Origin of the sequence: Cyanobium sp. L1E-Cus, from assembly GCF_024345755.1 — a bacterium.
Classification (GTDB): Bacteria; Cyanobacteriota; Cyanobacteriia; order PCC-6307; family Cyanobiaceae; genus Cyanobium_A; species Cyanobium_A usitatum.
Genome location: NZ_JAGQBS010000002.1, coordinates 440,517 through 493,741 on the forward strand (window position 1 = coordinate 440,517; position 53,225 = coordinate 493,741).

The 53,225-nt window shown below is 62.4% G+C and carries 66 protein-coding genes and 1 tRNA gene (2 of these 67 cut by a window edge); 35 read left to right on the forward strand and 32 right to left on the reverse strand.

Annotated elements, in window-relative coordinates:
* Positions 1–228, reverse strand: partial view of a ferredoxin:protochlorophyllide reductase (ATP-dependent) subunit N gene (locus tag KBZ22_RS02370; protein ID WP_255020956.1) — the start only. Its footprint begins 1,035 nt before the window's first position; 228 of the gene's 1,263 nt are visible here — the first part of the coding sequence; the start codon lies at positions 226–228; the stop codon falls past the left edge of the window.
* Between the two features lie 183 nt (positions 229–411).
* Between KBZ22_RS02370 and KBZ22_RS02375 the strand changes: the two genes are divergently transcribed.
* A complete protein-coding gene (locus KBZ22_RS02375) occupies positions 412–1,545 on the forward strand; it encodes a TrkA family potassium uptake protein (protein ID WP_255020870.1) in 1,134 nt (377 codons plus the stop codon).
* 37 nt (positions 1,546–1,582) lie between these two features.
* Here the strand turns inward: KBZ22_RS02375 and KBZ22_RS02380 are convergent, their stop codons facing one another.
* Complete coding sequence (locus KBZ22_RS02380) at positions 1,583–1,801, reverse strand: CP12 domain-containing protein (protein WP_106501514.1); 219 nt, start codon at positions 1,799–1,801, stop codon at positions 1,583–1,585.
* Between the two features lie 103 nt (positions 1,802–1,904).
* On the opposite strand from KBZ22_RS02380, the gene KBZ22_RS02385 reads away from it, so the two are divergent.
* Positions 1,905–2,354, forward strand: coding sequence for a hypothetical protein (locus KBZ22_RS02385; RefSeq protein ID WP_261353826.1), 450 nt, complete (start codon positions 1,905–1,907; stop codon positions 2,352–2,354).
* A gap of 16 nt (positions 2,355–2,370) precedes the next feature.
* Here the strand turns inward: KBZ22_RS02385 and KBZ22_RS02390 are convergent, their stop codons facing one another.
* Complete coding sequence (locus KBZ22_RS02390) at positions 2,371–2,535, reverse strand: Nif11-like leader peptide family natural product precursor (protein WP_106501513.1); 165 nt, start codon at positions 2,533–2,535, stop codon at positions 2,371–2,373.
* Between the two features lie 207 nt (positions 2,536–2,742).
* On the opposite strand from KBZ22_RS02390, the gene KBZ22_RS02395 reads away from it, so the two are divergent.
* The 3 genes from KBZ22_RS02395 to KBZ22_RS02405 all read left to right on the forward strand — a co-directional run bounded on the left by KBZ22_RS02395 (position 2,743) and on the right by KBZ22_RS02405 (position 4,113).
* On the forward strand, positions 2,743–3,090 hold the full coding sequence (locus tag KBZ22_RS02395) for an RNA-binding protein (RefSeq protein ID WP_106501512.1): 348 nt from the start codon (positions 2,743–2,745) through the stop codon (positions 3,088–3,090).
* 105 nt (positions 3,091–3,195) lie between these two features.
* Positions 3,196–3,792, forward strand: coding sequence for a triacylglycerol lipase (locus KBZ22_RS02400; protein WP_254941341.1), 597 nt, complete (start codon positions 3,196–3,198; stop codon positions 3,790–3,792).
* Positions 3,793–3,891: 99 nt separating this feature from the next.
* Positions 3,892–4,113, forward strand: coding sequence for a hypothetical protein (locus tag KBZ22_RS02405; RefSeq protein ID WP_254941342.1), 222 nt, complete (start codon positions 3,892–3,894; stop codon positions 4,111–4,113).
* On the opposite strand, the gene KBZ22_RS02410 is transcribed toward KBZ22_RS02405, so the two are convergent.
* From KBZ22_RS02410 to KBZ22_RS02430, 5 genes are all read right to left on the reverse strand, one after another.
* Entirely contained in the window at positions 4,110–4,961 is an 852-nt protein-coding gene (locus tag KBZ22_RS02410) for an acyl-CoA desaturase (protein ID WP_254997996.1), read from the reverse strand. The two genes, KBZ22_RS02405 and KBZ22_RS02410, sit on opposite strands and share 4 nt — an antisense overlap.
* 55 nt (positions 4,962–5,016) lie before the next feature.
* Positions 5,017–5,289: a cell division protein SepF gene (locus KBZ22_RS02415; protein ID WP_255020871.1), complete on the reverse strand. Its 273-nt coding sequence runs from the start codon at positions 5,287–5,289 to the stop codon at positions 5,017–5,019.
* Positions 5,290–5,338: 49 nt separating this feature from the next.
* Entirely contained in the window at positions 5,339–6,415 is a 1,077-nt protein-coding gene (locus KBZ22_RS02420; RefSeq protein WP_255020872.1) for a glycosyltransferase family 2 protein, read from the reverse strand.
* 78 nt (positions 6,416–6,493) lie between these two features.
* Positions 6,494–6,946, reverse strand: a complete 453-nt coding sequence (locus KBZ22_RS02425) for a hypothetical protein (RefSeq protein ID WP_255020873.1) — start codon at positions 6,944–6,946, stop codon at positions 6,494–6,496.
* Between the two features lie 154 nt (positions 6,947–7,100).
* Entirely contained in the window at positions 7,101–8,300 is a 1,200-nt protein-coding gene (locus tag KBZ22_RS02430; RefSeq protein WP_255020874.1) for an NAD(P)-binding protein, read from the reverse strand.
* A gap of 58 nt (positions 8,301–8,358) precedes the next feature.
* Between KBZ22_RS02430 and KBZ22_RS02435 the strand changes: the two genes are divergently transcribed.
* From KBZ22_RS02435 to bioA, 6 genes are all read left to right on the forward strand, one after another.
* A complete protein-coding gene (locus KBZ22_RS02435; protein ID WP_255020875.1) occupies positions 8,359–8,787 on the forward strand; it encodes a DCC1-like thiol-disulfide oxidoreductase family protein in 429 nt (142 codons plus the stop codon).
* A 13-nt stretch (positions 8,788–8,800) separates the two neighbouring features.
* The gene (locus KBZ22_RS02440; RefSeq protein WP_254941349.1) at positions 8,801–9,166 is read left to right on the forward strand and encodes a hypothetical protein; all 366 of its coding nucleotides are present in this window, start codon (positions 8,801–8,803) and stop codon (positions 9,164–9,166) included.
* Positions 9,167–9,259: 93 nt separating this feature from the next.
* Positions 9,260–9,418, forward strand: a complete 159-nt coding sequence (locus KBZ22_RS02445; protein WP_255020876.1) for a hypothetical protein — start codon at positions 9,260–9,262, stop codon at positions 9,416–9,418.
* On the forward strand, positions 9,388–9,597 hold the full coding sequence (locus KBZ22_RS02450; protein ID WP_255020877.1) for a hypothetical protein: 210 nt from the start codon (positions 9,388–9,390) through the stop codon (positions 9,595–9,597). The genes KBZ22_RS02445 and KBZ22_RS02450 overlap by 31 nt, the downstream gene beginning before the upstream one ends.
* Positions 9,569–9,784: a sigma factor-like helix-turn-helix DNA-binding protein gene (locus KBZ22_RS02455; protein ID WP_254941352.1), complete on the forward strand. Its 216-nt coding sequence runs from the start codon at positions 9,569–9,571 to the stop codon at positions 9,782–9,784. Before KBZ22_RS02450 ends, KBZ22_RS02455 begins: the two co-directional genes overlap by 29 nt.
* Positions 9,785–9,788: 4 nt before the next feature.
* Entirely contained in the window at positions 9,789–11,054 is a 1,266-nt protein-coding gene (bioA, locus tag KBZ22_RS02460) for an adenosylmethionine--8-amino-7-oxononanoate transaminase (protein WP_255020878.1), read from the forward strand.
* Here the strand turns inward: bioA and KBZ22_RS02465 are convergent.
* The 6 genes from KBZ22_RS02465 to KBZ22_RS02490 all read right to left on the reverse strand — a co-directional run bounded on the left by KBZ22_RS02465 (position 10,993) and on the right by KBZ22_RS02490 (position 18,523).
* Positions 10,993–12,213: a cation:proton antiporter gene (locus tag KBZ22_RS02465; protein WP_254941354.1), complete on the reverse strand. Its 1,221-nt coding sequence runs from the start codon at positions 12,211–12,213 to the stop codon at positions 10,993–10,995. The genes bioA and KBZ22_RS02465 overlap by 62 nt on opposite strands.
* Positions 12,214–12,246: 33 nt before the next feature.
* Positions 12,247–12,648, reverse strand: a complete 402-nt coding sequence (locus tag KBZ22_RS02470; RefSeq protein ID WP_106502876.1) for a fasciclin domain-containing protein — start codon at positions 12,646–12,648, stop codon at positions 12,247–12,249.
* A gap of 10 nt (positions 12,649–12,658) precedes the next feature.
* Positions 12,659–13,963 carry a CO2 hydration protein gene (locus KBZ22_RS02475; protein ID WP_255020879.1) on the reverse strand — a complete coding sequence of 435 codons (1,305 nt, stop codon included), beginning with the start codon at positions 13,961–13,963 and terminating at the stop codon, positions 12,659–12,661.
* Positions 13,960–15,432 carry an NADH-quinone oxidoreductase subunit M gene (locus tag KBZ22_RS02480; protein ID WP_255020880.1) on the reverse strand — a complete coding sequence of 491 codons (1,473 nt, stop codon included), beginning with the start codon at positions 15,430–15,432 and terminating at the stop codon, positions 13,960–13,962. The genes KBZ22_RS02475 and KBZ22_RS02480 overlap by 4 nt, the downstream gene beginning before the upstream one ends.
* On the reverse strand, positions 15,429–17,336 hold the full coding sequence (locus tag KBZ22_RS02485; protein ID WP_255020881.1) for an NAD(P)H-quinone oxidoreductase subunit F: 1,908 nt from the start codon (positions 17,334–17,336) through the stop codon (positions 15,429–15,431). Before KBZ22_RS02485 ends, KBZ22_RS02480 begins: the two co-directional genes overlap by 4 nt.
* Before the next feature lie 524 nt (positions 17,337–17,860).
* A complete protein-coding gene (locus KBZ22_RS02490) occupies positions 17,861–18,523 on the reverse strand; it encodes a DedA family protein (RefSeq protein ID WP_396111555.1) in 663 nt (220 codons plus the stop codon).
* A 112-nt stretch (positions 18,524–18,635) separates the two neighbouring features.
* Here KBZ22_RS02490 and KBZ22_RS02495 point away from each other — a divergent pair, with 112 nt between their 5' ends.
* From KBZ22_RS02495 to KBZ22_RS02505, 3 genes are all read left to right on the forward strand, one after another.
* Positions 18,636–19,979, forward strand: a complete 1,344-nt coding sequence (locus KBZ22_RS02495) for a TrkH family potassium uptake protein (protein ID WP_396111515.1) — start codon at positions 18,636–18,638, stop codon at positions 19,977–19,979.
* A gap of 22 nt (positions 19,980–20,001) precedes the next feature.
* Positions 20,002–20,706: a TrkA family potassium uptake protein gene (locus KBZ22_RS02500; RefSeq protein WP_254941361.1), complete on the forward strand. Its 705-nt coding sequence runs from the start codon at positions 20,002–20,004 to the stop codon at positions 20,704–20,706.
* Positions 20,707–20,799: 93 nt separating this feature from the next.
* Positions 20,800–22,608 carry an SLC13 family permease gene (locus KBZ22_RS02505; RefSeq protein WP_254941362.1) on the forward strand — a complete coding sequence of 603 codons (1,809 nt, stop codon included), beginning with the start codon at positions 20,800–20,802 and terminating at the stop codon, positions 22,606–22,608.
* 24 nt (positions 22,609–22,632) lie between these two features.
* Here the strand turns inward: KBZ22_RS02505 and KBZ22_RS02510 are convergent, their stop codons facing one another.
* From KBZ22_RS02510 to KBZ22_RS02535, 6 genes are read right to left on the reverse strand one after another with little or no spacing between them, the layout of a single operon-like run.
* Positions 22,633–23,295, reverse strand: coding sequence for a DedA family protein (locus KBZ22_RS02510; protein WP_254941363.1), 663 nt, complete (start codon positions 23,293–23,295; stop codon positions 22,633–22,635).
* Positions 23,295–26,081: a cation-transporting P-type ATPase gene (locus tag KBZ22_RS02515; protein ID WP_255020883.1), complete on the reverse strand. Its 2,787-nt coding sequence runs from the start codon at positions 26,079–26,081 to the stop codon at positions 23,295–23,297. Before KBZ22_RS02515 ends, KBZ22_RS02510 begins: the two co-directional genes overlap by 1 nt.
* A gap of 38 nt (positions 26,082–26,119) precedes the next feature.
* Entirely contained in the window at positions 26,120–26,866 is a 747-nt protein-coding gene (locus tag KBZ22_RS02520) for an amino acid ABC transporter ATP-binding protein (RefSeq protein ID WP_106502866.1), read from the reverse strand.
* On the reverse strand, positions 26,863–28,056 hold the full coding sequence (locus KBZ22_RS02525; RefSeq protein WP_255020884.1) for an amino acid ABC transporter permease: 1,194 nt from the start codon (positions 28,054–28,056) through the stop codon (positions 26,863–26,865). Before KBZ22_RS02525 ends, KBZ22_RS02520 begins: the two co-directional genes overlap by 4 nt.
* Before the next feature lie 49 nt (positions 28,057–28,105).
* The gene (locus KBZ22_RS02530; protein ID WP_255020885.1) at positions 28,106–29,068 is read right to left on the reverse strand and encodes an ABC transporter permease subunit; all 963 of its coding nucleotides are present in this window, start codon (positions 29,066–29,068) and stop codon (positions 28,106–28,108) included.
* Positions 29,069–29,093: 25 nt separating this feature from the next.
* Positions 29,094–30,155, reverse strand: coding sequence for an amino acid ABC transporter substrate-binding protein (locus KBZ22_RS02535; protein ID WP_106502863.1), 1,062 nt, complete (start codon positions 30,153–30,155; stop codon positions 29,094–29,096).
* A gap of 71 nt (positions 30,156–30,226) precedes the next feature.
* Here KBZ22_RS02535 and KBZ22_RS02540 point away from each other — a divergent pair, with 71 nt between their 5' ends.
* Positions 30,227–30,763: a YqhA family protein gene (locus tag KBZ22_RS02540; RefSeq protein ID WP_254941366.1), complete on the forward strand. Its 537-nt coding sequence runs from the start codon at positions 30,227–30,229 to the stop codon at positions 30,761–30,763.
* A gap of 54 nt (positions 30,764–30,817) precedes the next feature.
* Here the strand turns inward: KBZ22_RS02540 and KBZ22_RS02545 are convergent, their stop codons facing one another.
* A complete protein-coding gene (locus KBZ22_RS02545; RefSeq protein WP_254941367.1) occupies positions 30,818–31,885 on the reverse strand; it encodes a calcium/sodium antiporter in 1,068 nt (355 codons plus the stop codon).
* Between the two features lie 114 nt (positions 31,886–31,999).
* Here KBZ22_RS02545 and KBZ22_RS02550 point away from each other — a divergent pair, with 114 nt between their 5' ends.
* Positions 32,000–32,299 carry a Nif11-like leader peptide family natural product precursor gene (locus KBZ22_RS02550; RefSeq protein ID WP_254941368.1) on the forward strand — a complete coding sequence of 100 codons (300 nt, stop codon included), beginning with the start codon at positions 32,000–32,002 and terminating at the stop codon, positions 32,297–32,299.
* A gap of 73 nt (positions 32,300–32,372) precedes the next feature.
* Entirely contained in the window at positions 32,373–32,675 is a 303-nt protein-coding gene (locus KBZ22_RS02555; RefSeq protein WP_254941369.1) for a hypothetical protein, read from the forward strand.
* A gap of 367 nt (positions 32,676–33,042) precedes the next feature.
* Here the strand turns inward: KBZ22_RS02555 and KBZ22_RS02560 are convergent, their stop codons facing one another.
* On the reverse strand, positions 33,043–34,158 hold the full coding sequence (locus KBZ22_RS02560) for a calcium:proton antiporter (RefSeq protein WP_254941377.1): 1,116 nt from the start codon (positions 34,156–34,158) through the stop codon (positions 33,043–33,045).
* Between the two features lie 23 nt (positions 34,159–34,181).
* A tRNA-Leu gene (locus KBZ22_RS02565) sits at positions 34,182–34,265 on the reverse strand.
* 41 nt (positions 34,266–34,306) lie between these two features.
* On the opposite strand from KBZ22_RS02565, the gene KBZ22_RS02570 reads away from it, so the two are divergent.
* Genes KBZ22_RS02570 through KBZ22_RS02585 form a run of 4 tightly spaced genes read left to right on the forward strand, consistent with a single transcriptional unit; the run spans position 34,307 to position 36,363 of the window.
* Entirely contained in the window at positions 34,307–34,564 is a 258-nt protein-coding gene (locus KBZ22_RS02570; protein ID WP_254941772.1) for an NAD(P)H-quinone oxidoreductase subunit L, read from the forward strand.
* Positions 34,561–34,902, forward strand: a complete 342-nt coding sequence (locus tag KBZ22_RS02575; protein ID WP_254936496.1) for a DUF3007 family protein — start codon at positions 34,561–34,563, stop codon at positions 34,900–34,902. Before KBZ22_RS02570 ends, KBZ22_RS02575 begins: the two co-directional genes overlap by 4 nt.
* Before the next feature lie 29 nt (positions 34,903–34,931).
* Positions 34,932–35,747, forward strand: a complete 816-nt coding sequence (gene trpA, locus KBZ22_RS02580) for a tryptophan synthase subunit alpha (protein ID WP_255020886.1) — start codon at positions 34,932–34,934, stop codon at positions 35,745–35,747.
* 7 nt (positions 35,748–35,754) lie between these two features.
* On the forward strand, positions 35,755–36,363 hold the full coding sequence (locus tag KBZ22_RS02585; RefSeq protein ID WP_255020887.1) for a DUF938 domain-containing protein: 609 nt from the start codon (positions 35,755–35,757) through the stop codon (positions 36,361–36,363).
* On the opposite strand, the gene KBZ22_RS02590 is transcribed toward KBZ22_RS02585, so the two are convergent.
* Together KBZ22_RS02590 and KBZ22_RS02595 are read right to left on the reverse strand one after the other, a co-directional pair.
* Complete coding sequence (locus KBZ22_RS02590; RefSeq protein ID WP_255020888.1) at positions 36,286–37,590, reverse strand: aminotransferase class I/II-fold pyridoxal phosphate-dependent enzyme; 1,305 nt, start codon at positions 37,588–37,590, stop codon at positions 36,286–36,288. The two genes, KBZ22_RS02585 and KBZ22_RS02590, sit on opposite strands and share 78 nt — an antisense overlap.
* Positions 37,587–37,781 (reverse strand): hypothetical protein, encoded by a 195-nt coding sequence (locus KBZ22_RS02595; RefSeq protein WP_255020889.1) that lies wholly within the window; start codon positions 37,779–37,781, stop codon positions 37,587–37,589. Before KBZ22_RS02595 ends, KBZ22_RS02590 begins: the two co-directional genes overlap by 4 nt.
* 161 nt (positions 37,782–37,942) lie before the next feature.
* Here KBZ22_RS02595 and KBZ22_RS02600 point away from each other — a divergent pair, with 161 nt between their 5' ends.
* A complete protein-coding gene (locus KBZ22_RS02600) occupies positions 37,943–38,209 on the forward strand; it encodes a YciI family protein (protein WP_255020890.1) in 267 nt (88 codons plus the stop codon).
* A 7-nt stretch (positions 38,210–38,216) separates the two neighbouring features.
* Here the strand turns inward: KBZ22_RS02600 and KBZ22_RS02605 are convergent, their stop codons facing one another.
* Complete coding sequence (locus tag KBZ22_RS02605) at positions 38,217–38,522, reverse strand: c-type cytochrome (RefSeq protein ID WP_255020959.1); 306 nt, start codon at positions 38,520–38,522, stop codon at positions 38,217–38,219.
* Positions 38,523–38,670: 148 nt separating this feature from the next.
* On the opposite strand from KBZ22_RS02605, the gene KBZ22_RS02610 reads away from it, so the two are divergent.
* Complete coding sequence (locus KBZ22_RS02610; RefSeq protein ID WP_255020891.1) at positions 38,671–39,870, forward strand: metallophosphoesterase; 1,200 nt, start codon at positions 38,671–38,673, stop codon at positions 39,868–39,870.
* Between the two features lie 2 nt (positions 39,871–39,872).
* Positions 39,873–42,554 carry an AAA family ATPase gene (locus KBZ22_RS02615; RefSeq protein ID WP_255020892.1) on the forward strand — a complete coding sequence of 894 codons (2,682 nt, stop codon included), beginning with the start codon at positions 39,873–39,875 and terminating at the stop codon, positions 42,552–42,554.
* A gap of 95 nt (positions 42,555–42,649) precedes the next feature.
* Here KBZ22_RS02615 and KBZ22_RS02620 read toward each other — a convergent pair whose 3' ends face one another.
* Positions 42,650–43,015, reverse strand: a complete 366-nt coding sequence (locus KBZ22_RS02620; RefSeq protein ID WP_106502848.1) for an AbrB family transcriptional regulator — start codon at positions 43,013–43,015, stop codon at positions 42,650–42,652.
* A gap of 137 nt (positions 43,016–43,152) precedes the next feature.
* Between KBZ22_RS02620 and KBZ22_RS02625 the strand changes: the two genes are divergently transcribed.
* On the forward strand, positions 43,153–43,704 hold the full coding sequence (locus KBZ22_RS02625; protein ID WP_254941780.1) for a GNAT family N-acetyltransferase: 552 nt from the start codon (positions 43,153–43,155) through the stop codon (positions 43,702–43,704).
* Positions 43,697–44,227, forward strand: coding sequence for a Nif11 domain/cupin domain-containing protein (locus KBZ22_RS02630; RefSeq protein ID WP_255020893.1), 531 nt, complete (start codon positions 43,697–43,699; stop codon positions 44,225–44,227). The genes KBZ22_RS02625 and KBZ22_RS02630 overlap by 8 nt, the downstream gene beginning before the upstream one ends.
* Here the strand turns inward: KBZ22_RS02630 and KBZ22_RS02635 are convergent.
* The 4 genes from KBZ22_RS02635 to KBZ22_RS02650 all read right to left on the reverse strand — a co-directional run bounded on the left by KBZ22_RS02635 (position 44,163) and on the right by KBZ22_RS02650 (position 46,646).
* Positions 44,163–44,657 carry a phosphate-starvation-inducible PsiE family protein gene (locus tag KBZ22_RS02635; RefSeq protein ID WP_315858589.1) on the reverse strand — a complete coding sequence of 165 codons (495 nt, stop codon included), beginning with the start codon at positions 44,655–44,657 and terminating at the stop codon, positions 44,163–44,165. The two genes, KBZ22_RS02630 and KBZ22_RS02635, sit on opposite strands and share 65 nt — an antisense overlap.
* A 293-nt stretch (positions 44,658–44,950) precedes the next feature.
* Positions 44,951–45,304: a hypothetical protein gene (locus tag KBZ22_RS02640; RefSeq protein WP_396111523.1), complete on the reverse strand. Its 354-nt coding sequence runs from the start codon at positions 45,302–45,304 to the stop codon at positions 44,951–44,953.
* Positions 45,283–45,678 carry a DUF1232 domain-containing protein gene (locus tag KBZ22_RS02645; RefSeq protein ID WP_254941783.1) on the reverse strand — a complete coding sequence of 132 codons (396 nt, stop codon included), beginning with the start codon at positions 45,676–45,678 and terminating at the stop codon, positions 45,283–45,285. The genes KBZ22_RS02640 and KBZ22_RS02645 overlap by 22 nt, the downstream gene beginning before the upstream one ends.
* Positions 45,679–45,722: 44 nt before the next feature.
* Positions 45,723–46,646: a sigma-70 family RNA polymerase sigma factor gene (locus KBZ22_RS02650; protein ID WP_254959625.1), complete on the reverse strand. Its 924-nt coding sequence runs from the start codon at positions 46,644–46,646 to the stop codon at positions 45,723–45,725.
* A gap of 202 nt (positions 46,647–46,848) precedes the next feature.
* Between KBZ22_RS02650 and KBZ22_RS02655 the strand changes: the two genes are divergently transcribed.
* From KBZ22_RS02655 to KBZ22_RS02665, 3 genes are all read left to right on the forward strand, one after another.
* Complete coding sequence (locus KBZ22_RS02655; RefSeq protein ID WP_255020894.1) at positions 46,849–47,337, forward strand: DUF2214 family protein; 489 nt, start codon at positions 46,849–46,851, stop codon at positions 47,335–47,337.
* Between the two features lie 89 nt (positions 47,338–47,426).
* The gene (locus KBZ22_RS02660; protein WP_255020895.1) at positions 47,427–48,014 is read left to right on the forward strand and encodes a peptidase; all 588 of its coding nucleotides are present in this window, start codon (positions 47,427–47,429) and stop codon (positions 48,012–48,014) included.
* A 105-nt stretch (positions 48,015–48,119) separates the two neighbouring features.
* Positions 48,120–48,878: a phycobilisome rod-core linker polypeptide gene (locus KBZ22_RS02665; RefSeq protein WP_255020896.1), complete on the forward strand. Its 759-nt coding sequence runs from the start codon at positions 48,120–48,122 to the stop codon at positions 48,876–48,878.
* 8 nt (positions 48,879–48,886) lie between these two features.
* Here the strand turns inward: KBZ22_RS02665 and hisIE are convergent, their stop codons facing one another.
* The gene (gene hisIE / locus KBZ22_RS02670) at positions 48,887–49,603 is read right to left on the reverse strand and encodes a bifunctional phosphoribosyl-AMP cyclohydrolase/phosphoribosyl-ATP diphosphatase HisIE (RefSeq protein WP_255020897.1); all 717 of its coding nucleotides are present in this window, start codon (positions 49,601–49,603) and stop codon (positions 48,887–48,889) included.
* Between hisIE and KBZ22_RS02675 the strand changes: the two genes are divergently transcribed.
* From KBZ22_RS02675 to KBZ22_RS02700, 6 genes are all read left to right on the forward strand, one after another.
* A complete protein-coding gene (locus KBZ22_RS02675; RefSeq protein WP_255020898.1) occupies positions 49,602–50,066 on the forward strand; it encodes a 6-carboxytetrahydropterin synthase in 465 nt (154 codons plus the stop codon). The two genes, hisIE and KBZ22_RS02675, sit on opposite strands and share 2 nt — an antisense overlap.
* Positions 50,067–50,138: 72 nt before the next feature.
* Positions 50,139–50,366 carry a DUF3721 domain-containing protein gene (locus KBZ22_RS02680; RefSeq protein WP_254941788.1) on the forward strand — a complete coding sequence of 76 codons (228 nt, stop codon included), beginning with the start codon at positions 50,139–50,141 and terminating at the stop codon, positions 50,364–50,366.
* Entirely contained in the window at positions 50,366–50,791 is a 426-nt protein-coding gene (locus tag KBZ22_RS02685) for a hypothetical protein (protein WP_255020899.1), read from the forward strand. Before KBZ22_RS02680 ends, KBZ22_RS02685 begins: the two co-directional genes overlap by 1 nt.
* A 36-nt stretch (positions 50,792–50,827) precedes the next feature.
* Positions 50,828–51,784, forward strand: coding sequence for a permease (locus KBZ22_RS02690; protein ID WP_255020900.1), 957 nt, complete (start codon positions 50,828–50,830; stop codon positions 51,782–51,784).
* Positions 51,784–52,461, forward strand: a complete 678-nt coding sequence (locus tag KBZ22_RS02695; protein WP_255020901.1) for a TIGR03943 family putative permease subunit — start codon at positions 51,784–51,786, stop codon at positions 52,459–52,461. The genes KBZ22_RS02690 and KBZ22_RS02695 overlap by 1 nt, the downstream gene beginning before the upstream one ends.
* On the forward strand, positions 52,458–53,225 hold the 5' portion of the coding sequence (locus tag KBZ22_RS02700) for a hypothetical protein (protein ID WP_255020902.1). The gene runs 552 nt beyond the window's last position; only the first 768 of its 1,320 coding nucleotides appear in the window; it begins with the start codon at positions 52,458–52,460; the stop codon falls past the right edge of the window. Before KBZ22_RS02695 ends, KBZ22_RS02700 begins: the two co-directional genes overlap by 4 nt.

Here is a 53,225-nt window from a genome sequence, read left to right on the forward strand (position 1 = left end):
ATCACGCTCCCCCAAAATCGCAGTGCCGAAGCGGGGCTCGGCAAAGATCATCACGCCGGCGGCGCTCTGAACCAGGTGGGCGCAGGTGCGGGAGCCCACCACTAGAAAAAAGGCATCCGGCATGCGCCGGTGCAGCCAGACAATCGAGGTGAGTCCGCAGAACACCTCCCGCTGACCGCTCTCCTTAAGCAGCTGTAGGGGCGGCTGCTCAGCCAAACCAGTTGTCATGTCACCAATCACCGAAGACGCGCCCATCCAGGCGACCCCTGCGGAAAGAACCATTAAGGGTTAACGGAGCTGGCAGGCCAACTGTCGACAACCCCTACAAATGTTCGGGATCAGCCCACAAGCCGTAACTAATTGCGGCCCATAATCTGGGTTGCGTGATCTGGAGCACCGGGTCCAGGTCCCATGCCCAAGCCTTTCTGGTCAATCGTCCCCAGGCGACCACCCTCTCGGCGAGCACGCAAACCCTGGCGAGCTCCCCTGTCGCTGGCCATGCTGGTGAATGCCGGCGCCATCGGCTATCACCTCAGTGAGGGGTGGGACTGGGGGGATTCCTACTGGATGGTGCTGATCACCCTCAGCACCCTGGGATTTAGCGACGGGCACACCCAGATCCTGAGCGCGGGTGGGCGGGTGGTCACCACCCTGCTGATCCTGGGCGGCCTGGTGGTGGTGCAGATCAGTATCCAAGGGGTACTGGGCCTGTCTGAATCCGGTTACTTCCGGCGCCTGCGCGAGCGCCGATTCCGTAGTTGGCTATCCACCATGCATAACCATGTGATCCTTTGCGGCTATGGCCGCATCGGCCGCGAGATCGCCGAACAACTTGCCAGGGAAAACGTTCCCCTGCTGGTGGTGGAGATGGACGCGGAGCGCCGTGAGGCAGCAGAAGAGCGGGGGCTGGCCGTGCTGATGGCCGACGCCACCCTCGACGAGACCCTGCTGGATGCCGGCATCCACCGCTGCCGTGCCCTGGTGGCGGCCCTGCCCAACAACGCATCCAACCTCTACGTGGTGCTGAGCGCCCGGGGTATGGCGCCCAACTGCCGGCTCATAGCCCGTTCCGATAGTGAAGAAGCGGAACGCAAGCTGCGCCTAGCCGGCGCCGATCAAGTGGTGAGCCCCTACGTCAGTGGGGGGCGCACCATGGCCGCCACCGCCCTACGCCCCCTGGCGGTGACCTTCATGGATCTTTTGGCTGGCTCTGGCTGCGAGGTGGAGGAATTTCTGCTGAGTAGCGACCCAGCTGACCTGGGCAACCTCAATGGAGCATCCCTTGCGGAGCTCCAGCTCGGCTCGCGCTCTGGTGCCCTAGTGCTGGCGATCGTGCCCCCCCAGCCTGCAGCCAACGATGTGCCGAGGCAGTACCGGGGCTCCCAATACTCCCAACAGCGGCCAGAGTTGCTGGCAAATCCAGGTAGCGACACTCGCCTGGCCCCGGGCCAGATGCTTGTTGTGATGGGCAGTCAAGAGCAGCTGGACCTATTCACGAGGCTGCTTGGCACTGCCCTTAAAAGTGTGGACGTGATGTCTACCTAACCGTTAGATCTACAAAAACGAACAACTGAGCCAGGGCTCAATCGTCGTAGACGAGGCAATTGACATCCGATGGGTTGAGGTCACAGAACACCTCAAACGGTGTTGGAGCCTCGGTTTCCTCCGGATGGCGCACCTGAAAATCCTGCAGCTCCTTGATCTGCTGCTCGATCTTGCGGGCAACGGCCTGATCTCCCCGCTCCGTGGCCTCCGCCAGAGCTGAGCGATAGGTCACCAACTGGTCAACAATGCTCGACATGGCGCTGGCTCCCTGGAAAGGAGTTGTGAGCGAACGGCTGAAAATTTAGTCCCGGCAAATGCTTGTGGGGCAGCCCCATCCGCCAACGGCAACAGAAGACCTAATGCGTGTCAGTTTCCACACTGAATCCGCGCCCCTCGCCATGGTGTGGCGACTCACAAAAATTTCCGTGGCAGACGCTCCATACCTGGTGGCCCTGGCCCTAGTCGAACTCGATGGCAAGCGTGCCCTGCCCCTAACCGGCAAGTCCCAGAGGGAAGCCAGCGGCGGCGAGCCCGGCGAAGCAGGCCGCACCCTTGCCCTAGAGCTGCTGCTGAGGCTGTGGCAGCGCAGTGACGAGGGTGCCCTGCGGCGGGCCGCTGCTGAAGACAGCCTGTTGCTGTTGGAGATGCCGCTCGAAGTGATGAGCGAGCGGTTGCCACTGATCAAGGCCGACTGGATCGCCGGTGGCACAACTGAAGAGTTGCTAGCCAGCCTGAAGCAACTGGCCCAGCGGCGCTGGCGGATCGGCATCGTCAAATACCAGCCCGCCGCCTTCACGCCCTGGCCCTAAGCAGGCGCGACTGCGCTCAGGGACGCTGGGCGCGGGACCAGGAAGCAGGAGAAAAGGCATGGCCCTGCTCCAGGGCAATCGCCACAACCGCGTCGACACTGTCGGCGGCATCAACCCGGGCCCTTAGGGCCGTATCGGCATCAACCTTGACCATAAAGGCTGTGAGCTGGGCTTTCGACATGGCGATGCAAGGCTTGGAACAACCATCCCTAGCCAGGGTTTGATGATTTGGCATCACACCGCTGGTCAAGGCACATCCCGGGAGGGGCAGTTTCGACCGAAGCGTTAGGCGGCCGTGTATGGTGGAAAGTGATTCAAAGATTTCTCTCTAGCGAGCTGACCACTTTCTGTTGGGCCGTCGAAGGATCAATTCATAGTTTCTGAGTTCATGACCATTTACGTCGGCAATCTTTCCTTCGATGCGGAAGCGGAAGATGTCCAGCATCTGTTCAGCCAGTACGGACAGGTGAGCAAGTGCAGCCTCCCCCTCGACCGCGACACCGGCCGCAAGCGCGGTTTCGCCTTTGTCGAAATGGCCAACGAGGCCGAAGAGACCAAGGCAATTGAAGATCTCCAGGATGTTGAGTGGATGGGTCGCGCCATCCGCGTCAACAAAGCTGAGCCCCGCGGCAGCGGTGGCGGTGGCGGCGGTGGTGGTGGCGGCGGTCGCCGCGACTTCGGCGGTGGCGGTGGCTACAACGGTGGTGGCTACGGCGGTGGCGGCAGCCGCTACTGAGCCCCGCTCGCAAAAGCTGATTTCCTGGTCACTCAGGTGATCCATTGGCCGTCCCTTCGGGGGCGGCTTTTTGATGCAAACCAACCAGCTTCTTAGCCTGAGCCCATGGCAAGCGCTCCTCCCTTGGTGCTGGTGCACGGTCTGTGGGACACGCCACGCCTGTTTGATCGCCTCAAAATCCAGCTGGATGAGCGGCGATCCCCACTGCTTATCCCCTACCTACCCAATCGCCTCGGTGCCACTCCGATCCTGGAGTTAGCTCACCGGCTGGGCCGCCAAATCGAAGCAACCTTTGGTCCCCACACCCAAATCGACCTGCTGGGCTTCTCAATGGGTGGCGTGATCGGCCGTACCTGGATCCAACTTCAGGGCGGCCGATCGCGCACCCGCCGCTTCATCAGCGTCGGTAGCCCCCAGCAGGGCACTCTCACAGCTCAGCCCTGGCCAAGCTGGCTGCTGGCTGGCATTGCCGACATGAAATGGGGCAGCCCGCTGCTGCGCCAGCTCAACACAAATCTCGAGGGGCTAGACGGCGTGGAATGCTGCAGCTTCTACTGCGCTGCCGACCTGATGGTGCTGCCTGGTTGGCGCGCCGTATTACCGCTGGGCCCGCGGCAGCCCTTGCCCGTGCGCACCCACCAGCAGCTGCTGCAACATCCCGCGGCGCTGGAGCCACTGGTTGCCGAATTGCTGCGACCCTGAACTGGCTTACACACCCTGGCTTAACTCACCCCAGCCATCAATTTCTCTGAAACTCTGAAGGCTGGCGCAATTTCCAGCAATTGGATCCAGAATCCACCTATGGATGATCCCATCGCTTCGGGTCGTTATCGCGTACGCGCTGCCGTAGAACGCGAGCAAAGCGTGCCGCTGCAGGTGCAAGCAGCTCGCTTCAACACCAGAGACGACGCAGAAACCTTCGCCCATTTGGTAGCCCACGATCAGCACAAGAATGTGGTTGTGGAAAAGCTGGCTCCAGGAGGTTGCTGGCTGCAGTTGAGCCTTGTGGCCTGCGCTTTTTAGCTCTCAGCGCCGCGGGCAAGCAGGGCGTGATTACTGGGGATCCTTAGATCCCAGGCCCAGCCGCAACGCTCCAGCAGGCGGATAAAGCGGTAGGTGGGATCTGGCAATAGCCGCACTCGCCCTTGCCGCAGGGTGATTCCCTGACGCACCGAAGCTTGGAAAGCGTGGTGAAGATTGTGCCAGCCCTCGCCCAGGGTGATCACGGCCACAAACAGGTTGTTGCGGCTGGCATCTCCGGTGGCGAAGGGCTGATCGCCTTGCAGGTGGGCCAGGGAATTAACGCTGGCCACCCCGTGATAAAGCACAGTTGTGCTTAGGCAGAAGGCCGCCAGCCAAGGCAGTCCGCCCAGCTGCCAAGACAGCCCGGCCAGCAGCAGCACGGGCACAAAATGGAGCCTGTCGATCAGGCGCAACACCGGATCTGCCTCCACATCGGCCGGCAGGGTTGTGGGGAAAAAACTTGAAGACAACAACCAACCAACCTGGGAGCGCCACAGGCCCCTCCATCCCGCTGAAGGAGCAAGGGGGGTGTGGGGGTCGGCGCAAGTGTCGACGTGGCGGTGATGGGTTTGGTGGTGAGCCTTCCACCAGCTAGGGCCCATCTGACCTGCCGAAGCCCCCACAAAGGCCCCGATCCAGGCAACGGGACGGGGCGCCTTGTAGCTGGAATGGGTGATCAGGCGGTGATAGATGGCTGTGGTGGCCAGCATGCGCACCAAGTAGAGCACCAAAGCCCAAAGGGCCGCACCGAGACTGAGACCGGTCCAAAAGAGCAGCAGGCAGCCGAGGTGGGCCGCAATCGTCAGGACGGGGCCGAGGGAGTACAGAAAGCGACGTAGACGGGGCACTCAGCCCACTCCCAGAAAGGATTTGAGCCTAGGAGGCAGAGCGGTGCAGCCTGGATCACGGCGGTGCGGGATCCCGCCGCAAGGCCACCATCTCTGGGACGAAAACGAAGGTGAGATCGTCGAGGCATTCGGCCTGTCCATCGATAGCGCTGACACCACCCGCCACGAAATCAATCAACCGCTGGGCCTCGCTGCGCTCCATCGCCCCGGCGTGCACCAGCACGGTCTTGCGCTCGCGCAGGTGGTGCACGATCCACTGCGCCTCCTCGAAGCGGGTGGGGTGAAACACCACCACTTCGGGCATCCATTCGTTGAATGGGTTGGGCATGCCTGGGGAAACCCCGCTGGCGGTGGGCACTCAACGTATGGGGCTATTGCTACATGTGCAAGGAGCGACCCCGCCAGGTCCAGCCGATCAACAGCCCACCCAGACCCTTCAACCACCACCAGTTGAGGGGAGTGCCGAAATGGCGACGACTCCAGAGCCAGATCGCCAATTGCAGGGCGATGGCCAGCAGGGCCGCCAGGGCCGGCAACCAGGACAGGGGCAGGGGCGATCGCCAGGCCAACAGAAGGGCTGGGGGCAGCAACAACCAGGGAATGGCGTAGAGCTGCAGCACCACCGCACCAGCCGCCAAGGCCTTCGCCACATCACCATCGAGGCCAAGCAGCCAGTTTTTGGTCCAGCCTTCCCAGAGAGAGGCCAAGTCTCGGTACATGCGCAGGGTCAACCAGTCGAGCCCCAGCAGGTAGCGCAGGCGGAAGCCCTGGCCCTTGATCGCCCGAGCCAGGGCGAGATCCTCCACCACCTCGCCGGCCACGGCAGCGTGGCCACCAATGGCTCTGTAGGCCTGGCTGCGGAACAGCAGAAACGGACCCGCCGCAAAGGCCAAGGGATCGCAGGGATCATTAGCGCGCTCAATTGGAAAACCCAGTCCCAGCAAGCTGGCGATGATCGGCTGCACCAGCCACTCGGCCAGGCAGCCACAGGTGAGCCGCGGCGCCAGGGTGAGCAAATCGGCCCCGTGGGCAATGGCGTCTGTCAAGGCGGCCCGCAGCGCTCCCGGAGCGACGCGCACATCCGCATCGATGAAGACCAACCAGTCGCTTTCGAGCTCGCTGCTGGCGCGAAAACAGGCCCAGTTTTTACCCACCCAGCGCTCTGCCGGGGGACGGGCACCCGCCGACAGCAGGCCAAAGCGTGGATCGCCTGCGCCCGCCTGCAGGGCTAAGGCCGCAGTGGTGTCGCTTGAGTCGTCATCAACCACCATCAATGCCCAGTTCTCACATGGCGCCTCGCTGGCGAGGATTGCCCGCACGCAGTCGCTGATGTTGTCCGCTTCGTTGTAAGCCGGCACCACCACGGTGCAGGAGGTAGGGGCAAGGGAGCTTCCTGATGGAGCTGGTTGTAGAGCTAGGGCCGCACTGAAGCTGCGCTCCAGTAGGACCAGCATCACCGCCAGACCGAGGCAGGAAACCAGCCCCCAGCCACTGACCAGCGCGATCCAGATGGAGGTTGAAGGTCCCAGGATTCAGCAGCTCCGCTGTCGCAGCAAGCGATCAGCCTCGGCGCGGCGACAAACCCGACGAAAAGGTGCAAGGCCAATGCCGAACAACTCCTCAAACAGCCGATTGGCTGCCATCACCGAAGCCAGGCCACAGCGGTGCACCTGCTGCTCAAGGGTGGTTTGCGGTTGGGCTGCGATGCCCTCGAATAGCCGGCTGAGTCGAATGTGCTGGAGCGTCTGAAACGGTGTCTTACCGCGGCAGTGGTCAAAGCAGAGATCGAGCCACTCAGCACTCACCCCGATCGAATCAGCCACCACCTCCAACTCGATCTGCTCGGAAAAATGATGGGCGAAGTAGTGGGCAGCCCGAGTTACCACTTCAAGTTGCTGGGCAGGAACCACGGGAAGGCTGCGGCAGCGGCGCGGCGGGCCGTGAACAGCACTGCTGAGTGCCACTTGTGGTGAAAGGGGCCGCATCGCAGTCCGGGAAGGTGATCACCTGCAAGACATCCAAGACGTCTCACCTCCCAACTGATAGCCCCACCGCAGCAATGGCTGCAATCGCAATCAACACCGTTTGGGCGATCTGTAGCAAGGCTGCACCTATCGCAATGATCGGCAGCACCCAGCTTTAGGCAAGTGCACAAAGCTCGTGGGCCAGCTGTTCGCCGCTGCGCAGGGCACCCTCAATCCGCCCAAATCCCACCCCCGCAATGAAGTCGCCGCAGAATCCCACCCGGCTGCTTGGGCAGCAACTGAGTTCGGAGGGCAGCCCGGGCGCCAGGGGAAAAGCGGCACCCCAGCGCATCAGCTGGCGATCAGCCGTGGCGAGGTTTAGTCCAGGCAACCAGGGGGCCATCACCTGCTCAAGAGCGGTGGTGAGGGCAGTGATCACCGTATCTTCGCGGCCCTCATCGGGGGGCAGCTGAAGCATGCGGGCCACGGCGGAATGGGTGCCATAGACATCAAGGTGATCGGCGGCAAAGGAGTGGCTGGAATGGGCCACCACGGCGCAGCGCCCGTCGGCCAAGGGCTGAATGGTGATCCGCTGCAGCCCCCAGCGCTGCTGGGCTGCAGCATCGAAATGAAGCAGGCTGAAAGGAAGACTGGCCCAAGGTCCTGCTGCAGCCGCCTCAAGCAGCACCAGCAGATTGCTGCGGGCCTCAGCGCGGATGCCGGCGATCACAGTGAGGGCATGCTCCAGTCGGAGGTCGCCCAGTCGTTCTGCGGCCTGCTTGAGGGGCACCTCCTCCCAGCCAAAAATCTGCCTGCTGCGCGGATGGGCCAGCAGGGTGCTGCTCAGCACAAGCCAATGGGCCTGACCCAGCAACTCCCCCTCCCGATCCAGCAGCTGCCAGAGACCATCCTGACAATCGAGGTGGCGCACCAGGGTGCCGTAGTGGGGCTGCCACGCTTCGCCAGCCTCGCCGGCCAGGCTCAACAGTCCTTTGCAGAGATGATCCATGCCACCCCGACCCCGGTAGAGCTGGCCGAGCCCCAGGGCATCAGCCTGGTCTGGCCGCAGGGTCGCTTCCCCCTGAAGCTGGGCGATCAAACCAGGCCACGGCTCAATCCAGCCCCCAGCCAGCAGGGGCTGCAACAACAGCGGCTCCGTTGCGCCGGTGATGTTGAGCAGGGGCGCCCCGTGATCGATGCGCAGCCCATGATCCTGGCGGGAGCGCCGGGTGCTGGCCCGTCCGCCCGGACCTCGCCCTGTCTCCCAAAGGCTGAGGGTTCCGGTGTAACCCAAGCGGCGCAGCTGGGCAACGAAAGCGCAGCCCGATACCCCGGCCCCGATCACGGCGATGGATTCCGGGCCCGAGCTGGGCATACACAACAACTAAACCGCTAGGCCTTCAGGATGACAGCGATCTCCAAGGCTGCAGCCGATGATTGGCCCCCCGGCACTTGACCATCCGGTACTGGTGTTTGACGGCGGCTGTCCCTTCTGCCGCCATTTCGCTGAGCTGGCGGAACTGCGCAGTGGCATCCCGAACTTGGCGATCCGCGATGGCCGCAGCGATCACGAACTGCGGCGGCAGCTGCGGCAGCAGGGCTGGGACCTGAGCCAGGGTGCCGTGGTGTTGGCAGAGGGCCGGGTGCTGCATGGAGCCGAGGCGATTCAGTGGATTTGCAGCCGGCTGGAGCCCAGCGCCACCCTGCTGCAGCTGCTCGGCCCGATCCTCGCCACACCGGGGAGAGCAAAGCGCCTATATCCGATGCTGCTGCTGGCCCGGCGCCTCGCCCTGGCCGTGCAGGGATTACCTCTGGATCCGGACCAACCAGCTGGGCAGGCTGCAACAGGTAGCGTGAATTGATAAGGGAGTGGCTGTGGCGCGGTTTTTAGTGGTGCTCAAACCCGGCGTGCCGCTGGATGCCGCCGCCATGCTGGAGGCCCTCCAGCCTGTATTGGAGGGGCTCAGAGCGGAGATCGAGCACCGCACCCCAGCCCACCTCAGCGCCATGATCCGCGGTGGCGGTGAAACCCAGCGCATGCAGCTGTTCGCCGATGTGCAATCAAAAGCAGATGGCAAGGTGCTGGAGCTGGTGCTGCTGAGTCGCGAAGCCATGGGCACTACCGCCCCCCACACCCGCGAGGTTTTCAAGCAGCTGCTGGAGTTGATTCAGAGGCATGTGCCATCCATGCCTCTCACCTTCCGCTCCGACCGTGACGGCCCACTGCCAATCGGAACCTGAGCCGATCAGAGCCTGAGCCAATCGAAACCCGACCGACCATCCCCGAAATTTAATAAAGGCTTAGGATTTTCTGGAAGGTCCTGGATTTGCTCCGTGAACGAGAACCACCCCGTGCTGCTCTCGCTTGACGCGGAGCTGGATCACCTGCGCAGCGCCTACATCCAACAGCCCAACGAGCAAACCCGCTACCAGCTGGTACGCCTCGAACAGCTGATCCAGCAGTGGGCACCTGGTCGCTCCAGCAACGGCTGAAATTCCTCAGGGATTACACCACGGGCAGTGGCCCGGATCGGCTGCGGAGAGTCCGTCATGGCGGGGGCGCTCCACCTAAACGATGCGATCCCGGCCAGGGCTACCGCTTTTCCACCTACGCCACCTGGTTGATTCGCGACGCCATCAGCAATGCCCTGGCGGCTTCAGCTGCTCGATGAACTGCCAGAACAGGAGGCCGAACTGCAGCGATTGCGCTACGGAATCGCTGCAGGGGAACCTTTGAGCGTGAGCTCCACGGCTCGGCAGATGGGAAACACACGAGACACGGCCCGAGGTTTAGAACGAAGGGCCAACGCAACTATCCGGAGACTTTCGGTGCGCTTCATTGATCACCTTGAAGCCTGACCCTGTGACCTGGCACCCCCACCTCTGGCACCCCACCACCCAGGTGGCCAGCAGCCCCGAGCCGCTGCAGGTGCGCGCGGCCCGAGGCAGTGAGCTGGAGCTGAGTGATGGTCGCCACTTGATCGACGCCATCAGCAGCTGGTGGGTGACCCTGCACGGCCACGCCGAGCCAGCCATTGCGGCGGCGATCGCCCGCCAGGCCCAGCAGCTGGAGCAGGTGATCTTCGCCAACTTCAGCCACGAACCCGCCGAGCAACTCGCCACCCGACTCAGTGCGCTCACGGGCCTCGAGCGGCTGTTCTTCTCAGATAACGGCTCCACCGCCGTGGAAGTGGCCCTCAAGATCGCGTGGCAGTGGTGGCGCAACCAGGGCAGCGAACGCCGCCAGGTGATCTCCTTTGAGGGGGCATACCACGGCGACACCTTCGGAGCGATGGCCCTGGGGGAGCGCTCCCTGTTCACCGACCCCTATGAGCCGCTGCTATTTGCCGTAGCCCGGGTGGCCTGGCCCCACAGCCACTGGGGCGACGACGCGGTGGAGCAAAGAGAACAGGTCGCCCTACGCCAACTCGAACAGGCCCTAGAGACGCCCACCGCGGCCGTGATCCTCGAACCCCTGATCCAGGGTGCCAGCGGCATGCGGGTGGTGCGACCTGCCTTCCTGCGGGCCGTAGCCGAGCGGGTGCAGGCCGCCGGCGCCCTGCTGATCGCCGATGAGGTGTTCACAGGCTTCGGCCGCACCGGCGACCTGTTCGCCTGCCGCCGGGCTGGCATTCAGCCCGACCTGATGGCACTCTCCAAAGGCCTCACCGGTGGCTTCCTGCCAATGGGGGCAACGATGGCCAGCGAGCGGCTCTACCAGGGGTTCATCAGCGAACGGCCGGAGGCCACCTTCTTCCACGGCCACAGCTTCACCGCCAATCCCCTCGGATGTGCAGCTGCCCTTGCCAGCCTGGATCTGCTTCAGGCCAACCCCGAGCGCTTCCAGCAGTTCGAGGTGCGCCACACCCCACTGCTGGAAGATCTGGCCCGACACCCGCGGGTGCTGCGCCCCCGCTGCGTCGGCACCATGGCGGCCTGGGATGTGGACGCCGGCGAAGCCAGCTACCTCAATCCCGTCGGCAAACGGATCCAACGCCACTGCCTACAGCAGGGCGTGTACCTGCGACCCCTGGGCAACGTGGTGTACCTGCTGCCGCCCCTGGGCATCAGCGAAGACCAGCTTGATCGCTGCTACGCAGTGGTGAAGCAGGCAATGGACACGCCATAGCTGCCAAACGCCGGCCCAGCAAAAGCAGGCCCAGCACGGTGGTGCCACTCACCATGAGCACAAGGGCGGAGAACTGGGCGGCGGTGATTACCCCACTGGCCAAGGCAGTGGAGGCAAACACCAGACCAGGCAGGCCCCGGGGGATAAGGCCAAACACCACCACCCAGCGATCCACCCCGGCCACCTGATCCCGGCCGCTGATGCCAAGCCCGCAGATCAACTTGCAGCCAATCGCCAGCAGCAAGAGCACCAGGGCCAGCCACCAGGCCGAGGGCTGCAACAGGGTGCCCGCCTGGATGCGCATCCCCACCCCTAGGAAATAGAGGGGCAAAAACACCTCCGACAGCAGGGCCAGGTTGCCCCGAAGCTCGCGGGCCTCGGTGCTCCCTTCCCCCATGGGCGCCAGGCGATTGAAAAGCACCCCACCCCAGAGCGCCCCCAGCAGGCTGGTCACCCCGGTGACCTCACCGATCCAGCTGCAGCCGATCAACAGCAGCAACATTCCTAAGGGCCCCGGTTGCCAGGGCCCGTGGCGCCGCAACCACCAGCTCGACAGCGGCACGCTCAACAGGGCCAAGGCTGGGCCGAGCAGCACCAGCCAACCGGACCCGGCCGTAGCCGCGCCACCGCCCAGGCGGGTGCCCGCCAACAGCAGAGAGCAGGTGAGCAGGCCGATCGCGGGCAGATCGTCGAGCACCGACACCCCCACAAGCAGGCGACCGGAGGGGGTTTTCAAGGCACCGAGCTGGCCGAGGGCCCGCAGGGTCACCCCGGTGCCGGTGGCGCTGAGCACGGCCACAAAGAGCAGGGTGGTGGCAGTGGAAAGTCCAAAGGCCTGCTGCAGCGGCCACCAGGCCAGCAGCGGCGTTAGCGCCGACAGCAACACCGTGCGCAGCACTGCCGCTGGCCGGGAGCCCAACAAGCCGCCGCGCACCTCCAGACCCACCTGAAAAAACAGGGTGAGCACCCCCAGCTCCAGCAGACCGGAGAGGGAGCGGATCTGCTCAAAAGGCAGCACGGTGTTGCCCAGGGCAAAGCCAACTCCCAGCTCCAGCACGATCGCCGGCACTGCCCAGCGGGCGAGCCGGGTGGCCGTCAACCGGGCCAGCAGGGCCCCCACCAACAACAGCAGCAGGGTCGTGAGCAGGGAGGAACCCAAGGGAGCCAGCGGGGCGAGGGTGGCGAAGGTGGATCAGCCCGGCAGGATCACGCGATCAATCACGTGCACAATGCCGTTGTCGCAGGCAATGTCTGCGGTTACCACTGTGGCGTTCTTCACCTCAAAGGGCTCGCTACGGCGGATCGGGATCGGAGCCCCCTCCAAGCTCGGCCACTCGGCCTGGGCCACCAGGGCCTCGCGGGTGTAGGCACCAGCCAGCACGTGGTACTTGAGGATTCGAGCCAACTGGGGTGGGTTGTCTACCAACGTTTGCACCGTGCCCGCAGGCAGTGCAGCAAAGGCATCGTCCACCGGGGCAAACACCGTGAAGGAGCCCGGGCCCTCCAGGGCGCCGCGCAGGCCGGCGGCATCGACGGCCGCCAGCAGGGTGTTGAAGGCGCCGGCGGCGAGGGCGGTTTCCAGAATCGTGGCCATGGCAGCTCTCCTAGCGGTAATCCTGGGTTTGAATGTCGGGAAGGCGCGCCTCGGGCCGCAGGAAACGATCCATCTGGGCCTCAAAGAAGCGGCGGTTGGCCGCAAGATGCTCCGGGTCGGTGTCGTCGAGGGGATAGAGCAAGGCACAGCGCAACGCCTGGATCACTGCCGAAGTCACGTTGTACATCGAGCGCTGAAAGGTGATGCCCAACTGGATCAGCTGGTCTTCCTCACCGCGCTTGTGGGTCTTGTACATCTCCTGCAAATAGGGAGGCAGAAAATGCAGCATGTCCTGCATTAATAAGGTGGGAGGAATGCCGGCGGATCCCACCGGGAACACATCGGCATAGAGGATGCCGTAGTGGAAGTCGGCTTGATCAGCCGGCACCTGATAGGCCTGGGCGTTGTAGCTCTTGGTGCCGCGGAAAGGTGAGGTGCGGTAAAACACCGCCTCCACATAGGGCAACGCCGCCTCATAGAGCCAGGTGAAGCCCTCGCTCTTGGGAATGATCTCGAAGCACTCGCCCCGGATGAACACATGGTGGTAAATCGGCCGCCCCGCCACCGCGAAGATGCCGTTGACGAGGAAGTCCATCGCCTCGGGAACGGAAGTGAGCTTCCCCTCGTCGTAGAGGTCGCTCATCTCGAAGAACACCGGTGCCATCACCTCCCAAAATAGGCCGAGGTTGGCGTAGAAGGAGAGTTGCTTGACTTGCTCCATAAACATATCCGGGAACAGCTTATAGAGCCCCAGCATCACCAAATTGCCCTTGAAGTAGGCCTTGATCGCCCGATCGGCATTGGCCTTGTAGACGTCGCTCTCCAGGAAGTCGTTGAAGCGGCCGCCCATGCCCTGGTGCCAGAACATGGCCTGCATGCAGGCCTCGGCGAATTCCATGTTCACCCGGTCGTGCCAAAGGTGATGCAGCAGCTTGGGCATGCGCCGGGTCTCACCCCGCTCCATAAACTCCAGTAGCTCCGGATGGGCCTTTTCACCGCCGCGCCAGATACGCAGCTTGGATTGATCACCGGAGTAGCTATTGGGGAGATCGAGATACTCCTTAGAAATAAAATACTTGAATGCGGGAAGCGGATTGAGAAATACCCGCTCAGCGATATACAAAAGATCGCGCCAATAAAAATCCATCGGCACGGCGTAGGCCTTATAGATACCGATGATCTGCTGCAGGTTCTCGGGGGTATCAGGCAGCATTGATCCTCCCGCCTCAAGCCGGTGGATCACCTCTGCGTAGGGATGGGTTGAGGGAGGAATCAGGGGTGTGCGGACACCCGGGGTCGAAACGATGGGTGTCATACGGGCAGTTGGGTGCGGAGGGCAAGGGCAGCGGTGGCGGTTTCACTCCAGCCGGTGAGTCCTAGGGGCCATAGTCCGGTGAGTAGCACCAGCAGGGTGAGAACAACGGCCGGCAATCGCTCGCCCAGGCTGGTGCCCTGCCAGTCAGCTCGGGAATTATCGAGCCGGCCAAAACCAACCCGATTGAATAGCCGCACCGCATAAACAGCAGTAAAACCAGAGGCCACCAGGCACACCAACGTTGCCCTAGGAAAGACGGTCCAGCTGCCCTCAAACACAAGAAGTTCTGCAGGGAAGCCAGCCAGTCCAGGAATGCCAGCGGCGGCCATCAGGGCAAGCAATAACAAACCCATCGTGAAGGGCAGGCCCCTAATCGGATTGAGCAGGCCGGATAGCTCGGCAATAACGGTGGTCCCGGTCTTGCGCTGGATTAGCTCAACGCAGGCAAATAGCAGGGCCACTATTAAGCCGTGAGCAATCACCTGAGCCATCACCCCCTGCAGGCTCAAGGGGGTAGCGGCAGCCAGAGCCAATACCAGCAAGCCCATATGGCCAAGCGAGCTGTAGGCCATCAGGCGGCGCATATCTTTAGCCGCAACAGCGTTAAGGGCGCCATACACGGCGCTAACGGCACCAGCAGCAGCGATCCAGGGGGAAAAAGCTGTCCAGGCGTCTGGCAATAGGCCCACACCAAAGCGCAGCAGGCCGTAGGCACCAAGCTTGGAAACGGCCCCACCAAGCAACATCACCACCGGAGCAGGGGCCTGGCTGTAGCTGAACGGCTGCCAACCGTGCAGCGGCACCACGGGCAACTTCAGGCCAAAAGCAAGCAGCAGCAGGGCCAGCACCCAGGCCTGGGCAGCTGGAGCGAGGGGCGTTGCCGCCAGGGCCTCAAAACTGAAGCTCACGGTGCTGGTGGCAGCGCCCTGACCCAACCAACCGAAGGCCAGTACCCCAGCAAGCAGGCTGAGTCCAGAAACGGCGCCATAAAGCAGGAAGCGGGTGGCAGCTCCTGCTCGTCGCTCCCCTCCCCAGATAGCCACCAGCAGCGTGGTGGGGATCAACACCAGCTCAAATGCCAGCACAAACAACAAGGCATTGCGGGCGAGGAAGGCGCCCACCACCCCGAAGTTGGTGGCAAGCATTAAGGAGAAGTAGAGGCGCGAGCGGCCCTGGTCTGCAGGAGAGGCCAACACCGCCATAGCAGTAAGCAGGGCGGTGAGCAGCACCAGGGGCAGGGAGATGCCATCGAGACCGAGCTCCAGGGCAAGGCCCAGGCGAGGCAACCAGGTAAGGCTGAGGTCGGCGGGGGGCTGCAGCCAGCAGTACACCCCAACCAAAAACTGGGCCAGGGCGGCCAGGGCGGCCAGGGAGCGCACCAAGGCGGGACGCCCCTCCGGCAATCGGGACAGCAGCAAACCCGCAACCCCGGGGATCAGCAGCAGTAGCAGCAGTGGGGAAGAGGTCACGGCAGCAAGGACAGGGGTAAGGGTGCGGGGCTGGCCAACAGCCAGGCAGCCATCAGCAGCACCCCCAGCACCAGGCTGAGGGCGTAAGCCTGGGAGCGGCCGGAGGTGGTGAGGCTTAGCCGGCGGGCTCCAGCCATGGCTGCGGCCCCGGTGCCACCGCTGAAACCATCCACCAGGCGGCTATCACTCCAGGCGCCAAAGCGGGCTAAGGCCAGCACCAGAGCCACCACGGTGCGGTGATAAAAGCGCTCGGTTTGCATGTCGTGGGCGAGCCACTCCTGCAGGCCTGAGAGGGCCTGGGGCAGCCGGGCCAGGCCGTGGGGCCGCAGGTAGAAGGCAGCGGAGAAACCCCCTCCCACCAGGGTCGATACCAGCAGAGGCCAGGCCAGCGGCCCCCAACCGGGCAGGGGAGTGAGGCTGAATACGCCATTGCGCACCAACAATTGAGGCAGGTGCAGCTCCATACCCATCAACACGGTGGTGGGCAACACCATCAACCACAACACCTCGGCGGAGCGCTGGGTGAAGGGTGTGGGGCGACCGCCCCAGATTTGGCCGAATACACGAATCAAGCCTGCGCTGATCAGGCAATTGGTGAGCAGCACCAAGCCACCCAGCAGCCAGGGATGGCCGCTGGCTGCTGTGAGAGCAAGCAGCTCGCGCAAGGCGGCAAAACTGGCGAAGGGAGGCAGTCCCATCAGGCCAGCTGCCCCGGTGAGGAAGGCCAGGCCCATAAGCGGCCGCCGGCTCCAAAGCCCACCCAGCTGGGTGAGGTCCTGGGTCACGTTGCTGATCACGATGGTGCCAATGGCCATCAGGATCAGGGCCATCGGCAGCGGATAAACGAGCAGCAGGTGATCGGCCACCGATGTGCCACCCAAACCCACCGCCACAAACAGCAAACCAAGCCAGCTGCTCACCAAGAAGGAGAGGGCTCGCTTTACATCCACCTGAGCCAGCGCGATCAACGAGGCCACCACCGCCGTGGTGCCGCCAACGGCAACCAGCACGGCCTGCACCAGCGGGCTCAGTTCGATGAGGGGCTCCAGGCGCAGCAGCACCCAGGCGCCACCAACCACCACTACCGAGTTGCGCAGCACTGTGGAGGGCAGGGGGCTCTCCATGGCCTCATCCAGCCAGAGGTGCAGAGGAATTTGGGCGCACTTGCCCATGGGGCCGGCGATCAGTGCTAGCAGGATCAACGTGAATCCAGCCGGCAGGGGTTGGCCGTTGTTGGTGAGATCGGCGGCCCATCCCTGCAGGCCATGAAAATTCCAGGTGCCGCTAACCGGCAACAGGGCAATTACCCCCGCTAGCAAGATCAGGTCGCCGATGCGCTTGGTGAGAAAGGCGTCGCGAGCCCCTTTCACCACCAGGGGTTGGTTGTACCAGGTGCCCACGATCAGGTAGGTGCCCAGGGTTAGCAACTCGAGAATTACGTAGCTGAAAAACACCGAATCTGTGAGCACCAGACCACACAGGCCAGCCTCAAAGAAGCTCAGGCAGCCAAAGAAGCGGGGCCAACCCCAGTCCATTTCCATGTAGCCGATGGCGTAGATCTGAACCAGCAGGTGCAAGCCGGTGATCACGGTCATGGCGATCAGTACTGGCTCGGTCACCAGCCCGTCAAAGCCGACCCTTAGACCTGCCGTCTCGAGCCAGGTCCAGCTGAAGCTCACGGGCCTGTAGAGGGCCTGGGCCCCAGCGGCGGCATTGGTGTGCAAGGCCGTTAGCGCTAGCAAGCTGTGGCTGAAGGCCACGGCCACCATGGCCAAGTTGAGGTAGCCGCAGGGGCGCGGGCCGGTGCGGGAGATCAACCCCGGCGACCAGGCCAGCGACAAAAGGGCCGCCAGCAAGGGATAGAAAGGAACCAACCAGGCGGTTTGAAGCAGAGCAACAGTCATCGTGTCAACCAGGCAATAGAAATCTCAACAGCTCAGGCATGTGAAAGATGACGAATACGCCTTCGGATCGGTAACGATAGAAACAGACGCATCGGCTTGGGGCGGCAAAGGTAGATCAAATCCAATCGGTGTCAGTAGAAGTGCTTATCAATCGTCGAGATCACTTGGAGTCCCTCTCAGCTCCATACTCCTCCACTCTTTAAAGACTTCTCCACTCTGTAAAAACTCCTCCACTCTCTAAACACCATGGCCTGCCCAAAATGCGGCTGCCGCCTACTCACCAAGGTGGGGCGCTCCAAGAAGATGCTGATCTGCAGCGATTGCAGCCACCCACTCGAACCATCATCTGATCAGCTTGCCTCCCAGTGGCGCCAGCTATCCACGTTTATGTTTGTGTTGATGGTGGCTGGAGTGCCTGTGTTCCACACCCTGGTTTCAGGGATGGTCAGCTCCACGTCCACACCACTAAATAGGGAATCTCAAATAGAAAAGATCAACTAGCCAGGTCCATCGGAGTTTTAGCCCTAACTCTCACTGCCAGCGGCCCGGCTGCGCAGCTGCCACAGCCGCAGCAGCGCCACCACTCCACAGACGAGCGCAATCTCCAACACCAGCTTGATCCCTCCGGCCCAGGGGGCCAGCAGACCCTCCAACTGGCCGTAAGCCTGGCCCATCTCCCTGCCCGCCAGGGTGAGCAAGGTGGTCCAGATCAGGCTGCCCGCTGTGGTCCAGGCGAGAAACTTCGCCTGGGGCATCAATTCAATGCCAGCCGGCACAGACACCAGGGTCCGCACCCCTGGGATCAGTCGTCCCCAGAACACCACCGCCGAGCCATGGCGGTTGAACCAGCGGCGGCTATTGGCTAGGTCATCTGGCTGGATGCCCAGCCAGCGGCCCCGGCTAGCCAGCCAGCCAGCGATCCGCTCCTCATTTATCCAGCGGCCGATGCCATACCAAAACCAGGCCCCCAGCACGGTGCCCACCAGTCCGGCAACCACCGTGGGGAGAAATTGCAGCCGGCCCGCATGCACCAGATAGCCCGCGTAAGGCATCAAAACTTCTGAGGGAATGGGCGGGATGAGATTTTCAAGCAGCATCACAAAAGCAACCGCTCCATAACCGAGCAGGGGGTTGGTCTCCACAGCGGCGCTGATCAGGTCTGGCAGCCCGTCGATCAACTGCTGAATCAAAGGGAAAATCCAGGCACAGAACTGTGATTAGGGTAGGCATCACAAACGCAACATCAGCCTGACCAGCCCACCCTGGAACGCTCTTAAGACGTGGCGCCAGCGCCTCACGGTGCCCCAATTCACGGTTGTCACCGGTGCCCTGGTGATTGCCGTAGGCACTGTGGTGCTTGCCAGCCCGCTCTGCTCCACCGATGACGTGGGGCTATGGCAAGCCCTGTTCACCGTGACCTCGGCAATCACGGTGACTGGCCTTTCGATCATTGATGTGAGCCGCGATTTGACTGCCTTCGGCCAGGTGACGTTGGCTGGATTGATCATCACCGGCGGCCTGGGGCTGATGGCGATCACCACCTTTTTGCAGGGCTTCGTGCAGGGACATTCGGGTCTGCGCCACAGGCTTGATAGGGGCCGCGCCCTGGATGAATTCGGGGTAGGCGGCATCGGCCCAACCTTCAACAGCATCCTGATCACGGGCTTCTGTGTGATGGGGCTGGGCACGGTGGTGCTCTACGCCTTCGGCTTCACCGACATCGCCAACCCGCTTGAGCGCTTCTGGGCTTCTCTTTTTCACTGCATTAGCGCTTACAACAACGCCGGCTTCGGCCTCTGGGGCGACAACCTGGTGCGCTACCGGGACAACCCGGTGGTGAATGGCGTGATCGCCTCGATGATCGTGGTGGGCGGCATCGGCTGGCGGGTGATCAACGACCTCTGGACCAACCGTGCTCGCCTGCAAGGGCTTCGCCGCCTCAGCCTGCATACCCGGCTGGTGCTGCGCAGCACGGCCTTGTTAATCGTGTTTGGGGCCCTGGGACTGATGTTCACCGAACAATTCGCCGCCGGTGGCGTAATCGAAAATCTGCAGTGGTGGCAGGATATTCAGGTCACGCTGTTCCAGTCGATCTCGGCGCGCACGGCAGGGTTCAACACCGTGCCGCTCTCGGTTAAGACCTTCTCGGATGCGGGCCTGCTGCTGCTGATCGTGCTGATGTTTATTGGTGCCAGCCCGGGCGGCACCGGCGGTGGCATCAAGACCACCACCTTCGCCACCTTGATGGGGGCTACCCGCTCCACCCTGCAAGGGCGCGAGGAGGTGGTGATCCATCGGCGCCAGATCCCTGACACCGTGGTGCTGCGTGCCGTGGGGGTCGCCATGGCATCAGCAATCTTCGTGATTTTGATGGCCCTGCTGCTGGGGATTGGCCCAACCACCTCCGGGGAGCCCACCCGCACCACCTTCAACTTCCTCGAAAAGCTGTTCACCTGCATGTCGGCCTTCGGCACCGTGGGCCTGGATCTGGGCGTTACCGCCCAGCTCAACCGTTGGGGCCAGCTGGTGCTGATGGTGGGCATGTTTGTAGGCAGACTGGGCATCCTGCTGCTCCTTTCGGCGATCTACGGCAGCCGGCCCCAACCCCGGGTGGGTTATCCGCGCGAAGAGATCTACATCTGAATTCCCTAAACAGGCTCACTCCATGACGAACTGGTGGCATTGGAATCCGTCTGAAGGCGCCATCAAAGGTGGCTTCGCTGTAATCGGAGTGGGGCGATTTGGCTCCGCCGTGTGTAGCGAACTGATCAAGGCCGGGGCTGAAGTGCTGGCGATCGATGCCAGCCAGCGGGCCATAGATGAGCTGCGTCAAATCGACCCCGCCATCGAGGCGCGGGTGGTGGACTGCACCGACGAGGAAGCCCTGCGGGCCGCTGGCGTACTCGACATGACCACCGTGGTGGTGGCCATGAGTGAGCCGATCGAGGCCAGTGTGACGGCCACTTTGATTGTTAAAGACAGCCCCGGCAGCAAGGTGACGCAGGTAATCGCCCGGGCCACCAGTGATCTGCACATGAAAATGCTGCAGCGGGTGGGCGCCGATCGGGTGGTTTTTCCTTCAAAGATGCAGGGCCACCGCCTAGGCATGGAACTGGTGCGGCCCAACCTGCTGGAGCGGCTGCGCCTCGACGACCGCAACAGCATCGAGGAGATCCGGGTGCCCCAGGCCTTCATCGGCCAGTCGCTGCGGGAGATCAACCTGCGCAAGAACTACAACGTGAGCGTGCTGGCCGCCGGACCTGACAACCAGCTCACGGTGAACCCGCCCGCCTCCCACGTGCTCGAGGCTGGCGAGCTGCTGGTGGTGATGGGCGCCAGTGAAGCCTTGGCCAAACTGCCTGGCAGCTGAAATGCGCTGGCGCGGCCCAAACCAGTCCCCACTTAAACCCCCTATCCCGATCAGGGTACCGTGGTTTAAGGTCTCTATGTTCGAGGGATATTTGTGGCCGACCTTCTGCAGGCCTCACTCCAGCCCGGGGCTCTCATCACCCTGGTGGTGCTGGCTCTCTCAATCGTGCTGTTTGTGTGGGGAGTGATCCCCCCAGAAGTCACGGGCCTGCTAGCGGTAGGTCTGCTGATGGCCACTGGGGTACTCAAACCGGGAGAAGCCCTCCAGGGCTTCGGCAGCCCGGCCCTGCTTACGGTGATGGCCCTGTTTGCGATTTCAGCGGGGCTGTTTCGTTCCGGTGCCCTCGATCGCCTGCGCGGCTTGATCGGCTCCGATGCGGTGCGTAGCCCCAAGCGCATGATTGTGTTGTTGTCGGCAGTGGTGGGGCCGGTATCGGCCTTTGTGCCCAACACCCCAATCGTGGCCTCGCTACTGCCGGTAGTGGAGGGCTGGTGCCACCGCCGCCGCATATCTCCCTCCAAGGTGCTGCTGCCCCTTTCGTTTGCCACGGTGCTGGGTGGCACCCTCACCCTGCTGGGCAGCTCTGTGAACCTGCTGGCCAGCGAAGTCAGCGAAAAGCTCGGCTATGGCGCCTTCGGCCTGTTCAGCTTCACAAAAATCGGCATCGGCGTCTGGCTCGTGGGCAGCCTGGTGATGGCCCTGCTATCAGATCGCTTGCTGCCAGATCGCGGCAGCGATGACGATGACCTAGCCCGCGATATAACCAGCAGTGGCTATCTCACCGAGGTGATGATTCCAGCCAGCTCGGAATTGATCGGCCAGTCGTTGCATGGCAGCCGGCTGCAACGACGCTTCGATGTCGATGTGCTCGAACTGCATCGGGGCCCAGAACGTTTCACCCCACCCCTCGCCGACCGCCCCCTGCAGCAGGGAGACCGGCTGCTGCTGCGCTGCACCCGGGCCGATCTACTGCGCCTTCAGCAGGAGCAAATGGTGGTGCTTGCTCCCACCCCCGACAGCCCAGACACCGCAGATACCATTTCTGGCAGCCAGCGCATGGTGGAGGTGTTGCTGCCTTCCGGATCGAGCCTGGCTGGTGGCTGCCTGCGCGACCTGCGTTTCCGCCAGCGCTACAACGCCACAGTGCTAGCCCTGCGCCGCGGAAACTCCGTGCTTAGGGAGCGCCTTGGCAAGGCGGTGCTGCGCGAGGGCGATGTGCTGCTGCTCCAGGGGCCCAAGGACGCCATTCGCGGTCTTCAAGCCAACAACGATCTGGTGGTGCTGGAACAGCTAGAAGACGACCTGCCCACGGTGAGCCGCAAGCGCCTGGCCCTGGTGATTGCCGTGCTGGCAATCCTGCTGCCGAGCTTGGGACTAATTCCCCTTGTGGCCTCAGTGCTGCTTGGCACCGTGGCGATGGTGGCCACAGGCTGCCTGCGCAGCGGTGAACTGCAGCGCTCAATCCGACTAGATGTAATCCTGCTGCTGGGATCCCTGGGCAGTTTCAGTGTGGCCCTTGAGAAAACAGGCCTGGCCGAAGCCATGGCCAAGGGACTGCTCAGCGGCCTAGATGACTGGCCCATCTACTGGGCAGTCGCGGCAGTGTTCCTGTTCACCACGCTGCTAACCGAGGTGATGAGCAATGCCGCCACAGTAGCCATGGTGATTCCGATCGCCGGCAAACTGGCCATAGGCCTTGGCATTGCGCCGATGGCGCTGATCTTCACCGTGCTGTTTGGGGCCAGCCAGAGCTTTTTAAGCCCGGTTGGTTATCAAACCAACCTGATGGTGTTTGGCCCCGGCCGCTATCGCTTTTTGGATGTGGCCCGCTACGGCTTCCCCCTCACCGTGGTGATGACCCTGCTGGTGCCCCTATTGGTTTGCCGCCAATTTAGGATCTAGGCGCAACTGGATCAAACACTTATTTCACCGCCAGTGGAATTTCTTGCTAATCCACTTCAAAAGCAGCCACAGCAATCCGCAAGCTGCCGCCACCAAAAGGATCCCAACCAGCACGCTGGTAAAGGGTTTGAGAGCAGCTGCAACGCCTGCGTAGCCAGCGCCAAGCGTCTGACCGGCAACAGTTAGCAGCAGTATCCAAATCAGACTGCCTGCCGTAGTCCAAATCAGAAACAAAGGCTGGGGCATCAACTCGATACCTGCCGGTAATGACACCAGCGTGCGGACCCCGGGGATAATCCGCCCCCAAAACACAACCGCTACTCCGTGGCGATTGAACCAGCGGCGGCTGCGGGCCAGGTCCGCAGGCCTCAAGCCAAACCAGCGGCCATGGTTTGCCAACCACTGCTCCAGCTGCTCCTCGTTGATTAGACGGCCGATTCCATACCAAAACCAAGCCCCGAGCACCGTTCCCAACAGGCCAGCCAGCACTACAGGAAACAGCTGCAGCCTTCCCTGCTGGATCAGAAAGCCTGCCAGCGGCATCACCACCTCCGAAGGAATAGGTGGCACCAGGTTTTCCAGCAACATCACCAGGGCAATTGCCCCATATCCCAGAAGCGGGTTAGCATCCACCGCCGCCAGGAGAAGCTGGGGGAGCTTCTCCATCAAGGCGGAAAGATCGGCCATCAATTCATTGCAGCAGGGGTATTAGCCCGGCGGCGGCTCCACCACTGCCGCAAAACCTTCTCAGCCTCGAGGTAGGTGAAGAACAACAGGCTCACCCCAACGCACACCATCAGATCGGCAAAGGCCAGGGGCTCTGTGCCAAAGAAACGGGACAGCCAGGGCACATAAAGCAGCAGCAATTGGAGGCCACTGGTGAACACCACCGCCCAGAGCAGCCAGGGATTACTGAAGGGGTTCACCTGCAACAAGGGGCGATCACTACGAGCCGACAGGGCATGACCCATTTGGGCCAGGCATAAGGTGGTGAACACCATGGTTTTCCAGGGGCCATCAACTCCCTGGGTGCGATATATCCACACCATCATGGCAATCGTCATTAAGCCGAACACCACACCAACTCGCACGATGTAGCGACCAATTCCCCTGGCAAAGATCGATTCACCCGGCCGAGCAGGGTCCCGGTCCATCAGGCCGGCCTCCGCCGGCTCGAGGGCCAGAGCTAGGGCCGGCACCCCGTCTGTAACCAGATTCATCCAGAGGATCTGCAAAGGAGTTAGAGGAACGCCAATCAGACCAATCAGGGGTGCCGCCGAAATCGTGACCAACTCGCCGACATTGCTACCCAAAATGTATTTAACGAAGCGGCGAATATTGGCGTACACCAGTCGCCCTTCCTCCACTGCGCTAACAATCGTGGCGAAGTTGTCATCCAAAAGCACCATGTCGGATGCCTCCTTGCTCACCTCCGTGCCAGTGATGCCCATGGCTACACCGATATGGGCTTGCTTAAGGGCAGGGGCGTCGTTAACCCCATCTCCCGTCATCGCTACCACCTGGCCATTGGCCTGCAGGGCCTTAACGATGCGCAGCTTCTGCTCAGGCGGCACCCGGGCATAGACACTGCAGCGAGCTACCACCGCGCGCAGCTCCTCATCACTGCAAGCTTCCAGTTCACGCCCCAGCACCACCTCACCATCAAGGGTGGTTAGACCAATTTTTGAACCAATGGCCCTGGCGGTGAGCGGGTGATCGCCAGTGATCATCACGGGCCGAATGCCAGCACCGCGGCAGATCGCCACCGCCTCAGTGACCTCGGGCCGTGCCGGATCCAGCTGGGCCATCAGGCCAATCAACACCAAACCAGAGAGGTCTTGGTCCGGACTGGAATGGTGGGGAGAACAGGCAAAGGCCAGCACCCGCAAACCAGAGGCCGCCAGGTCGCGGGCCTGATCGATCCACCACTGGAGCTGATTGGGGCTGAGCGCCACTACCCCGGAACCATCCAGCCAGCTGCTGCAGCTAGCCAGGATCACTTCAGGGGCACCCTTGCTGATCATCAGCTGACTGGAGCCTTCTGCCGCTGCCCCGAGGGGAGCCTGGAGGCTGCCATCGGGATCATTCACCCATACCGCCATCAACTGACGCTCTGAGCTGAAAGGAATCTCGGCCTTGCGGGCGTAGCGCTGCCTGAGCTCGAAATCGTCGAAACCAGCCTTACCAGCCACCACGGCCAAGGCTCCTTCCGTGGGGTCGCCAAGCACCTCCCAGGCCCCCTCTGCTCCTTGGCGCAACTCGGCATCACTGCAAAGCACACCGGCCTGCAGCAGCAGATTCTGCAAACCAGGATGGGCCCCGGCCAAGGGAGCCTCAGGTGCTGCCAGGAGCGCTGTCGTGAATTCGCCGGTGGGTTCGTAGCCCTGGCCACCCACCAGCACCGATTGATTGCCGAAGCGCAGCTCCTGAACAACCTGGCGATTTTGGGTGAGGGTACCGGTTTTGTCTGAGCAGATCACGGTGACAGAGCCCAAAGCCTCCACCGCTGGCAGACGCCGAATCAGGGCAGCACGCCGCACCATGCGCTGGGTGCCGATCGCCAGGGTGACGGTGATCACGGCCGGCAAGCCCTCGGGCACAATCGCCACCGCCATCGACAGGGAAACTTCGAGCAGGTCGAACGGGTCTTGACCCAGCAGCAACCCAAGGCCCACAACAATTGCCACCAGGGCCAGGGCTGTGCCAACCAGCACCTTGGCTAGACCATCGAGCCGCTCCTGCAGGGGGGTGGTCTCGCCGCCAGCGGTGTTGATCAGGGTGGCTATCTGACCCAGCTCAGTGGCCATGCCGGTAGAGGTCACTACCGCCACTCCCCTTCCCCGCACCACCTCGGTGCCCTGGAACATGCAGTTCTGGCGCTCCAGCATCGGTGTGGCTGAATCCAGCACCAGCTCGGCTCGCTTAAACACGGCCTCCGACTCACCAGTGAGGGCGGCTTCTCTCACTCCCAGATCAGCCGTCTCGAGTAGGCGCCCATCAGCCGGCACCCGATCGCCGGCTTCGAGGCGGATCAGGTCGCCCGGCACCAGCTCCTCACTCGACAACTTTTGCCACTGGCCATCGCGGCGCACCTGCACCTGGGGTTGGGACATATCGCGCAGTGCCAGCAGCGCCTTCTGGGCCCGGCTCTCCTGCAGATAGCCCAGTAGGCCATTGAGAGCAACGATCACCACAATCGCGATCGCATCCTTAGGGAACTTCTGCTCCACATAGGCCACGCCGGCGGAAACAGCAGCAACCGCCAGCAACATGATCAACATCACGTTGCTGAACTGGTCCCACAGGATCAACAAGTTGCTGCGACCAGCTGCAAGTTCAAGCCGGTTGGGGCCAGTAGCGGCCAGACGCCGGCTTGCCTCTGCCGTGCTCAGCCCAGCCTCCCCGCTCTGCAGCTCCTGCAGGCAGGATTGCCCATCGATGGCATGCCAGTTCTGGGGCATGGGAGTTGTCATGAAATCAGAAGTAGTTGGAATAGATGATTAGGGAGGACTCAGCTGATCTGGCTGAGGAACTGCTTACTGCGCTCATGGCGCGGGTTAGTAAAAAACTGCTGCGGCGGCGCCACCTCAACCACCTCGCCATCAGCCATAAGCACCACTCGGCTTGCAACCTTACGCGCAAAGCGCACCTCATGGCTTACCACCACCATGGTCATGCCGTCGCGGGCCAGCTCCTGCATAACTGCCAGCACCTCCTGCACCATCTCGGGATCTAGGGCACTGGTGGGCTCGTCAAACAACATGATGCGGGGCTCCATGCAAAGCGAGCGAGCAATCGCCACCCGCTGCTGCTGACCGCCGGAAAGCTGGCCTGGAAATTTGTGGGCCTGCTCGGCGATCCCAACCCGCTCCAACAACTCCAGGGCCTGGCGCTCCACCTCAGCTTTAGGGCGCTTGCGCACCTTCACCGGCGCCAGGGTGAGGTTGTCGAGCACCGTGAGGTGGGGAAACAAATTGAACTGCTGGAACACCATGCCAACCTCCCGGCGGATCGCATCTATGCGGCGCAAATCGTCGCTGATTTCAATGCCATCCACCACGATTGAGCCCTTCTGAAAATCCTCCATGGCATTGAAGGTGCGCAGGAAGGTGCTCTTACCTGAGCCCGACGGACCCATGATCACGACCACCTCGCCCTGGTGGACGCAAAGATCAACTCCCCGCAGGGCATGGAAGCCGTTGGGATACCACTTCTCGACCCCACGGGCCTCGATCATCAGGGCGGGGGAGCTGATCATGCCTGGGGCGCAGAGGGGGAATGGGGATTAAGGCGAGTTTCTAAGGCGCGACTGCCCAGCCCAAGGGCCGCGCAACAACTCCAAAACAAAATGGCGAGCACTAAGTACACCTCCGCGTTCTTACCAAGAAACATTGGGTTGGCCATCACCGTACGGGCGGTGCCGAGTAGGTCAAGCAGGCCGATCAAGGAGAGCAAGGTGGTGTCTTGCAGCAGGGATATGAATTGGCCCACCGTGGCTGGCAGAGCAACTCGTAGGGCTTGGGGAAGAACCACATGCACCAGAGCCAGAGGCACCGACAAGCCCAGGGAGCGGGCCGCCTCCAACTGACCCGCAGGCACCGCTACCAAACCTGATCGCACCGCCTCAGCCACATAGGCAGCAGCAAAGAAGGTGAGCACCCAGGCAGCCCGCCAAACCCGATCGGGAGCCAACCCCCCTGGCAGGAGGAAGCCGAGGATGTTCTGCCCCAGAAACAGCAGGGTAATAAGTGGTGCACCGCGGATGAACTCGATGTAGATCACCGAGCCCCAGCGCAGCAGCGGCAGCTCGCTACGGCGACCAAGGGCGAGCAGAACCCCTAAGGGAAAGCAGAGCAGAATGGCAAAAGTGGCCATCAACACCGTGAGCAGCAAGCCACCCCACTCAGAAGGCGGCACCTGGACCAGACCCAGGCCACCACTAATCAGCACCATCCCCACCAGGTAAAGCAAGGGCCAAAGCAGGGGAATCAGCCGGCGGAAAGCCTGGGGAATGGCTGGCCCGTAGCGCCCCGCCGCCCAGCGGGCCAGCAGCAACAGACCCGCAATCCCCCACCAACGCGCCTGGATGGCAAGGGTTAGCTGTAGGGCCATGGGCCGCCAGAGGGCGAGCACCCCCAGGATTGCGGCGGCCCAGCGGTCGTTGCGGGGCCAAAGAGCACGAACAGCACCGGAGCCGGGAAAAGCCCTCAACAGACCCCAACTCAGCCCAGTTGCCAGGGCCAGCAAGGTAGTGAGCAGCCATAGGCGCCACTGCTGCTCCACTGGATAGCGACCTACAGCAAACAGGGTGCTGTTGGCACTGAGCACGGCCCATTGGGCCTGGAATAGGGCCCAGCGGAAAAAGCCCAAGGCCGCTGCCAGCAGGGCGGCCAGCAGGGCGATTGAAATCAAGCCATCGAGTCGGCTGCCAAAGAGCTCCTTTTGCAATCTGCGCAAGGGACTCGCTCGCACCACCAGAGGAGCTGTACTTGCCATTTCAGCGTTCTCTCAGCTGCACCAAGCCATTCAGCCCGTTCATCAGGGCAGAAATCACGAGGTCGATCACTAAATAAGAACCCAACAAGATCAACATCACCTCAATGGCACGGCCGGTTTGATTCAGGGTCGTTTCCGAAACTGAATAGAGATCGGTGAAACCGCAGGCCACTGCCAGTGAGGAATTCTTGGCCAGTGAAATGTATTGGCTGTTGAGCCCCGGCACAATTACGCGCAAGGCTTGGGGCAAAACGATTCGCCGCAGGGTCAGCAGGGGCGGAAAACCCAATGAGGTGGCTGCCTCCCACTGTCCCTTGGGCACAGAGGCAATACCGCCGCGCACCACCTCGGCGATAAAGGCAGCGGTATAAACCACCAGCCCGGTGAGCAGGGCCCCAAATTCAACGGTGAAGCGCAGAGGGGCCTGCCAAACCCCATCTACCAATTCGGGGGAGCCTAAAAACAGTCCTGATTTAGCGAGCACTAGCCCCGGCAGTTGCAGAGCGTCACGGCCATTCGGCAAGGCCAAAAAAACTACGAAATACCAAAAGATCAGTTGCAGCAGCAGGGGAATATTGCGAATCACCTCCACATACACCCGAGCCAGTCTGCGCAGCAGCCCATTGCTGCTGAAAGAAGAAGTGCCTATAAGGGTGCCGAGGACAGTCGCACCCACCAAGCCTGCGATCACTACCCGCAGGGTGTTGACCAATCCCGCCAGCATGGCTCGCCAGTAGGGAAGGCTGGCATCAAACGGCAGGATTGTTTCAGCCAGATCAAATCCCGCTGGTTGCCCCAGCCAGCTCCAGCTGAGCAGCAGGCCCCGGGCGGTGAGGTTGAGCAGCAGGTTGGTGAGCAGAAATGCCACCACCACCCCAATTACCAGAGCCACCGCCCCCTGAACAAGCCAGGGTAGGTAGCGGCGGTTGCGCCACCAGGGGGTGACTTCAGATCGGCTCGTCATGGCAGTGTGCCGGCGCTAACGGAACTCACAGGAAGGGAGGCGAATACATCAAGCCCCCTTGACGCCATTGCTGATTCACACCTCGCTCCAGCTTGAGGGGCGATCCCGTGCCCACATTGCGCTCGAACACCTCGCCGTAGTTACCCACAGCCTTCACGGTCCGAACCACGAAATCGGCAGGCAACCCCAGCTGCTTGCCAAGATCGCCCTCCACTCCAAAAAAGCGGCGAAGCTGGGCAAGGTTTTTGTTTGCTTTGGCCTCAGCCACCTTTGCGTCGATGTTGGCGGCAGTGATGCCCATCTCCTCAGCCTGAATGAGGCTGTAAACGACCCAGCGCACGGCATCAGCCCAGGCCGGATCGGCATTAACAGTGGCAGGGTTGAGGGGCTCCTTGCTCAATACATCTGGAAGCAGGATGTGTTCAGAGGGCTTCGGGAAACCGGTTCGCTTTGCTGCTAGCTGGGAGCGATCGGTGGTGACGGCAACGCAGCGGCCCTGCAGATAGGCCGCGTAGGTCTGATCTCCCGACTGAAATTTGAGTGGGGTGTAGGTGGCATTGAGCTCCCGCATACGGTCGGCCAGGTTGAGTTCTGATGCCGTTCCGGTCTCCACGCAGATCGGCTTGCCGGCAACGTCCTTAAGGGATCGAATGCCGCTGGTGGCGGGCACCATCACGGCCTGGCCATCAAAGAAGGTGGTGGGGGCAAAGGCGAGAGCATTACCGCCAGGCGCATCGCGACTGAGGGTCATGGTGGTGTTGCGGGAAAGTAGGTCAACTTCACCGCTGCTCAGAGCCGCAAAGCGTTCGGTGGCACTGAGGTCGCGGTAAGTGACCTTGGCAGGATCCGATAAAACCGCAGCCGCTGTTGCCTTACAAATGTCTACGTCCAGGCCGCTGTAGCTGCCGTCAGGACTCACAAAACTGAAACCCGGCAGCTTGCCGTCCACACCACAGATCAAGCTACCCCGAGCCTTAATTGCGGCCATTTTCTGGCTTTGAACTCCACCCCCATCACTGGCGCAGCCCACCAGGGCCAGGGACGCGATCAGGGGTACGGCGGCAGTGAACCGGTGAAGCTGGACCATGGATAATTCCGCTGTCGGACCAGTGTTACATCAAGGGTAGGGTGGCGCCATTAATGCTATTGATCAGAGCTATGGCTAACCGTCAACAACGCCTCGAGTGGATATTTGAGCGTTGGCTGTGGCGCTTCCGGCTGATCGCGATTGTGCCGGTGGTGATGAGCCTGCTCAGTGCTGCAGCCGCATACCTTGCCGGCACCTTGGAGGTGCTTGGGGCCCTGAAAGCGCTGCTCAAAGGCTCAGGCGACACCAGTTACGCAATCGCCCTGCAGCTGGGCAAGTTGGTGGGAGGAGTCGACCTTTACTTGATCGGCATCGCCCTGATGATCTTTGGCTACGGGGTGTATGAGCTGCTGATCTCCAACATTGAAGCGGCGCACGAGGACGGCAAAGACGGCGGCAGCGGCCTGCTCGACATTCGCAGCCTCGATGACCTCAAGGAAAAGTTGGTAAAGGTGATCGTAGTGGCGTTGATAGTGTCGGCCTTCAAGGCCATGTTGGTCTTCCCAATCCATAGCACCACCAACCTGCTGGTATTCAGCGGCAGCGTGTTGTTGTTGGCCCTGAGCGCCTGGCTGGTGGCAGGCGGCAAAAAAGCCCGCCACTCCTAGGTGATTGCAAAGAGGGATTCAAGAGGGCTTGCACACCACCGCATGCCAAGAGGCTCATGCGTGCCGTTGATGACGCCAGCGCAGGGTTTGCCACACGAGAAACACAAACACCAGCGGCAGGATTGCCACTAGGGCCACAAATCTGAACTCATCAACTGCTGATGTGACCGTATTAGTAAGCACCTGCTCCACCAGATAAAGGCCGTAGAGACCTACCAAGATTCCACCTTCAAGGCGGCTGATCACGCCATGACTCCAGAAAATCGGCAAGCAAGCCAGGGTGGTGAGCACCATGATTGGGAAATCGCGGTTCACCATCACCGGATCCACCGTGAGGCCCTGGCCACCGGAAGCCACACCGCAAAGCCCAAGGATCACCAGCTGGTTGAGCAGGTTGCTGCCCACCACGTTGCCGATTGCCAGGTCTGCCTTGCCGCGATAAGCAGCCACAAGTGAGGTAACTAATTCCGGCATCGAGGTGCCGGCGGCCACAATCGTGAGGCCAATAACTGTTTGGCTGACGCCCAAGCCCACGGCAGCGGCGGTGGCCCCCTTCACCAAGATCTGGGATCCAACCACGAGCAACACAAGGCCGCCAGCCAATTTGGCCCCAGCTACAGCCGGTGTAGCCCGATCGTTTTCGTCAATATCATCACCTTCATCAGGATTTTCACCGGCAGTGCGCATCTCCCAAACGATGTTGATCACCGTGCCGACCAGCAGGGCCAAACCGGCCTGCCAAGTGAGCCGGCCACCGGAGGCCATGCCCCACACCGCCATCGACACACCAAGCAGCAATGGCACATCGCGGCGTACCAACCGGCTCTTAACTCGCAGCGGCACCACCAGGGCGCTGAGCCCAAGCACAACCAGCACGTTGAAAATGTTGCTGCCAACGATGTTGCTAACGGCGATATCATCGCCGCCTTGAATCGTAGAGATCAAGCTCACGAACAGCTCTGGGGCGCTGGTGCCGAGAGACACCACCGTGAGCCCGATCACGATCTGGGGAATGCCAAACAACAGGGCCACGGCCGTGGACCCACCCACAAACAATTCGCCGCCACCAAATAGCAGCACGATGCCAACGATGATTTCGATGGCGCTGGGCAAAAGGGGCATCGGTGAAGGGCTGCCAAGGAATCGATATGGGGATTCTGTACGGTCACCCGCCGAAAGGGCTCAATCCAGGGGCTGCGACCTACGCTTTGCCTTGATTTCGGGCAGACATTCAGAGTGATTGATCCGGACGCCACAACATCCGCAGCTGGCTCCGGCCAGCCCGACGAGCTCGAAAGTCTCTTTACCTTTCTGGGCCAGATTCAGAAGGATTCTGCCCTGCGCGACCAGCTAAACGAAGTGATAACGGCTCCCGATGTGGTGGCCATAGCCGCCGACCAGGGCTTCAGCTTCCAAGCCTCCACATTGCTGGGACTGTTCGAGCGCTGCAATGAAGCACCTCTGGCGCGCCAGGGGCTGATGGACGAAAAGTTGATTCGTGTCTATCTGCAGCGGCAGCGCCTGCAGTCCCCATGACTGCAACCAAGCTCCAAGATCTGCTTGGTCTCTGGCAGCAGCAGGTCAAGGCCTGGGGTTAGGTATGGAGCCGTTGGCTCTGACCGCTTTGGCTGAGGCCCGAGCCCAGGGCGATTTCAGTGGTCTGCCAAAGGTGGAGTTGATGGCAGACGACGAATTGCCAGGGGCCCGCAGCCATTTTTCAGCAAGCAGCCAAACGGTATTTCTCAACACCCTCTGGCTTGCTGGTTCTGACCAAGACGCCGTACTGCATGAGTTGACGGTGCGCTGGGGCGAGCATCTTGATGTGCTGTTAAACACCTCCGACACCCCTGGAGACGAGGGCAGCCACTTTGCGGCCCTGCTCAGCGCTGGCCGAGCAACTCCTCCCAAGTGAGCGGTTGGGCGCTGGGACGTCCTTGGGGACGGGAGTGCAGCGGGCAGCTGGGATAGCTGGTGCGGCTTGAGCGGGATGGGGAAGGGGAAACAACAAACATGGAAAAGTGAATCGATATGGATCTCGCACCGAAGGATTGCCATTCCCCTAAGGGGAATTCACACGGAGCAATCGCTAAGCAGAACAATCAAACTGGACTGAGCTGACTTGGCAGACAGATCTGACTTGTCAGACTGATCGGCCGTCCCCAGGAAGCGCAGGGGATGCATGGTGCTGGTTCTGGCGTGCGCAAGCTCTTAGAGCTAGCCGGCTTCTGCCAGACCCCTCAACCATAACCCGAAAGCAGGTACCCCTTCGCTTGAGCGATTCAAATAATGGGTTTGAGCAACAAAGCACCCACGAACAGGGCCGTATAGATGCTGAGCAGCAGCAAACCCTGGTACCAGGTCAGGGAATCCCCTTCCGTGACCCAGTGCACTGCAAAGGCGGTGGCCCCAAGGCAGGCCAGGGCCTGGGGCGGGAAGGTGAGGTGCAAGAAACGCCCCATCAGCGGTCCGAGCAGCACCAGAACGGGCAATACGAACAACATCAACTGGACGCTGGATTCGACGGTGCTGGCCATCGCCAGGGCCATGCGACCTCTACTGGCCGCCCGAAAGGCGACCAGAGCTTCTGGAATTGCCGAAAACAACGGCAACAACAACATGCCCACAAATAGGGGGGTGACCGCACTGCCTTTGACCAGATCTTCAAGTCCAGCTACCAAGTGCTCCGAAACCCCGGCAATGGCCAGGGCCACCAAAACCAGCACCCCCATAATTGCCAGAAGGGACCCCTGGGACTCGCTAGTAGCACTTGCTTCTGCCAGCTCCCGCTCAACAGTAAAGAGCCCCCGATGGGTACCCAGTTGATATAGGTAGGAAAGCAGATAAGCCACCATCACAATCACCGCCACAATCAGGGAGTAGACGGCAAATAGATCAAATGTGTTGCTGCCCTCGGTGATCGGGTGCATCGAGTCCCAGAAGAAGATCGAGGGGACCGACATCAAAATCACGCTTATCAGCAACTGGCGGGTGCTCAGGCCACGACTGTGGCGATTGAGATCCACCACCAACTCACGCCGGCCAGCCACGATCGTGCTGACACCGAGCACCAACAGGCTGTTGGTGATGACGGCACCAGCGATGCTCAACACCACCAGGTCGTAGAGGCCGCTTTTCAAGGCCGTCAAGGCGATTACCAGCTCAAGCAAATTGCCCAGGGTGACGTTCAACAGCCCTCCCAACCGCTCACCAACGCGGTGCACAAGGCGATCGACCAGCTCAGCTGTGATCTGGGCCAGAGGGATCAGGGCGAGGCCGCAAAGCAGGAAATAGGGGAGCTTGAAAGGGCCCGCCGCCTCAGGCGGCACCACAATCGCAACAGCGCTCACCAGCAGCAGCAGCTTCCAGCGACCACTCAAAACCTCTCGAATCAGCACGAGGCAAGTCCAACCAAAATCAATGGGGGCAGGGGGACTTGAACCCCCACAACGTTGCCGTCTGCGGATTTTAAGTCCGCTGCGTCTACCAATTCCGCCATGCCCCCTGCCTGGCCATCCTAAATTGGTGGCAACACGAAGGTTTGCCGTGCAGCTGCCCGGGTTTCTTCAATCCGTTTCGCCTGATCTACTGCTGGTGCTGGTGGCCTATGCCCTGATCGCAGGCGCCTATCTAGTGGCCGTGCCCCTGCTGCTTTACGCCTGGATGATCAAGCGTTGGACGGTGATGGGCAAGCTCGAGCGCTTTGGGGTCTACGGACTGGTGTTTCTGTTTTTCCCAGGTCTGATTTTGTTTGCACCCTTCATCAACCTGCGCATGGCAGGCCAGGGCAACGTGCTCTCATGACCAACGGACGGGCCCTGCTGCTGGCCCTAGGGGTCTTTGGCTTGGGCGGGGGTGGTTATTGGCTGTTTCAGGCCGGGGGATTTGAGGGCTTTTCTGCTGGTATCGCCGCCTCTGCCCTGCTGATGGTGCTGGTACTCGCCTGGACGGGCAGCTACCTATTTCGGGTGGTCACAGGCAAAATGACTTTTATCCAGCAGCGGCGCCAATACCGCGAGGCCTACGACGCCTTCACCACTGAAGCCCTGCAGCGCAAATTTGACGCCCTCAGCCCCGAAGAGCAGGAGCGTCTACTGCGCGAAACGGGCCAGCTGCCAGATGCTCCCCAGGGCGAGGCATAGGCTCACTGGCCGAAGCCCTTCTAGCTGCTGTGTCTGCCGCCCCCACCCAAATCCAGCAGCGTTTCAGCTCCCTTCGCCAACGTGGACGTTGCGCCCTGATGCCGTTTTTGATGGCGGGCGATCCGGATCTGACCCACACCCGGGCAAGCCTGCTGGCCTTGCAGGCCAACGGCGCCGACCTGGTGGAGCTAGGCATTCCCTACAGCGATCCCTTGGCCGATGGGCCGGTGATCCAGGCCGCTGCCAGCCGAGCCCTGAAAGCTCGCACCACTCCAGCCGGGGTGCTGGAGATGCTCAGCTCCCTCAAGGGTGAACTGACCATGCCGGTGGTGCTGTTCACCTACAGCAACCCCTTGCTCAACCGCGGCATGGAGGCCTTCTGTGTCGCCGCGGCCGCCGCCGGAGCCGCCGGCTTGGTGGTGCCCGACCTACCCCTTGAAGAGGCCGAGAAACTCTCAGCAATCGCAGCAGCTGCCGGCCTCGATCTGGTGCTGCTAGTGGCGCCCACCACGCCAGCCGAGCGCATGGGAAGAATCCATCAGGCCAGCCGCGGCTTCACCTACCTGGTGAGCGTCACCGGCGTGACCGGGGTGCGCACAAACCTTGAGTCCCGGGTGGGCGATCTGGTGGGCCAGCTCAAGACCCTGGGAGATACGCCAATCGCCGTGGGCTTTGGCATTTCCGGCCCCGAGCAAGCCCGTCAGGTGCGCGACTGGGGCGCCGATGGAGCAATTGTGGGCAGTGCCCTAGTGAAAGTGATGTCGGCCGCCCATGGCCAGCAGGGCGACGTTGCCGCCGCGGCCGGGCGCTTCTGCGCCGAGTTGCGGGCCGGGCTCGACGCTTAAGCCCCTCATGCTGTTTTCCCCCGCCTGCGAGCGCAACAAAGGGCCGATCCTGGCTGTGCTTAAAGAGTGGCTGCCTGCCCACGCCCAAGTACTTGAGATCGGCTCAGGCAGCGGCCAGCACGCAGCTTTCTTCTGCCAGCAGATCGCAGGCCTCAGCTGGCAGGCCAGTGAACGCCAAGAGAGCCTCACGGATCTGCAGGCCCAGCTGGAGGCCCTGAGCCCCACGCTGCCAGCCGCCATCGCCCTTGATGTCACGGACGCTGGGCAGTGGCCAAGCCAGAGCTTCGATGCTGTATTCAGTGCCAATACGGCTCACATCATGTCGGCCGCGGCCGTAACCCACTTATTAGCTGGAGCCTCGCGGGTGTTGCGGCCTAGCGGGCTGCTGCTGCTCTACGGCCCCTTCCACGACGGCGGCATACACACTGCCGCCAGCAACGCCGCCTTCGACCAGCACCTGCGCAGTCTCGATCCAGCCATGGGGGTGCGTGATGCCATTGAGCTGGTGCAACAAGCCCAAAACCTCGGTCTCGACCTCCTAGCCGATCTGCCCCTGCCGGCCAACAATCGAATGCTGGTGCTGGAGCGTCCTACGCCCGCCAGCTGTAGCCAGTAGGAGGCGCAGGCCGCTGAACAGCCGATCGAGGGCCTCAGCCAGATCCGCAGCGTCGAGCAGGCCGTAGCTGAGCCGCAACACCGGCCCAGCGTCGCTGGAATCCAGCCCAAAGCTGCCGCCGCTCAGGGTCGCCACCCGGTGCTCGAGCACCAGCCGCCGCATCAGCGTGTCCGCAGAGAACGGCAACGGCACAGCAACTTGCAGCAGGGCGTAGAAGGCCCCATCGGGCTGGGCCAGCAAACGCACGGGCAAGCCCTGGGCCTGCTGCTCTGCCACGGCAGCCAGCAGCTGCAGGCGCAGCTTCGCCAGGGCTGCGATGCGGGGCGCGCACCAGGCCGGACCGGCAGCTAGGGCGGCCCGGGCGGCGTGCTGGGTGAGTCGGGGCGGACAGATCAGCACCGTGTCCTGCACCTTCAACAAGGAAGGCAGCAGCGCCTGCGGTACGGCCATGTAGCCCAACCGCCAGCCCGCCAGGCCATAGGCCTTCGAGAGCGAGTGCAGCGACACGGTGTGGGCGGCGCTGCCCGGCAGGGAACCGGCGCTCCAGTGGGGCTCGTCGCCGTAGACGAACTGCTCGTAGGCCTCATCGCTGATGTGAAACAGGCCGTGCAACGCACAGAGTTGGTTGATCGCCGCCAACACCTGGGCCGGAATCACCACGCCACTGGGGTTATTTGGCGACACGGTGACGATGGCCCTGGTGCGCGGGGTGATTGCCGCCTCCAACCGCTCTGGATCGGGTATCAGGCCCGCCTGCACCGGGACTGGCACCGCACCGGCCAGCTGCACCGCCATCACGTGGTTGAAATAAAAGGGCACAGGCAGGATCACCTCGCTGGGTTCCCCTGGGGAACCCGCTGCGATCACTTGTGCTACCGCGTTGAAAGCCATGTTGCTGCCGGCTGTGACCAGCAGCTCAGCCCCTATGAGATCGAGGTCGTTCTGGTTGGTGAGCTTGGCGGTGATTACCGCCAGCAGCTCTGGATCACCCAGGAGTGGCCCGTAACGGTGCAGCGCTGGCCCCCCGGTCGCCAGGGCCTCGGCCACGGCAAGGGCTACGCCCGGTGGCGGATCCCAGCCCACCATTCCCTGGGCCAGCGACAGGGTGCCGGGGGTCTGGTGCACCAGGGCCGCCAGCTCAGGAATGATTGGGCTGAGTACCTTGGCCAAGCGCTGGCTTGGGCCCGGTAGGGGGTAAGCGGGATCGCTCACTGCCCTAAGGGTCAAGGGTTGTATTTGGCAGTTGACTGCTTCACGCAGGTCGCCTTGGCTTGATCCAAGCTTTGGCCTTTGCCGTAGCCGTCGGCAATGCAGCCACAGGTCTCGCTGACCATGCCAGCAGGGGGTGTTTTGCCTGCCTTCTTGAAGTCATCCTGCATGGCGCTGGAGCATTTGCCAACGATGATCTGCTTGATCATGTTGGCTTGGGCAGGAGCCGCGAAAAAGGCAGCACTAGCAAGAACGAGACAGGAGCGCAGCACGTGAATTGGGAAACTTGTCAAACCCTTCTTAACACCATTGATCGGCACCCAGAAAGCCGGTAACCCCGTAATGTCAGGCCGCGATCACTCTCAACACCATGCGCTTCGTGCTCTGGGGTACCTACTGCGATGACGCCCTCGAAAAGCGCGGCCCCTATCGGGAAGAGCACCTAGCCGGACTGCAGGGCCTTAAGGACGCCGGCACCCTGATCACCCTGGGCCCCACCGAAGGCAGCACCCATGTGTTCGGGATCTACGAGGCCGATAGCAAAGAGCAAATTGAGGTCCTGGTTAAGGCAGATGTCTACTGGCGCAATGGCATCTGGACTGAGGTGCAGGTGTATCCCTGGATCCAAGCCTTCTGAAGCAACTTCATCCCTTGGGCCAATCCAGCTGGGCCTGCTGCCACACGTAGGCAGCCACCGCCTCTGCTCCCCCATCCCCAAGCACGGCTGCATAGCCAGACATCTGGCCCTGGCCGGCGGCGGCAATTACGGCGATCCGCTCCGGAGCATCGATGCCATTGCGCTCTAGGGCCGCCAGGTGCAAGTTTTTACCGCGGCGAATGATGTTGCCGCCATTTACGTGGCAGCCAGCGCAATGGTTAGCAAATAGCTCTGCCCCATCCGCCGCAGGGGCCGCCCAAGCCGGCTCTGCGCTGATGACCAGCGCCGCCATCACCACGGCTAACAACACCAATCTGGCCAACCCCAACCCCCGCAACAGCTTCTGAAGCACCGTGGGAATCCTGCTATCGATGATTCCAGTGTGCGCCTGCAGGCGCTAAACAGGGTCTTACGCCGCCACCTGGGTCCTGGCTAGCCCCTTGCCACCCGTCACCCTGCTGCACAGCGCCGACTGGCAGATCGGCAAGCCCTATGCCCGGGTCAGCGATCCAGACAAACGCGCACTGCTGCGCCAGGTGCGGCTCCAGGCAATCGGCCGTATCGCAACCCACGCCGCCGCCACAGCAGCTGACTTAGTAGTGGTAGCTGGGGATCTGTTCGACTCACCCACGCCTGGCGCAGCGGATGTAAGTGCCGTGTGTGCCGCCATCGGCACGATCCCTTGTGCCGTGCTGGTGATCCCCGGCAACCACGACCACGGTGCCCCAGGCAGCGTGTGGCATACGCCCTATTTCCAGGCTGAGCAGGGGCGCCGCGCCGCCAACCTGCAGGTGTTGCTGGAGGCCACACCCATCGAACTGGCAAGTGTGGTGGTGCTGCCCTGTCCACTACTGCGTCGCACTGATGCAAGCGATCCCTGCGGCTGGCTCAACGGCCTCAACTGGACTGAGCTGCCTAAAAACAAGCCCCGGTTGGTGCTCGCCCATGGCTCGGTTCACGGCTTTGGTGCCACCGACCTTGATGCCGCTGGCGAGCCAGACGACGACAACCCCGGCGATGCCAGCAACCGTTTGCGGCTTGAGGGGGCCTGGTTGGAGCATGTTGACTATGTGGCTTTAGGCGACTGGCACGGCCTCAAACGGGTATCGGAGAAGGTTTGGTACAGCGGCACCCCAGAAGCAGATCGCTTTCCCCGCAGCGCCGACTACCGCTGCGGCCAGGTGTTGCAGGTGCAGCTTGGGCGGGGCGTAGTGCCCCAGGTGACTCCCTTGGCCACCGGAGCGCTGAACTGGCATCCGATGCGCATCCAACTGCAGCAAGACAGCGACCTTGAGCGACTCGAAGCTCAGCTGGAACGCCTGCTTGGCGGGCGCATCGGCAGCGACCTGCTGCTGCTGGAGGTGGGCGGCAGCCTCAGCCTGGCTGGCCATCGCCGCTACGCGGAACTGTTGGAGCGCCTGGATGCCCAGCTGCTGCGACTGAAGCTGCGTGGTCGCTGTGAAGCGGCGCCCGGAGATGCCGAACTAGCCGAGCTAACCCAGCGTCCCGGCGATCCCCTGGTTGCCCGGGTTGCCCAAGAGCTGCATCGCTGCCTTAAGGCCCCTGGCGACGCCGACCCCACGGTGGTGCGTCTAGCCCTCAGCGAGCTGCACCAGACCGTGGCCCAGTTGCAGGTCTAAATATGCGCCTGCTCCACGCCACCCTGCGCCAGGTGCGCCTGCACCAGCAGCTCGAGCTTCAGTTTGATCCCCGCTTCACCCTGCTGGGCGGCCCCAATGAGGCGGGCAAGAGCACGGTGGTGGAAGCCCTGCACAAGGTGCTGTTCCTCAAGGCCACTGCCACGGGCCGGTCGGTAGACGAAATGCGCTCCCGCCTGCACAGCGGCCTGCCGGAGGTGGAGCTGGGCTTTGAGGCGGCCGGCGCCCGTTGGGAGCTACGCAAGCGCTTTTCCGGGGCAAGTGGCACCTGCCAGCTCAGCAGCGATGCGGGCCTGGCCCTGCGGGGGGCGGCGGCGGAGGAGCAGCTGGCCCGTCTACTGGGGGTGGATGGGCCAATCGAGGGCAGGCGCCACAGTCAGTTGCCGCTGCGCTGGGCCCACCTCTGGGTGCGCCAGGGGGAGGCCGGCACCAACCTGCTGGGCAGCCCCAGCGAGGCCTACGACGTTGAACAGCTGGTACAACAACTCCAGCAGCGGGGCGCGGCGGCCGCGGCCCTGGAATCCCCCCTCGACCGCCTGGTCAGCGAGCAGCTGCAGGCCCGGCTCGACCAGCAGTTCACGGCCACTGGCAAGGTGAAGGCTGGCTCCCCCCTGGCCGCGGCCCGCCAGCGCTGCTCAAGCGCCCTACTGAACCTGGAGCAAGCCCAAGCCCTCCAAGCTGAGCTGGAAGCGGCCATGGAGCAGCTGCGCCAAATAGGTCAAAGGCTGCAGTTGATCGAAGCCCAGGAGCGGCCGCAGCTGCAGCGGGCTCTCCAGCTGGAGGCCCAGGTGCGGCTGCGGCGAGCCCAGGTCGAGCCCCTGCGCCAGCAACTGAGCAATCTTGAGCAGGCCCAGGGGCAGCTGCAAGCGGTGCAGCGGCAGCTGGGCGAACTAGGGGCGCAGCAGCAGGACTGGCAGCTGCAACGCGCCAGCCGGCAAGAACAATTCCGCAGTTTGGAAGCCAATTGCCAAAGCTCAGAGCAGGCCTGCCAGGAGCTGAAAAACCAGCAGCAGCAACAGGTCGAGCGTCTAGAGCTGGCCCAGCAACTGCTCGATCTAGCCAACCTCGAGCGGGAAGGTCAGCAGCTCCTAGAGCATCAACAACAATTCCAGCGGCTCCAGCTCCAGGCGGAACAGTGCAAGCAGAGCCTTGCCCAGCTGGCCCCGATCGATGCCGCCGCTGTGAAGGCCCTGCGGCAGGCCGAACAGCAATGGGCCCAGGCCGAAGCCCGCAGCCAGGCCATGGCGACAGCGATCTGTTTGATTGAGGCGGATCAGCCCGTAAGCCTCGCCTGCCAGCCCCTATCCCCTGGAGAAACGGTTCAGCTCAATGGCAGCGCCGAGCTGGCGGTGGGCTGCGGGGTAAGGCTGCGAATCAGCCCTGGGGGAGGGGAGGCGACCGCCCAAGCTGCGGCTGCCCTGCAGCACAGCGGCGCCGCCCTGCGCGAGCTGCAGACCGCAATTGGCGTGGCCAACAGCGAAGCGGCAGAAGTGATTGCCCAGCAGCGCCAGGCCCTGGAGCTCGAGCTGGCCAACCTGCGCCAAGCGGCCAGCGCCATCCCCTGGAGTCGCTTGGAAGAGCAGATCGCCGCCCTTGAGCCGAGGCGTCAGCGCCTGCTCAGCCGGCTGGCACACCATCAATTGCAGCGCCAGAGCCTGGCCGAAAGCGGCGGGCTGCCCCAGGGGCGCGCGGAGCTCGAGGCCTGGATCGAGGAGCTGCGGCGACAAGCCAATGAGCTCAGTCAAAAGCAGCAGCAGGCCGAAGCCGAGCGCACAAGCTGGCGCCAGCAGCTGGAGCAGCAGCACCGAAGCAGCCAGGAGCTGGAGCGAAACCTCGAGCAACTCACGGGCTCCTTGAGCACCTTGGCGGAACGCCAACTAGCCCTACAAGCCAGTCACGGTGATGCGCAGCAACTAACTGATGCGGTGAACAGCAGCCGCCAGGCCCTGCTCATCCAAGAGGCGGAGTTGTCTGCCCTGGATAACGAACTGCTCGACAAGCTGCCAGCTGACGGCGCCATCGAGCAGCGCCTACGCCTGCTAGATAGCGAGAAAGACGCCCTGCTTACAAACCGCGGCCAAAACGAGCAACGCTGCCTCACTCTTAGCTCGGATGATCCAGCGGCATTAGTGGAACATCGCCAGGCCGCCTGGGAGTCGGCCCAGGCAGATCTGGAGGCGCTGGAGCTCCAAACCCAGGCATTGCAGATGTTGCAGAACCTGTTTCACCAGACCCGCCAGGATTTCTCCCAGCGCTACAGCGAACCGCTGGAGAAGGCCATTGGGTCCTACCTCCACTACCTGCAAAGCGGCAGGCACCAGGCAAGCCTGGACTTTGACCCCAAAAGTGGGTTTGGCAATTTCGAACTTCAGCAGGGCCAACACCGCTTTGGCTTCGAGCAGCTAAGTGGAGGCATGCGCGAACAATTAGCCGCCGCCCTGCGCTTGGCCATAGCGGAGGTGCTCCAACCCGCCTACGACGATTGCCTGCCGTTGATATTCGACGACGCCTTTGCCAACAGCGATCAACAGCGCCTGCAAGCACTGCAGCAGATGCTGCGCCGAGGGGCCAACCACGGCATGCAACTGATCCTGCTGTCCTGCAACCCGAATGACTATCAGGCGCTGGCTGCCGAGCTTGGCAGTGAAATCGCCCTAGCCGCCTGACCAGAGAGTCGTGGGCGGCAAGACAAAAAAACCCCGGACCAGCCGGGGGAAACAATTAACAGATGCTTAAGCAGCGTCAAATGGGGACGCGGCTATCACTCTTCGTCTTCGTCGGTGGCACCGGCGGGAATCAGGCGAATCTGCTTGCGGCCGAGCTTGATCTCGAACTCATCGCCGGGCTTGAGATCAAGCAGTGCCGTGTAGGCCTTGCCGATCAGCAGGTTGCCATTGCCTTGCACGGTAGCGATGTAGCTGAGTTTGCGGCCGCCCTTGCCAACCTTGCCAGCACCGCCAAGCTCAACGCCCTTGGCTTCAAGCAGGGCCTCATAGAAGGCAGTGAAATTAAGGCGCTCGCCGCCGTCCTTCTTATTGGAGACATAGCCGCAGGCCCGGACGATCTCCGACTTACCCACATCGCCAAGCTCTTTGACCTTGGCAAGCAGTTCTGATCCTGTGAGCATCGATTTAGGGGATTGGTGGGTGAATTGGCGGGGCTTAAGAGGTTAGCCCCTGGGAATTACATTCAGAATTTACACCATTAACTGCAGCTGCCAAGCTTTGCCAGGCAATTCAATGCCTAAACATTCAGCCCATTTCGATGCTGGCTGGCAGCGGTGATAGAAAGCAGGCTGAACCCAGCAACGGGATGGAAAACCTGCGGGTGCTGCATCCCGTCGATCTCGATCAAGTAGCAGCGGTGTATCACGACGCCGTGATCAGCCAGGCCAAAGGCCTTTATAGCCAAGCTCAGATTGCGGCATGGGCCAACCATGCCCACACCAGCAATGCTGTTCGCGAAGCCCTGCATAGGGGCTATGGCCTGGCCAGCTGCGCAGCCAACAACCAAAAAATTATTGAAGCTTTTGGGGTGCTGGATCCGCCGCAACGGCTATCGCTTCTCTATTGCCGCGGCAGAGCCTCCCGGCAGGGAAGGGGCCGACTAATCCTGCAGTCCCTTGAAAGCCACGCCTGGCAACAGGGGTGCCGCCAGTTGCACACCGAAGCGAGCCAGCTTTCCAAGCCGCTTTTACTCCAGCTCGGCTGGCAGATCGAGGCCGAAGAGAAGGTGATATTTGCTGGGGAATCCTTCCAGCGATGGCGGATGATCAAAGACCTGAGCCAGCAAAAAGAACGGGGCCGCGATGGCTGAAGCCCAATTGCAGCAATTTCTCGAGAAGGTTCGCCAGCTGAATGCCTTCGTGGCCCTCAGCGAGGCCGACCCATCCCTGCGCCAGGCCCTGCGGGACTGCAGCAATCACCACGCGGTTGTGGAACTAGCCCGCAGCCGGGGCTTCGAGATCGGTCGGCGCTGGGGTGAAACCGATCCCCCCCGTAAATCTGAAGCCAATCTCTTAGCTACTCCCTGCCCTCTTGAGGGACAGGAAATTAGTGTCGTTTTAGTGGATCAAAAAAACTGGCGACTTGAGCGGATCCACTCCTGCCTAGCAGCCAGTCCTGAGGGTTTTTGGTACGACCAAGAGGAACACGAGTGGGTAACCCTGCTCCAAGGCAGCGCCCTGCTTGAGCTAGACGGTGAGACGGTGCCTGTAGAGATCTGCCGAGGTGACAGCCTGCTGATTCCAGCCCACCAACGGCACCGTCTGCTTGCTACGGATCCTGCTCCGGGGACCGTATGGCTGGCCCTGTTCTGGCGGGAGGCTGGCGAATGTTGACGCTGCGAACCAGCCAGAACGACGCCGCTAGGGCGAGCACCGCAATACCCAACCCGCCTAAAAGCTCGGGCTTGTTTTCGGCCCCGGGGGGCAGCACGATCACCTTGCGAGCTACCGCAGTCATGGCTGTGAGCAACACCAGCTCGATCTGCACCACATGACGGCGCAGATAGGAGGTCACGTTTTGGAGCACCTCCACCGCAATTAGGAGGGTGAGCAGATCGCCCAAAACCGCATTTATCTTGCTGCTAAGCCAGGGCGTATCGGGCTGGAGCACCGACGCGATTACACCGATCGTTAACTGCACGGTGCCAGCCACCAACACCACCAGCAACACGAAGCCAAGCAGCTTGGCCAGGGATTGCTCGCTGCGATCGATCAGCTCGAGATAGGTGGCGTCTTGCCAGAGCCGGCGCAGTTTTCTGATCACGGTCTCCAGTTAATTCTTGAACTGCTCATAGATAGGTCGGGCTTGGGTGTCGCTGGGGGAGCTTTCCAGCTGGGTGTCACAAGTGATGGATCCATCCGCTGCTGTGACGCAATTTTTGGGCTTGACCTTGGTGGATGGCCCCACGGAACTGCCCGGGCCCAGAAGAAAACTTTCAGACTGGGCCAAGGCTGGAGCCATGGCGAGCAAGGTGCTGGCGGCAAGGGTTGCCAAACAAACGCCTGGGAGCTGCATCGAAGCAATAGCTGTTATTTCGCCACTCTGAACGGCCATGCTCAGGTTTGCTGGTCTTGGCGAATTTCCTGCAACAGCAGATCTAGCTGCCCCAGCGAAGCCTCCAACCCCATCCGACCCTCTCCCTCGCTCTGGCCCGCTCCATCTTCGTTTTGCCAGAGCTCCTCAACGCCACACAGCTGCTGGGCGAGGCCAGGCAAGCCGTCGCGGTTGTGAGTGCGTTGCAGCACCTCAAGCAGGACGGGCATCCGAATCGAAGCAGCTTGCAGAGCGCGCCTGAGATCCGCCTGGGTGCGTCCGGTGTGGCGCAGCCAGTCTTTGAGAAAGCTCTGCAGATCATCGAGCTCTGCACCTGTGAGGCTGGCCATCGCTATCAGCGGTTCAGGGGAAACCATTGATCCAGTCTGCGCTGGGCCCGCAACTGCACCGCCGGGGTGCGATGGCGACTGCACAAACCAAGCAACGCCGTAACGGCCACAAGATCGTCGCTGAAGCCCGCCGCAGGAATGAAATCTGGAATCAGATCTAGGGGCACCAGCAGGTAGGTGAGCGCGGCCAGCACGGTGAGTTTGGCTGGTGCAGGGGTCTGGGGGTCAAGCAACAGCTCCAGACACTCCAGGGCCGGCCTGGCCAGGGTGCGGCCAGCTCGGCGCAACAACTTGAGCAACACCACCTCATTCACCTCGGTGCTCTCCAACACCTGGGCATCAACGACGGGAGCATCCGTTGCGGAAGCATCCCCTGAGGTCGGATCTACGAACTCGGTCACGGCAGCACTGCAGCCAACCTGCTTATTCAAGGAGCAAACGACAGCTACTCGGCTTCAACCAAACCGCTATCGATGCCGGTTTTCCGCAATTTGCGCAGGGCCCGCTGCAGCACCTGGCGGCAATACTCCCGGCTGCAATCGAGCTGGCGGGCCACTTCAGCCAGGGTCCGCCATTCGTGGCTGCTATCGAGACCGAAGCGCTGCATCACCACCGTGAGCTCCTTGGGGGTGAGGTTGGCGCATTCGAGCAGGGTCCACACCGCGGCCGTGCGCTCGGCAAGCTCAACGCGCTCCATCGGCGGCAGCTCCGGGCTGGGCAACACATCAACCAGCTCAAAGGGATCAGACTTCGATTTCACCACCCCCTGCAGGCTCACGGTGATGCTGCGTAGTTCGCAGCCCAGCAAATCATCCACTGCCGCCTGGGGCAGATGCATCATCTGGGCCAACTGGGCTGGCCTAGGTGCAACTCCGTTGGCCTGGAGATAGCGAGCTTTGGCAGCACGCAATTTTGTGAGTTTTTCATTCACATTGACGGGAATGCGAATGGTGCGGCTCTGGGTGGATAGGGCGCGGGTTAGACCCTGTCGAATCCACCAATAGGCGTAAGTACTAAAGCGATGCCCGCGGCTGGGATCGTATTTCTCCACGGCGCGAGTGAGACCAAGGGTGCCCTCCTGGATTAGGTCCAGCAGCTCTAGGCCCTTGTTCTGGTAGCGCTTGGCCAGGTTGACCACCAGCCGCAGGTTGGCCGTGATCATTTGGTTTTTGGCCAGCTCACCGGCTTTGAGGGTGCAGCGCTCCAGATCATTGAAGTCGCAAGCAGGTCCCGAGCCACCGGCATCACGGCAGCGCTCCTGCAAAAGGGCCATGGCCTGCACCTTGCGACCCAAGGTGAGCTCCTGCTCGGGTGTCAACAACTGATGACGGCCAATTTCACCTAAAAAGACGCTCAAGGAGCTCGCCATGGATCACCTAAGCAATGAATTGAACCTAAGGGCAATCAGCAAGCAGAAACGGACTAACAGAAAAGCTTCCGACTTTCAAAATTCCCCTCAATTCCCGTGCTTGTTCAACTTTCACAATGGCTGCTGATTTCAGCTCCCTGTTGGGCAGGGCAGCAGGCAAGCTGATCGGCCGGTTACGGTTGCCAGGATTTGCCTACTACATATGCCTGGCTTGACTGCCATCCCCCCTGAAGTGCTCTCCCGCGCTGGGGTGGCCTACGTGCACTACGTGAGCTTCATGCTCTGTTTTGGCGCCTTGGTGCTTGAGCGGCGCTTGATCAAGCCAAATCCAAACAAGGCCGATGCCACCTTGATGGTGATCACCGATGTGGTGTATGGCCTGGCAGCCCTTGCCCTGCTGGTAAGCGGGATTCTGCGGGTTCTGTACTTCGGCCAGGGAAGCGAGTTTTATACGGAGAACCCCCTGTTCTGGTGGAAGGTTGGGCTCTATCTAGGGGTGGGAGGGCTGTCGCTGTACCCCACCATCACCTACATCCTCTGGGCTATCCCGCTGCGCAAGGGCGAGCTGCCCCAAGTAAGCGAAGCTCTCGCCACCCGTCTGGGCTGGATTCTCAATATCGAGTTGGTGGGCTTTGCCCTTGTGCCCCTACTAGCCACCTTGATGGCCCGCGGCGTCGGCCTGCCTGCCTGATGCTGCGGCGATTAAGCCGGCGATTAAATCGAGCGAGTTTGCCGGCTTGCGGCCTAGTGCTTTTTCTGGCGCTTTTTCCAGCCAGGGCATTGACAGCCGAAGCAGCTGGGGGTGATTACCGCCAGCGGCTAGTGCCCACACCCCACGGCTGGCCCAAACGTCAACATTGGTGCGTGTGGATCGAGCCGGCCGCAGCCGACGGGCCTGCCGCCCGCTGGGATCAGCTTTGGCTGCAAGCCGTGGAAGCGGCGCTGGCAAGCTGGGCTGAATTGGTCACGATTCACCGCAGCGAAAGCAGGGAATCGGCCCAAGTACAGATATTGAGGCGCCGGCCACCTCTGCAGCGGGGCCGGTCCAGCCATGGCCGCGCCGAGCTAGCTCTGGCGACGAACAAGCCAGGCGACCCCGCCAAAATCGAGCCGCGGGTACTGGTGAGCATCAGCCCTGGGCAGCGACCGGACGCCATCCAGGCGACGGCCCTGCACGAACTTGGCCACGCCTTCGGGATGTGGGGACACAGTGATCACCCCCAAGACGCTATGGCGGGCGTGCCCGGGCCAACCCCCGTGCTGCAACTCACAGCCCGGGATCGGGCCACTTTTATGTGGCTGCAACAGCAGCCCGGTCTTCCAGGCAGCGACGCAACTGCAGCCGGGGACCGGATCGGCTGCCATTAATTGCGCAATGTTGCGCATTGTCAAGTTGTCTGATAATTCAACGAATCTTTTAAAGAGCGCTTGAAAAAACTTATACGTTGCTCGCCTTGAGGATTTTTCACCCCTGTGCCCTTGCCCGTTCTGGCCACCAAGCCACTCACCAACAGCGCTCGTGTCAGCAGCTTTCTGGCCGCCGGTGAGGAAAGCCCCCGCCAGATCGACACCACTTGCCTGGTGCGGAATCCGGCAGCCACCGATGCCTTGATTGAGCAGGCCTACCGCCAGATCTACTTTCACGCCTTCAAAGTGGACCGTGATGCGGTGCTGGAATCCCAGCTGCGCTCCGGTCAGATCAGCACCCGCGACTTCATCCGCCAACTCCTGCTCTCGGAGAAGTTTCAGAGGGATTTTTATCGCTGCAATAGCAATTACAGGGTGGTGGAACAGGTGGTGGGTCGGGTATTTGGCCGACCGGTGCATGGCCAAGCTGAACAGATCGCCTGGTCGATCGTGATCGCCGAGCAGGGGCTGCCCAAGTTTGTTGACGCACTACTGAATTCCGACGAATACCGCGACAACTTCGGCGACAACCTGGTGCCTTTTCAGCGCTCGCGGGTACTTCCCGGCCAGGACGTAGGCACCATGCCCTTCAACCAGCAAGCCCCCCGATACGACTCCTACTGGCGTGAGGCAATGGCCAGGCGCGCGCCCACTGGAGGATTAAACCCCTGGACAGACGGCGGCGGCTGGGCCCGCCCAGCCTGGCTGGAAGGCCAGCCCACACCAAGGGTCCAAGCTATCTGGCAATACACCGTGGCAACTGGAGGCTTCGTGCTTACCGGCCTGGTGATCTGGATTGCTGCGGCCATGCTCAGCACAGGCTGAGGCGGCCCTCAGTCCCGCCGGGGCGCGCCGCGGCGGGCGGCCAGCACCTGCTGCACCTGCCGCCAGCTGACTCCGTGGTGGGCAAGGGCTACCTGCAGGTGGAAGACGATATCGGCCGCTTCAGCGGCGATCTCGGCGGCGTTGTCGTCCTTGCAGGCCATCACGAATTCGGCGCTCTCCTCCCCGATCTTCTTGAGGATGCGGTTGTCGCCCCCCTCCAACAATTTGTTGGTGTAGCTGCCGGGCTCGGGAAGGTCGCGGCGCCCTTCGATCACCCGCATCAGTTCGGTGCAGACATCTGCCGGCGGCTGAGCGGCCGATGGCCCCCCGGCCGTGGGCTCGGGACCGTTGTCGTAGAAGCAGCTGCGGGCACCGGTGTGGCAGGCCACATCGCCGCTCTGCTCAATGCTGAGCAGCAGCACGTCGGCGTCACAGTCGTAGCGCAGGTCCTTGAGCTGCTGGATGTGGCCGCTGGTGGCACCCTTGTGCCATAGCTCCTGGCGCGAGCGGCTCCAGTAGTGCACCTCGCCGCTGGCGAGGGTGCGCTCGATCGCCTGCTGGTTCATCCAGGCCACCATCAACACGGCGCCATCGAGCCAGTCCTGGGCGACAGCGGGGATCAAACCAGCTTCGTTGAAGCGCAAGGCCCCAATGAATTGAGGGTCTGGGGGCTGAAATACTGCTGACAAGGCCCTTGCGCTGCTGCTGTCCCGATCCTCACCCATGCCCACTCCGGCCTACAGCTGCAGTAAAACCTTCAGCGGTTATCCCTGTTGCCATCGCCAATGGCGCCACCAGGGCCACTGCCGCTTCGTGCATGGTTACAGCCGCAGTTTTAGCTTCTGGTTTCAGGCCAATGAACTCGACGACTGTGGCTTTGTGGTGGATTTTTCCAGCCTGAAAGAGCTCGAAGCACGGCTGGCAGATCAATTCGACCACACCTTTCTGGCCAATGCCGATGACCCCCTCCTCTCCACCTGGCGCCAGCTGCACGACCAGGGCGCCCTCGACCTGCGCGTGATGGCCAATGTGGGCATGGAGGCCAGCGCCGAGCTGGTGTGGGGCTGGGCCAACGAACTGCTGCACGGCCGCGACAGCGGCCGCAGCTGCTGCTGGAAGGTGGAGGCGAGGGAAAACGAGAAAAATGCCGCCTGTTTTGAAGCCCTGCCCGGGTGGTTCAAACCCTGACATCAAGCCAGCAATGACTGGGCCAGGGGCGCGGGGCTCCTATCTTGCGCCTCAATGATCCGCCACCGCCCGATGGGCCGCTTGCTCCTCCTACTAACTGCTGCCCTGTTGCTGCCCACTACTGCCCTGGCTGAGCCCACTCGAAGTAGTGGTGGAGTTCAGGCCCTTTACCCCACTAAAGCCGCGGCCGAAAAAGCAGCCAAGCATTTCCACTGCACCGGAGCGCACCAGATGGGCGATCAATGGATGCCCTGCACCAAACACACCGATGGCTCTGGCAGCCATACGCCGGCCCACTGATGGCCAAGTGCGGCGACAAACCCAAACTGCTGGCCATCGGCATCGCCCCCCAGGGCATCATCTCGATCGGCATCGTGCCAATGGGGGTCGTGAGCATTGGGGTCGTGCCGATGGGCTTGCTGAGCCTCGGTGCCGTGGGCATGGGGGTGATCAATATCTGCGTGGTGGGCATGGGCATCGTTGTGGCTGGCGTCAACGTGATGGGCATCTGGAACGCCGGAGCTAGCTCCCCCCACCAGCACCACCAAGCGGCCACCAGAACCCATTCCCCAAACCTCTACGCCTACCCAAGCAAGCAGGAAGCCCTGATCAAAGCCAAACAGCTGGGCTGCAACGGCGTCCATGCGATGGGTTCGCTGTGGATGCCCTGCGCCCCCCATCCCGAGCTCGAGCCACCCCCAGCTGCGCAAAGCCGAAGACCCTGAATCAGCATCCATGATGTCCATCCCTGCGGGTTGCTCTTGGCACAGCTGGCCACCGCCTGGGCGATTTTTCAGGGTCTGCTGCTCGAAGCCCTGCCGTTTCTGCTGATTGGCGTCGGTATCGCCAGCCTGGCCCGCTGGCTGGCCCCTGGAGGTGCCTGGCTGCGGCAGTTGCCCGCCCACCCCCTGCTGGGGCCCCTCACCGGTGCCGCCCTTGGCTTTGCCCTACCCGCTTGTGAATGCGGCAACGTGCCGGTGGCACGGCGGCTGCTGGCCGGTGGTGCCCCGGTTGGCACGGCCCTGGGCTTTTTGTTTGCCGCGCCGGTGCTGAATCCAATCGTGCTGGCCAGCACCTGGGCAGCCTTCCCCAACCAGCCCTGGCTGCTGGCGGCCCGCCCCGGAGCAGCCCTGCTGCTGGCGGTGCTGCTGGCCACGGTGCTGCGCCTGCTGCCCGAGGCCGAATTACTAGATCCAGTGCTGCTCGAAGAACGGCGGCTGAGCCAGCCCTTGGCCCAGGTGGGGCTGCTGGAACGTCGCAGCGGGCTTGTAGGTGCCATCGGCGCCAAGGTGCAGCCCGTCCAGGTGGCGCGGCCGCCCTTGCAGGAGGTGCTCCAGCACGGCAGCCGCGAATTTCTCGATCTGGCCGCCCTGCTGGTGCTGGGTTGTGCCATCGCCGCCACGGTGCAAACCTTGCTGCCGCGCAACTGGCTGCTGGCGGTGGGGGGAGCACCAACCATCTCTGTGCTGAGCCTGATGCTGCTGGCGGTGGTGGTTTCGGTTTGCTCCAGCGTTGATGCCTTCCTCGCCCTGGGCTTCGCTGCCCAGGTCACCCCGGGAGCGCTGCTGGCCTTTCTGGTGCTGGGCCCGGTGGTCGACCTGAAGCTGCTGGGACTGTTCCGGGTGCTGTTTAAGCCCAAGGCCATCGCCCTCACCAGTGCCGCCGCAGCGGTGGCCGTGCTGGTGCTGGGGCAATGGGTCAATTTGCTGCTGCTGTGATGCGCGCCTTCGCCCTGGGGCTCTGGGGAGCCGTGCTGCTGCAAAGCAGCCTCAGCGGCAGGCTGGATCTCTTGCTCAGCGGCGTTTTCCACCCACTGGTGGCGCTGAGCGGTGTGGCATTGCTGCTGCTGGCGGGCCTGCTGCTGGCTGAACTGGCGCTAAGGGGCCGGGAAAGTCCAGCCCCATCGCGACGCCAAGCCATCCCCAAAACCTGGTGGCTGAGCGCCGCAGTGGCTTTGCTGGTATTAGCGATTCCCCCCAACCCCTCCTTCAGCACCCTGGCCGCCAACCGGCCCGCCGAGCTGGGCGATGAGACTGAGCTGAGCTTCGTGCTGCCGCCAGCCCAGCGCAGCCTCACCGATTGGGTGCGCTTGCTACGCAGCCAACCCGACCCCAGCCTCTACGCGGGTGATCCCGTGCGGATCAGCGGCTTTGTCTTGCCCCAGCCAGGTGAGCCCCCCCAGCTGGCCAGGCTGCTGGTGCGCTGTTGCCTCGCCGATGCCACCCCGGTGGGCCTGCCGGTGCGCTGGCCGGCGGGCCGGATGCCCCGGGCGGATCAATGGCTGGCGGTGGAAGGCACCATGGCTATTGAAGAACGCAACGGCCAGAGCCGCAGCGTGGTAGTAGCGCAGCGAATCACTCCGATTGCCCGGCCCAAGCGCCCCCTGGAACCATGACGGCAACGGGGCAACGGATCACGTTGGTGCTGGCGGCAGGACTCGCCCTGGCCTTGCTGCAGCAACAACTACTGCTACGACGCCCACCACGACTGCTGGAGCTGGAATCCAGCAGCGCCAGCTCCGGTCCAGCAGCCCTGGACCTGCGCTTCAGCCGACCGATGCGCAGATCCAGCCTGGTGGGCTCCAGCAGCCTGCAACCCCAGCTGGCCTGGATGTGGCTGGGGGAAAGCAACCCCCTGCGCCTGCTACTGCTTCCAGGCCAAACCATCCCCGGACCATTGCGGTTGCTGCTGGCAGGGGTCGACCGCCGCAACCTGCCCCTGGGCCGCCAGCAGTGGCACTGGGACCCCCGGCCGCGCTTGCTGGCGGTGGTGCCCGTGGCCGGCGGCGAACAGCTGCAGCTGCAACGGCGCGATGGCAGCTGGCAGGCGCTGACCCCGGTGTGGCCGCAGCTGGCCCAAGTGCAGCCCCTCGGCAACGGTGCCGGTGTGGCCGTGCTCAGTGGTGATGGCATGGGCAGCCACCGTCTCTGGCTGCTGCCGCTGCAGCAACACAACCTGGTGCGCGAACCGCGGCGCCTCTCGGAACCGGTGGCGGGTGGGCTTCAACCCCTAGACGACGCAGCCCTGCTGTTTGCCCACCTGAGCAGCAACCGACGCGGCGACCTGCTGGTGCAATCGTCCACCACCGCCCTGGATCCGGGGAGCACCAGTGTGCGTACCGCCCAGGGGCGCCAATGGCCCCTGCCCCACTCTGCTTCT

Coding starts and splice junctions, on each gene's coding strand:
- KBZ22_RS02375 (WP_255020870.1), top strand. CDS start 412: ATGCCCAAGCCTTTCTGGTCAATCGTCCCCAGGCGACCACCCTCTCGG.
- KBZ22_RS02380 (WP_106501514.1), bottom strand. CDS start 1,801: ATGTCGAGCATTGTTGACCAGTTGGTGACCTATCGCTCAGCTCTGGCG.
- KBZ22_RS02385 (WP_261353826.1), top strand. CDS start 1,905: ATGCGTGTCAGTTTCCACACTGAATCCGCGCCCCTCGCCATGGTGTGG.
- KBZ22_RS02390 (WP_106501513.1), bottom strand. CDS start 2,535: ATGTCGAAAGCCCAGCTCACAGCCTTTATGGTCAAGGTTGATGCCGAT.
- KBZ22_RS02395 (WP_106501512.1), top strand. CDS start 2,743: ATGACCATTTACGTCGGCAATCTTTCCTTCGATGCGGAAGCGGAAGAT.
- KBZ22_RS02400 (WP_254941341.1), top strand. CDS start 3,196: ATGGCAAGCGCTCCTCCCTTGGTGCTGGTGCACGGTCTGTGGGACACG.
- KBZ22_RS02405 (WP_254941342.1), top strand. CDS start 3,892: ATGGATGATCCCATCGCTTCGGGTCGTTATCGCGTACGCGCTGCCGTA.
- KBZ22_RS02415 (WP_255020871.1), bottom strand. CDS start 5,289: ATGCCCAACCCATTCAACGAATGGATGCCCGAAGTGGTGGTGTTTCAC.
- KBZ22_RS02420 (WP_255020872.1), bottom strand. CDS start 6,415: ATGCTGGTCCTACTGGAGCGCAGCTTCAGTGCGGCCCTAGCTCTACAA.
- KBZ22_RS02425 (WP_255020873.1), bottom strand. CDS start 6,946: ATGCGGCCCCTTTCACCACAAGTGGCACTCAGCAGTGCTGTTCACGGC.
- KBZ22_RS02430 (WP_255020874.1), bottom strand. CDS start 8,300: ATGCCCAGCTCGGGCCCGGAATCCATCGCCGTGATCGGGGCCGGGGTA.
- KBZ22_RS02435 (WP_255020875.1), top strand. CDS start 8,359: ATGATTGGCCCCCCGGCACTTGACCATCCGGTACTGGTGTTTGACGGC.
- KBZ22_RS02455 (WP_254941352.1), top strand. CDS start 9,569: ATGCCCTGGCGGCTTCAGCTGCTCGATGAACTGCCAGAACAGGAGGCC.
- KBZ22_RS02470 (WP_106502876.1), bottom strand. CDS start 12,648: ATGGCCACGATTCTGGAAACCGCCCTCGCCGCCGGCGCCTTCAACACC.
- KBZ22_RS02475 (WP_255020879.1), bottom strand. CDS start 13,963: ATGACACCCATCGTTTCGACCCCGGGTGTCCGCACACCCCTGATTCCT.
- KBZ22_RS02485 (WP_255020881.1), bottom strand. CDS start 17,336: ATGACTGTTGCTCTGCTTCAAACCGCCTGGTTGGTTCCTTTCTATCCC.
- KBZ22_RS02500 (WP_254941361.1), top strand. CDS start 20,002: ATGACGAACTGGTGGCATTGGAATCCGTCTGAAGGCGCCATCAAAGGT.
- KBZ22_RS02510 (WP_254941363.1), bottom strand. CDS start 23,295: ATGGCCGATCTTTCCGCCTTGATGGAGAAGCTCCCCCAGCTTCTCCTG.
- KBZ22_RS02515 (WP_255020883.1), bottom strand. CDS start 26,081: ATGACAACTCCCATGCCCCAGAACTGGCATGCCATCGATGGGCAATCC.
- KBZ22_RS02520 (WP_106502866.1), bottom strand. CDS start 26,866: ATGATCAGCTCCCCCGCCCTGATGATCGAGGCCCGTGGGGTCGAGAAG.
- KBZ22_RS02530 (WP_255020885.1), bottom strand. CDS start 29,068: ATGACGAGCCGATCTGAAGTCACCCCCTGGTGGCGCAACCGCCGCTAC.
- KBZ22_RS02535 (WP_106502863.1), bottom strand. CDS start 30,155: ATGGTCCAGCTTCACCGGTTCACTGCCGCCGTACCCCTGATCGCGTCC.
- KBZ22_RS02540 (WP_254941366.1), top strand. CDS start 30,227: ATGGCTAACCGTCAACAACGCCTCGAGTGGATATTTGAGCGTTGGCTG.
- KBZ22_RS02545 (WP_254941367.1), bottom strand. CDS start 31,885: ATGCCCCTTTTGCCCAGCGCCATCGAAATCATCGTTGGCATCGTGCTG.
- KBZ22_RS02575 (WP_254936496.1), top strand. CDS start 34,561: ATGACCAACGGACGGGCCCTGCTGCTGGCCCTAGGGGTCTTTGGCTTG.
- KBZ22_RS02585 (WP_255020887.1), top strand. CDS start 35,755: ATGCTGTTTTCCCCCGCCTGCGAGCGCAACAAAGGGCCGATCCTGGCT.
- KBZ22_RS02595 (WP_255020889.1), bottom strand. CDS start 37,781: ATGATCAAGCAGATCATCGTTGGCAAATGCTCCAGCGCCATGCAGGAT.
- KBZ22_RS02600 (WP_255020890.1), top strand. CDS start 37,943: ATGCGCTTCGTGCTCTGGGGTACCTACTGCGATGACGCCCTCGAAAAG.
- KBZ22_RS02605 (WP_255020959.1), bottom strand. CDS start 38,522: ATGGCGGCGCTGGTCATCAGCGCAGAGCCGGCTTGGGCGGCCCCTGCG.
- KBZ22_RS02615 (WP_255020892.1), top strand. CDS start 39,873: ATGCGCCTGCTCCACGCCACCCTGCGCCAGGTGCGCCTGCACCAGCAG.
- KBZ22_RS02620 (WP_106502848.1), bottom strand. CDS start 43,015: ATGCTCACAGGATCAGAACTGCTTGCCAAGGTCAAAGAGCTTGGCGAT.
- KBZ22_RS02625 (WP_254941780.1), top strand. CDS start 43,153: ATGCTGGCTGGCAGCGGTGATAGAAAGCAGGCTGAACCCAGCAACGGG.
- KBZ22_RS02630 (WP_255020893.1), top strand. CDS start 43,697: ATGGCTGAAGCCCAATTGCAGCAATTTCTCGAGAAGGTTCGCCAGCTG.
- KBZ22_RS02640 (WP_396111523.1), bottom strand. CDS start 45,304: ATGGTTTCCCCTGAACCGCTGATAGCGATGGCCAGCCTCACAGGTGCA.
- KBZ22_RS02650 (WP_254959625.1), bottom strand. CDS start 46,646: ATGGCGAGCTCCTTGAGCGTCTTTTTAGGTGAAATTGGCCGTCATCAG.
- KBZ22_RS02655 (WP_255020894.1), top strand. CDS start 46,849: ATGCCTGGCTTGACTGCCATCCCCCCTGAAGTGCTCTCCCGCGCTGGG.
- KBZ22_RS02675 (WP_255020898.1), top strand. CDS start 49,602: ATGCCCACTCCGGCCTACAGCTGCAGTAAAACCTTCAGCGGTTATCCC.
- hisIE (WP_255020897.1), bottom strand. CDS start 49,603: ATGGGTGAGGATCGGGACAGCAGCAGCGCAAGGGCCTTGTCAGCAGTA.
- KBZ22_RS02680 (WP_254941788.1), top strand. CDS start 50,139: ATGGGCCGCTTGCTCCTCCTACTAACTGCTGCCCTGTTGCTGCCCACT.
- KBZ22_RS02685 (WP_255020899.1), top strand. CDS start 50,366: ATGGCCAAGTGCGGCGACAAACCCAAACTGCTGGCCATCGGCATCGCC.
- KBZ22_RS02695 (WP_255020901.1), top strand. CDS start 51,784: ATGCGCGCCTTCGCCCTGGGGCTCTGGGGAGCCGTGCTGCTGCAAAGC.